Source organism: Stutzerimonas sp. Brlt_14, assembly GCF_051948915.1.
GTDB lineage: Bacteria > Pseudomonadota > Gammaproteobacteria > Pseudomonadales > Pseudomonadaceae > Stutzerimonas > Stutzerimonas stutzeri.
This window is the reverse complement of record NZ_JAYJLM010000004.1, coordinates 514,271-571,941: the sequence shown is the minus strand read 5'-3', so window position 1 is coordinate 571,941 and position 57,671 is coordinate 514,271. Positions and strand designations below refer to the sequence as shown.

Sequence of the window (57,671 nt, the reverse complement as noted above, 5' to 3'; positions counted from 1 at the left end):
CCCTGCAGGTCACCTATCAGGGCTGCGCCGACAAGGGGCTGTGCTACCCCCCGGAAACCGAATCGATCACGATCGGCGATGGCGCGGCACCAGGCTCCGCGGCCGCGGGCAGCGAGGCCAACCAGCGCGATGTGTCCTGGCGCTCGATCGCGCTGTTCTTCCTCGCCGGCCTAGGCCTGACCTTCACCCCATGCGTGCTGCCGATGCTGCCGATCCTCACCGGGGTGGTCTTGCGCGGCCAGCCCGGCGGCATGCGCAGCTTCCTGCTGTCGGTGACCTATGTACTGCCAATGGCCGGCGGTTTCGCCGTACTCGGCGCACTGATGGGCGTGTTCGGTGCCGAGCTGAATCTGCAGGCACGCCTGCAGTCGGCGTGGATTCTCGTGCCCTTCGCACTGTTCTTCGTGGTCTTCGCGCTGGCCATGTTCGGCCTGTTCGAGCTGCGCCTGCCGCAGGCCTTGAGCGGCCGCCTCGACCGTCTGGCCGGCAGCGCCCGCGGCGGTTCGTTCACCGGCGCCGCGATGCTGGGCGCGGTGTCCAGCCTGCTGGTATCGCCGTGCGTCTCCGCTCCGCTGGCCGGTGCACTGCTCTATATCAGCGCCAGCGGCGACGCAGTGGGCGGCGGGCTGAAGCTGTTCGCCCTGGGCCTAGGCATGGGCGCGCCGCTGGTATTGTTCGCCACCGGTGGTGGAGCCCTTTTGCCCAAGAGTGGGCCCTGGATGGTTGGCGTGCGCAACCTCTTCGGCGTGCTGCTGCTGGCCGTCGCGATCTGGATGCTCGAGCGCGTCCTGCCAGGCCCCATCGCCCTGGCACTCTGGGGGTTGTTGGCGGCGGGCAGCGCGCTGTTCCTCGGCACCCTGGAGCTCACCAGCAAGACGCCTCGTCAGAAGCTTGCCCAGCTGCTCGGCCTGGCCCTGCTGGTCTACGCCCTTGCCGCCTGGGTCGGCGCTTTGCAAGGCAGCTCCGATCCGCTGCGGCCGCTGCCGATGGCCAGCGGCAGCGCGCCGGGCAGCCAGGCGGGCGAAGGTTGGCATACGGTTTCCACGCCTGCGGAACTGGACGCGCAACTGGCCGCTGCCCGTGCCGCCGGCCAGCCGCTGATGCTGGACTGGTATGCCGATTGGTGCATCAGCTGCAAGGTCATCGAACGCGAGGTCTTCGCCAATCCGCAGGTGGCTCCGCGCCTGACCGACTATCGTCTAATCCGCTTCGATATCACCGAGAGCAATGCCGCCCAGCGCAGTCTGCTGGACCGCTACAAGCTGTTCGGCCCGCCCGCCATCCTGTTCTTCGGTGGCGACGGAAAAGAGCTGAACGAGGTCCGCGTAGTCGGCGAGATAGACGCCTCCGGCTTCGCCGAGCGACTGGATCGAGCAGCAGCTCTGCTCTAGGTGCGGTGCGCAATCCCCGCGCTTTGTCGCAGATACTCGAGACATCCCCGCGGCCGACGAATGATTGCCGGAATCTTCAGACATAATGCGGGCATTTCCTTCGATCGCGACATGACTGGACAGTCAGCCCTCGCCTGGGGCATAGTTTTTCCCCTCTCGCGACCCGGCCTGCCCCGCCGCGTCGGCGTACCCAGAAAAACAAGGAACACCCATGGCCACCCTACTGGTCCTGCACGGCCCCAATCTCAATCTGCTTGGCACCCGCGAGCCCGGTGTCTATGGCGCGGTGACGCTGGCGCAGATCAATCAGGATCTGGAGCAGCGCGCCCGTGCCGCGGGCCATCATCTGCTGCATCTGCAATCGAATGCCGAGTACGAGCTGATCGAGCGCATCCATGCCGCGCGCAGCGAAGGCGTGGACTTCATCCTGATCAATCCTGCGGCATTCACTCACACCAGCGTCGCATTACGTGACGCATTGCTGGCCGTGAGCATCCCATTCATCGAAGTGCACCTGTCCAACGTGCACAAACGCGAACCTTTCCGCCATCACTCCTATTTCTCCGACGTAGCGGTAGGGGTGATCTGCGGCCTTGGCGCCAGCGGTTACCGACTGGCCCTGGAGGCCGCCCTGGAACAACTCGCTGCTTCCTGATGGGCTCGACGCAGGTGTCGAGTCTTGAAGAAGCGAGCAGCAATGCCCTTTGAACTTACCTGGGAGTCAACGCTTCATGGATATTCGCAAAGTCAAGAAACTGATCGAACTGCTGGAAGAGTCCGGTATCGACGAACTGGAAATCCACGAGGGTGAAGAGTCGGTACGCATCAGCCGTCACAGCAAGCAGGTCGCGATGCAGCAGCCGATCTACGCACAGGCTCCGGCCGCACCGGCGCCTGCTCCGGCCGCCGCTGCCGCCCCGGCTGCTGACGCTGCTCCTGCCGCACCCAAGCTGAACGGCAACGTGGTCCGCTCGCCGATGGTCGGCACCTTCTACCGCGCCTCCTCGCCGGAATCCAAGCCGTTCGTCGAAGTCGGTCAGAGCGTGAAGAAGGGCGACATCCTCTGCATCGTCGAAGCCATGAAGATGATGAACCACATCGAGGCCGAGATCAGCGGCACCATCGAATCCATCCTGGTGGAGAATGGTCAGCCGGTCGAATACGACCAGCCGCTGTTCACCATCGTTTGAACCGCGGAGAGCCAGCGATGTTGGAAAAAGTACTGATCGCCAACCGCGGCGAGATCGCCCTTCGTGTCCTGCGCGCCTGCAAGGAACTGGGCATCAAGACCGTGGCGGTGCACTCCACTGCCGACCGTGACCTGATGCACGTGTCGCTGGCCGACGAGTCCGTGTGCATCGGCCCGGCCTCCTCCGCCCAGTCCTACCTGAGCATTCCAGCCATCATCGCCGCTGCCGAGGTAACCGGCGCCGATGGCATTCACCCCGGTTATGGTTTCCTCGCCGAGAACGCCGATTTCGCCGAACAGGTGGAAAAATCCGGCTTCACCTTCATCGGCCCCACCGCCGATGTGATCCGCCTGATGGGCGACAAGGTGTCGGCCAAGGACGCCATGAAGCAGGCCGGCGTCCCCACCGTTCCCGGCTCCGACGGCCCGCTCCCGGAAGACGAGCAGGAAGCGCTGCGAATCGCTCGCGAAGTAGGCTATCCGGTGATCATCAAGGCCGCCGGTGGTGGTGGTGGTCGCGGCATGCGTGTGGTGCACAAGGAAGAGGACCTGATCGCCTCGGCCAAGCTGACCCGCAACGAAGCCGGCGCCGCCTTCGGCAACCCGATGGTCTATCTCGAGAAGTTCCTCACCAATCCACGCCACGTGGAAATCCAGGTGCTGGCCGACGGCCAGGGCAATGCGATTCACCTGGGCGATCGCGACTGCTCGCTGCAGCGCCGCCACCAGAAGGTGATCGAGGAAGCCCCAGCCCCGCTGATCGATGAAGAAGCCCGCCGCAAGGTCCAGGCCCGCTGCGTCAAGGCGTGCATCGACATCGGCTACCGCGGCGCGGGTACCTTCGAGTTCCTCTATGAAGATGGCAACTTCTACTTCATCGAGATGAACACCCGTGTACAGGTGGAGCACCCGGTCACCGAGATGGTCACCGGCATCGACATCGTCAAGGAAATGCTGCTGATCGGTGGCGGCCAGAAGCTGTCGATCAAGCAGGAAGACGTGGTCATCCGCGGCCACGCCGTCGAATGCCGCATCAACGCCGAAGACCCGCGTACCTTCATGCCCAGCCCGGGCAAGGTGAAGCATTTCCATGCGCCCGGCGGCAACGGCGTGCGCGTCGACTCGCACCTGTACGACGGCTACTCGGTACCGCCGCACTACGACTCGCTGATCGGCAAGCTGATCACCTTCGGCGCGAACCGTGACGAGGCCATGGGCCGGATGCGCAACGCGCTGGACGAACTGATCGTCGACGGCATCAAGACCAACGCCCCGCTGCATCGCGATCTCGTACGCGATCCAGGCTTCTGCAAGGGCGGCGTGAACATCCATTACCTGGAAAAGAAACTGGGTATGGACAAGCACTGAGCCTCGGCTCGGCATGACAGGGGCTGCCTTCGGGCGGCCCTTGTCGTTTCTGCGCCCCGCCCGACCGTTTGGGGCAAGCCGCGCTGGCCGCCGCCCCTGCTGCTCCAGTAAGCTTGCCCGCTTTCCGCGACCCAACTCGAGAGGCCTTCATGTCCTGGCTGCAGATCCGACTCGCCATCACCCCCGATCAGGCCGAAGCGCTGGAAGACCAGCTGCTGCAGCTGGGCGCGGTCTCGGTCACCTTCATGGATGCCGAAGACCAGCCGATCTTCGAGCCGGACCTCAATACCACGCCGCTCTGGTCGCATACGCACCTGCTGGCACTGTTCGAGGCCGATACCGATCCCGACGCGCTGCTCGCCCATCTGCAGCTTCTGCGCGGCGGTGACCTGCCCGAGCATCAGACCGAGGTGATCGAGGACCAGGATTGGGAACGCAGCTGGATGGACAACTTCCAGCCAATGCGCTTCGGGCATCGCCTGTGGATCGTGCCGAGCTGGCACGCCGCACCGGAGCCGGACGCGGTCAACCTGCTGCTCGATCCCGGCCTGGCCTTCGGCACCGGCACCCACCCCACCACCGCGCTGTGCCTGGAATGGCTTGACGCACAAACACTGGACGACCGGTCACTGCTCGATTTCGGCTGCGGTTCGGGAATCCTCGCGATCGCTGGCCTGCTGCTGGGTGCTCACCAGGCCGTGGGCACCGATATCGATCCGCAGGCGCTGGAGGCTTCGCGCGACAATGCCGAGCGCAATGGCATCGCCCCGGAGCGCTTCACCCTCTACCTGCCCGAACAGCTGCCGCAGGAACCGGCCGACGTGGTGGTTGCCAACATCCTTGCCGGGCCGCTCGTCTCACTGGCGCCGCAGATCACCGCTCTGGTCAAGCCGGGCGGCAGGCTGGCGCTGTCCGGCATCCTCGCCGAACAGGCCGACGAGGTTCGCGAGGCTTACAGCGGCGCCTTCGACCTCGACCCGACCGCCGACAAGGACGGCTGGGTACGCATCAGCGGCGTTCGTCGCAGCTGATGTGCAGCGGCATGCGATCGTCCCCGCACACTTGGACAGCAGGCGCGGCGGCCACTGCCGCTGCGCCGCCGGCTTGCGCTAGACTAGCCGGCACCTCCGCGCGGAAACACGCATGACCAGCTTCATCACCCAGTGCCCCAACTGCAGCACCCGCTTTCGCATCAGCCGCAGCCAGCTCCGCGCGGCCCATGGAGCAGTGCGCTGCGGCGCCTGCCTGGAAGTCTTCAATGCAGTCCACCATCTGCTGCGTGACGAGCTGAGCCCGGCCCCGGGGCAGGTCGCGGCGACCACCGCCGCGCAGGCGGAGACTCCGCGCCCGGTCGCAGCCACGCCCGGCGCCGCGCCGACCAGCAAGGCCGATGAAACCCTGTGGATCCACGATGACCTGGATCTGGACAGCCTCGATCTGGACGAGGAACTGGCCAAACTGGAGCAGCAGGAGCGCGAACTGTCGCAGGACCTGCTCAGCCTGGAAACCCGCAGCGGCTCGACGAAGACCGCGCGGGCGTCGGATGCCGCCACCAACGAGCACGACGAAAGCTGGGCGGAAATCCTGCTGAATGCCGAGCAGACCGCCGCGTCCGCCGTACCTGGCAGTGACGGGCCAGTCAGCTTCACCCCGGTCACCGCCGATACCCCGCAGCCACCGAGCCCGCTTGCGGTCAGTGCCCGGCCGCTGTCGGCCGCCAAGGCGCAACAGGCACGCAGCGAACGTGTCGAGCCAGCCCTGAGCCTGCCGGACACCGAGCCCCTGGATCAGCCCGATGCCCCTGTCATCCCCCAGCGTGAACCCGAACTGCGCGGCGAGCCGCTGTTCGAACTCGACGACGAGCCGCTGCAACTGGACTGGCAGGAACGCAAGAAGCCCTGGGGACGCTGGCTCGGCTGGGGCACGCTGAACCTGCTCGCGGTGCTCGCGCTGGGTGCGCAATACGTCGTCTACAACTACGACGAGCTGTCGCGCCAGCATCAGTACCGCACCTGGTTCGAGCGTATCTGCCCGACCCTCGGCTGCGAACTGCCGGCCCTGGTCGATATCGGCCAGATCAAGAGCAGCAACCTGGTCGTACGCAGCCACCCCGATTTCACCGGAGCACTGGTGGTCGATGCGATCCTCTACAACCGCGCCCCCTTTGCACAGCCCTTTCCGCTGCTGGAAATCCGCTTCGCCGACCTGAACGGCAAACTGCTGGCCAGCCGCAGCTTCAAACCCAGCGAGTACCTGTCCGGCGAGCTAGCCGGCCAGACGATCATGCCGCCGCAGGTCCCGATCCACATTGCCCTGGACATCCTCGACCCCGGCGCGAAGGCGGTGAACTACAGCCTGGGATTCCATTCTCCGGACTAGCTGAACCCCTCGATCCCGGCCGGTGGCCGGCCCCCCTCGACATGGGTCAGCCGTTATCCAAACTCTCGGCGATAAGGCGGCCGCTGTTCAGAATTTGTTCAAAACAGCCTTTAACCCGTCATGCGTAGCGGGTATTATGCCCACCCTTTTTTGCAGTCCCGATCGACCTAACAAGCAGGCCCCAAGCAGGGAATCTTCATGTCAGCGGTACGCATCGGCCCCTACACCTTGACGAATCGGTTGATTCTCGCCCCCATGGCGGGCGTGACCGATCAGCCGTTCCGCCAGTTGTGCCGCCGCTTCGGCGCGGCCCTGGTGGTCTCGGAAATGCTCACCAGTGATGTGCGCCTGTGGAACAGCCGCAAGTCGCGGTTACGCATGCCCCATGCCGACGAACCCGAGCCACGCTCGGTGCAGATCGCCGGCGGCGACCCGCAGATGCTCGCCGAAGCGGCGCAGCGCAACGTCGAGCTGGGCGCACAGATCATCGACATCAACATGGGTTGCCCGGCAAAGAAGGTCTGCAACAAGGCCGCCGGTTCGGCGCTGATGCGCGATGAGCGGCTGGTCGCGGACATTCTCGAGGCCGTGGTCGCCGCGGTGGATGTGCCGGTGACGCTGAAGATCCGCACCGGCTGGGACCGCCAGAACAAGAATGGCGCGACCATCGCCCGCATCGCCGAACAGTCCGGCATCGCGGCGCTGGCAGTGCACGGGCGCACCCGCGCCGACCTGTATACCGGCGAGGCCGAATACGACACCATCGCCGCCATCAAGCAGGCGGTGTCGATTCCGGTGTTTGCCAACGGCGACATCGATTCGCCGCATAAGGCGGCCAGGGTGCTCCAGGTCACTGGGGCGGATGGCCTGCTGATTGGACGTGCGGCGCAGGGTCGCCCATGGATCTTTCGCGAAGTGGAGCATTATCTGCGCACCGGCGAGTTGCTCGCGGCGCCGACGCTGGGCGAGGTCGAAAGCACCCTGCTGGAACATGTTCAGGCGCTGCACGAATTCTATGGCGAGGTGATGGGAGTTCGTATCGCCCGCAAGCACGTGGGTTGGTATCTCGCAACACTGCCGGGCGCGCGGGACTTCCGCGCCCGTTTCAATCATCTGGAAGACAGGGATGCGCAAGGCTCCAGCATCCGGCAATTCTTTGCCGAACAACGCTCTGGGCCTGGCTCGGTGGATGGAACAGAGGTGGCCGCATGACGCTGTTGAATGAAACATTGGTAAGTGGAACAACATCCGTGAGTGACAACGTGAACCTCAAGCAGCACCTGAACACGCCGAGCGAAGCAGGGCAGACGTTGCGCGGCAGCGTCGAGAAGGCGCTGCACAACTATTTCGCCCGTCTCGAAGGTGCCGACGTCACGGACGTTTACAACCTCGTGCTCTCCGAAGTGGAGGCGCCGCTGCTGGAAACCGTGATGCATTACGTGAAGGGCAACCAGACCAAGGCATCCGAGCTGCTCGGCCTGAATCGCGGCACCCTGCGCAAGAAACTCAAACAGTACGACCTGCTCTGAAGCGACAGCTGGCAGACTCGGTCGCCCGGTCCTGCCAGCTTCGCGGCCTCAAGCCTGTAGCCTCTAGGAACCGTCAATGACCGACCAAACCACCCGCCTTCCCGTGCGCCGCGCGCTGATCAGCGTGTCCGACAAGACCGGCGTCGTCGACTTCGCCCGTGAACTCGAAGCCCTTGGCGTCGAGATCCTGTCCACCGGTGGCACCTTCAAGCTGCTGCGCGAGAATGGCATCGCCGCCATCGAGGTCGCCGACTACACCGGCTTCCCGGAAATGATGGATGGCCGGGTGAAGACCCTGCATCCGAAGATCCACGGCGGCATCCTCGGCCGTCGTGATCTGGACGGTGCGGTCATGGCCGAGCACGGCATCGCGCCGATCGATCTGGTGGCGGTCAACCTCTACCCGTTCGCCGCCACCGTGGCCAAGCCCGGTTGCACCCTGCCGGACGCCATCGAGAATATCGATATCGGCGGCCCGACCATGGTCCGCAGCGCGGCGAAGAACCACAAGGATGTCGCCATCGTGGTCAACGCCGAGGACTACGCGGCAGTGGTCGACAACCTGAAGAACGGCGGGCTGACCTATGCCCAGCGCTTCGACCTGGCGCTCAAGGCGTTCGAACACACCGCCGGCTATGACGGCATGATCGCCAACTACCTCGGCGGCATCGACCAGAGCACCGAGCAGCTCAGCACCGAAAACCGCAGCCTGTTCCCGCGCACCTACAACATGCAGTTCATCAAGGCGCAGGACATGCGCTACGGCGAGAACCCGCATCAGCAGGCCGCCTTTTACGTAGAGAAGCCGGACGAAGCCTGCGTCGCCACCGCCAGGCAGCTGCAGGGCAAGGAGCTGTCGTTCAACAACGTGGCCGACACCGACGCCGCGCTGGAATGCGTGAAGAGCTTCACCAAGCCGGCCTGCGTGATCGTCAAGCATGCCAACCCCTGTGGCGTCGCCGTCGTACCGGAAAACGAAGGCGGCATCCGCAAGGCCTATGACCTGGCCTACGCCACCGACAGCGAGTCGGCCTTCGGCGGCATCATCGCCTTCAACCGCGAGCTGGACGGCGAAACCGCCCAGGCCATCGTGGAGCGTCAATTCGTCGAGGTGATCATCGCGCCCAAGGTTTCCCAGGCAGCCCGCGATGTGGTCGCCAGCAAGGCCAACGTCCGACTGCTCGAATGCGGCGAGTGGCCGACCGAGCGCAGTCCGGGCTGGGACTACAAGCGCGTCAACGGCGGCCTGCTGATCCAGAGCCGTGACATCGGCACGATCACCGAGGCGGACCTCAAGATCGTCACCCAGCGCGCACCGACCGAGCAGGAGATCCACGACCTGATCTTCGCCTGGAAAGTGGCCAAGTTCGTCAAGTCCAACGCCATCGTCTACGCCAAGAACCGCCAGACCGTCGGTGTCGGCGCCGGCCAGATGAGCCGCGTCAACTCCGCGCGCATCGCCGCGATCAAGGCCGAACACGCCGGTCTGCAGGTGCAGGGCGCGGTCATGGCTTCCGATGCCTTCTTCCCGTTCCGCGACGGCATCGACAACGCAGCCAAGGCCGGCATCACCGCAGTGATCCAGCCGGGTGGCTCGATGCGCGACAACGAAGTGATCGCCGCGGCCGACGAAGCCGGTATTGCCATGGTGTTCACCGGCATGCGCCACTTCCGCCACTAAAATCGGCCGCACTCGGACAGGGATCTGCGGTGTTGCCCGACTCTTCCCCCATGCTCATTGCCAGAAGGCAACTCCGCTGGGTGAAGAGTCGGGCGCCTTGCATCTACCAGCCCGATCGCGACCTCAGTATTCGTAGGGTGGATAACGCTTTGCTTATCCACCAAGCGGGCTACCGGCCCGCCTCCATTGGGAGAGAGAAATGAACGTACTGATCATCGGTAGCGGCGGCCGCGAGCATGCCTTGGCCTGGAAGGTCGCGCAGGACCCACGCGTTGCCAAGGTATACGTCGCCCCCGGCAACGCAGGCACCGCCACTGAAGCCAAGTGCGAGAACGTCGCCATCGACGTGCTGGCCATCGAACAACTGGCGGACTTCGCCGCGGCCAACGTGCAGCTGACCATCGTCGGACCGGAAGCGCCGCTGGTCAAAGGTGTGGTCGATCTGTTCCGCTCGCGCGGGCTGGACATCTTCGGCCCCACCGCTGCCGCCGCGCAGCTGGAAGGCTCCAAGGCCTTCACCAAGGATTTCCTGGCGCGTCACGCCATTCCGACCGCCGACTATCAGAACTTCACCGAAGTCGAACCGGCGCTGGCCTATCTGCGCGAAAAGGGCGCACCGATCGTTATCAAGGCCGACGGCCTGGCGGCCGGCAAGGGCGTGATCGTCGCCATGACCCTGGCTGAAGCCGAGGACGCCGTGCGTGACATGCTCTCCGGCAATGCCTTCGGCGACGCCGGGGCGCGGGTGGTGATCGAGGAGTTCCTCGATGGCGAAGAGGCCAGCTTCATCGTCATGGTCGACGGCGAGCACGTGCTGCCGATGGCCACCAGCCAGGACCACAAGCGCGTCGGCGACGGCGACAGCGGCCCGAATACCGGGGGCATGGGCGCCTATTCGCCGGCTCCGGTGGTCACTGCCGAGGTACACCAGCGCGTAATGGACGAGGTGATCTACCCGACCGTGCGCGGCATGGCCGCCGAAGGCAACGTCTACACCGGCTTCCTTTATGCCGGGCTGATGATCGACAAGGCCGGCAAGCCTAAGGTCATCGAGTTCAACTGCCGGTTCGGCGACCCGGAAACCCAGCCGATCATGTGCCGCCTGGAGTCCAGCCTGGTGCTGCTGGTCGAGGCCGCGCTGGCCAAGGCGCTGAACAAGGTCGAGGCGACCTGGGACCCGCGACCGACCGTCGGTGTAGTGCTGGCTGCCGGCGGCTACCCGGGCGACTATGCCAAGGGCGACGTGATCGAGGGACTGGACGAAGCAGCCAAGCTGGATGGCAAGGTGTTCCACGCCGGCACCGCTTTGAATGCCGAGGGTCAGGTAGTCACTGCCGGCGGCCGCGTACTCTGTGCCACCGCTATCGGCCGTAGCGTGTCCGAGGCACAGCAGCAGGCCTACCGCCTGGCGGAAAAGATCCGCTGGAATGGCTGTTTCTACCGCAAGGACATCGGCTACCGCGCCATCACCCGCGAGCGCGGCGAGGGTTAAGCTCAGCCTGTCATCAGGAATGCGTGCGGCGCCAGGTTTTATCGCCGTCGCACGCATTACAGGCCGGCTGCGGCATGGCTATAATCCGCCGTCACACTCATGAACGGACTTCTCTAGTGGGTCGGCTCCGGATTGCCATAGCTGTCATCTTCGGCCTGCTGCTGATCAACCTGATCCCGCTGTCGGCCCAGGCTTCCATTGCCCCTTCGCCGGCCTCCGCCACGCTTTCCGCTGATTCCGTACCACAGAACTGGCGCCTGCTGATCGACCAGTCCGGCGGCCTCACGCTGGATGAAGTGGTTTCCCAGCGCGCGCTGTTCCAGCGCCTGGACAAACTTTCCTACAGCGCACCGGCCAGCGATCGGGCGGTCTGGCTGCAGGTCAGCCTGCCGCCACTGACCAAGCCCAAGTGGCTCTGGATGTTCGCACCACGCGCGCAGTATCTGGACTTCTATCTGCTGCGCGACGGCCGGCTGGAGCGCCACACAGCGACCGGCGACATGCGCCCGATCAGCGAGCGTCCTCTGCCCAGCCGTGCCTACCTGTTCAGCCTGCCCAACGATGGCCAGCCACGTGAGGCCTACATCCGCCTGCAGTCCAGTCACCCGCTGATGACCTGGTTCAAGACCATCGACGAAGCGGGACTGGTGAACCAGAACAAGCCGGCCTATCTGTTCGGTGCGCTGTTCGGCGCGCTCGCGCTGCTGGCGCTCTACAACCTGCTGCGCTTCGCCTACACCCTCAGCTACACCCATATCTGGCTCAGCCTGCTGCACGGTGCGCTGCTGAGCTGCGCCACGGCCAACCTCGGCGTGCTGGCCATATGGCTGCCTTGGCTGACCTACAGCCAGCCGCTGATCGCTGATTTCTCGGCCCTGGCCGCGAGCTGCGCCCTGCTCGGCTACACGCTGGGCTTCTTCAATCAGCGCGGGCGCACCTGGATCACCTGGCTGCTGGGCATCGAACTCAACCTGGTGCTGGCGCTGGCCGCCAGCATCCTGCTTGCTCAATGGCCCTGGTACAGCTGGCTGGTCTACTCGCTGGTGCTGGCGGCGGCGTGCAGCGTGCTGGCCGTGGCGAGTTATCACTGGCGGCAAGGCTACAAACCGGCCCGCCTGGTGGTGGCCGGGACGACGCTGTTCGCGCTCGGGATGGTGTTCTTCATGCCAATGCTGCTGGGCTTCGACCAGCTCGATCCGGGCTGGCTCACCGGCGGGCTCTTCAGTCTCGCGACGCTGGCGGGGCTGCTGCTCAGCTTCGCCCTGCTCGAACGACAGCGGCAACGGCAGTCGGACAGCCGCAGCCAGTACACCGCTGCGGCGGTCAGCACTGCCGAGCTGAAGACCAAGGCCGACTTCCTGTCGAAGATCAGCCATGAGCTGCGTACACCCATGAACGGCGTGCTGGGCATGAGCGAATTGCTGCTGGGCACCTCGCTGTCGGCCAAGCAACGCGACTACGTCCAGACGATTCACAGCTCCGGCAACGAGTTGCTCAACCTGATCAACGAGATTCTCGATATCTCCAAGCTGGAGTCCGGCCAGATCGAACTGGACGAGGTGCAGTTCGACTTCAATGCCTTGATCGAGGACTGCCTGAGCATCTTCCGCGCCAAGGCCGAGCAGCAGAAGGTCGAGCTGATCAGCTTTATCCAGCCGCAGTTGCCGCAAGTGGTCACCGGTGACCCGACCCGCCTGCGGCAGACCCTGCTGAACCTGCTGGAGAATGCCTTCAAGCAGACCGACGAAGGCGAGGTGCTGCTGATCGCGGCGGTCGACGGGCCGACGGAGAGTCCGCGACTGCGCATCACCGTCCAGGACAGCGGCCGTCCGCTGGAGGCCTACGAGCGCGACGCGTTGCTCAACGCCGCGGTAGACAGCCATGACTTCCTCGCGGCGACGCGGCATGGCGGGCGGCTCGGCCTGATCATCGCGCGCCAGCTGGTCCAGCTGATGGATGGCGACTTCGGCATCCAGACCGGGGCCAGCCAAGGCAATACGCTGTGGATCAGCCTGCCCCTGGCCGGCGAGGGTCTGGCACAGAACAACGCGGACCTGGACGGCCCGCTGCAGGGCACGCGCCTGCTGATCGTCGACGACAACGACACCTGCCGCAAGGTACTGCTGCAGCAGTGCAGCGGCTGGGGCCTGGATGTGAGCGCGGTCGCCTCGGGCAAGGAAGCGCTGGCCCTGCTACGGACCAAAGCCCACCTGAAGGAGTACTTCGACGTGGTCCTGCTCGACCAGGACATGCCGGGAATGACCGGCATGCAGCTGGCGAGCAAGATCAAGGAGGACTCCAGCCTCAACCACGACATTCTGCTGATCATGCTCACCGGCATGAGCAGCGCGCCGAGCAAGATCATCGCCCGCAACGCCGGGATCAAGCGCATCCTGGCCAAACCGGTGGCCGGCTACACCCTCAAGACCACTCTGGCCGACGAACTCGCGCAACGCCAGGCAGGCAGCCAGCACCGGCCGAGCCCCACAGCGCAGCCCTTGCCTCCGCTGGAGGTCCCCAGTGACTTCCGCATCCTGGTTGCCGAGGACAACAGCATTTCCACCAAGGTCATCCGCGGCATGCTGAACAAGCTCAACCTGCAACCGGATACTGCCTGCAACGGCGAGGAAGCGCTGGAGGCGATCAAGGCTCAGCCGTACGACCTGGTGCTGATGGATTGTGAGATGCCGGTGCTCGACGGTTTCCAGGCCACGCACCAGTTGCGCGAGTGGGAAGCGCACAATGCCCGGCCGCGTACCCCGGTGGTCGCGCTCACCGCGCATATCCTCAGCGAGCACCGCGAACGTGCCCGAGAGGCCGGCATGGACGGTCACATGGCCAAGCCGGTGGAGCTGTCCCATCTGCGCGAGCTGATCGACCACTGGGTTCGCGTCAAGCAGGCCGAGCACGCCGAATGATGACGTGCCGGCGGCTCAGGATCAGGACGCCCGCGGCCTCACATCGCTGATCAGCAGCCCGCTTTCCGGTTTCGCCGGCATCCGCGACAGGTCGATCCGCAGGTCCTGCGCCGGCACTGCATAGTCCATCTCCCGAGTCAGCATACGTAGCGCGAGCTTGAGCAGTTCGATCGCCAGCCGCTCGCCCGGGCAGCGATGCCCCTGCGCGGGATCGCCACCACCCTGAGTCACGAAACTGAAGGCATCGCCCGACCAGTCAACGAAGCGTTCCGGCTGAAAGGCCTCGGGGTCAGTCCAGCGACTCGCCTCGCGATTGGTGCCCCAGAGGTCCAGCATCACGCGCGTGCCGGCCGGGAAGTGATGGCCCTGCCAATCGAAGCCGTCCCGCACCCGCGCGGCCGTGAACGGGAAGAACGCGTGCAGCCGACGCACCTCCTGGGCGAAAGGCTCGAGCAGTTCGTCCTCGGCGCGCAATCGTTCGCACCAGTGCGGATGCGCCAGCAACTCAAGGGCGGCGTAAGTGATGAAGTAGGCCACCGCAACCGTCGGGCGCAACAGATTGAGCAGCTCGACCGCCGCGATACGGCTGTCCAGCGGTTTGCCGTCCAGGTCCCGGTGCTGCGCCACGACCATCAGTGCCCGGGTCGGATCGCCCTGCAGCTCACCGGCACGCACCTGCTCGATCAGGTGCTGCGTCCAGGCCTCGGCCTCGCGACGAGCCTTGCGCGCCGCCAGGTGCCGGGGTCCGATGCCGCCCGCGCCGTCGATCATCTGCGCCAGCTGGTCACGGCGCAGCTCACGCTCGGCGGATGGCAACGGCACTCCAGCCCAGCGGCAGACACTGTCGGTGAGCAGCATCTGCACTTCACCGAGCAGCTGGACTTCGCCCTGTGCCTGCCATTGGCCGATCGCCTGACGCCAGCTCCGCTCGGTCAGGCCGACCAGCTCGTCGACAGCCGCGGCGTCCAGCAGCTGCAGGAACATGCGTTTGCGATGGCGATGCGCCTCGCCATCGAGCCCCTGGACGCCACCCTGTCCGAGCAGCGTCTTCTTCAGCATCCGCGGCATCGCCTGCGCGCGCTGAAAATGGCGCTCGTCATAGAACAGGCGCGCCGCCTGCTCCCCGCTCAGGCAGATGGTGTTCTGCATCAGCAGACGCGCCTGAAAAACATTGCTGTGCAGGCGCTGGCAGCGATCGCGGATGAAGGGATAACCTTCGCCCAGCAGCGCCAGCGAACTCTCCAGATGATCATCGCGAGGAATGTCAGTCATGCCGTTCTCCAGTAGCCAGGTCTGCAGTCGACAAGCTGGGGCGGGGGACGTTGCCCGAAACAAGGCCCAGGGGTCGGAAACTGAACAAAACTGGCCGGCCGCTGCCGATTACTGGACGAGTCGAAGAAACGGCCAAGGCCTCGATACGCCCATCCGAGCGCGCGCCGTTTCGTCCGAAGGAGCCATGGGATGATGACCCGCCGATGATGAAGAAGAGCGATGTCGCCTGGACCCTCGTTGGGGTCTCGGCTGTGCTGCTGTCCGGCTACTTGCTGTACCACGAGGTTCGCAATATCTCGCTGACCGAGCTGGCCGACAGCCTGCGAGCCATCGGCGCCCGGGGCTGGCTGCTCGCGGCACTGTCGGCGCTGGGCGCTTATGTCGCGCTGGCCTGGTATGACCGCATTGCCATGGCCCATCTGGGCAAGACGATTTCTTGGTGGTTCATCGCGCTCTGCTCGTTCACCACCTATGCGCTGGCGCACAACATCGGCGCGTCGGTGTTCTCCGGCGCGCTGGTGCGCTATCGGGCGTATCGCAGCAAGGGTCTGACGCCGCAGGAAATCGGCATACTGATCGTCTTCTGTTCGCTGACCTTCACCCTCGGCACGCTGCTGGCGGCCGGCGTCGTGCTGATCCTCAAGCCTCAGCTGCTCGATCGCCTGGTCCACAGCGCCGGTTGGGTGTCCCTGGCCATCGGCTGCGGGCTGCTGGCGCTGATCGCACTCTACGTTTTCGGTGCATGGCGCCAGTTGCCGCCCTGGCGGCTGGGCAAATGGCACATTCAGTATCCGCGCCTGCGGATCGTCGGTCGGCAGCTGCTGGCCGGCCCGCTGGAACTGCTCTGTGCGGCAGCGATCATCTATTTCGCGCTACCGGCCGAACACAATCCGGGCTATCTCACGGTGCTCGGGGTGTTTCTCGCGTCCTTCTCGCTCGCGCTGCTGTCCCACGCACCCGGAGGGCTTGGCGTGCTGGAGCTGACGTTCCTTTCGGCGTTGCCGGAGGTGCCCAAGGTCGACGTGCTGGCGGCACTGATCGTCTTTCGCGGCTTCTATCTGCTGCTGCCGTTCGCCCTGGCCATGGTGGTCGTGCTGGTCTTCGAATTCGACCAGTGGCGCAATCGACGCGGCGAAGCGCCGATCCGTTGAGCAGACGGCGGATCGGGAAACACTACGACACCCCATATCGACCAAGATGGTCTGGCGAAGACGCGTCACACAGGCGATCATGCAGCCCTCTTCCGACCTATCCGATGTCATGACCGAAACTGCCCATACCCGCGCCGAACATAAACCGCGCCCGCTGATCGACCTGGCCGTCAGTATCCTGATCCCCTCGCTGATCCTGATGAAACTCAGCGGCGAAGACCGCCTCGGCGCCGACGGTGCCCTGCTGCTCGCCCTGGCCTTCCCGCTGGGCTGGGGGCTTTGGGAGCTGGCCAGGTATCGCAAGTTCAACTGGATCGCACTGCTCGGCCTGATCAGCGTACTACTGACCGGCGGCATCGGCCTGCTGCAGCTGGACACCCAGTGGCTGGCGATCAAGGAAGCGGCGGTGCCGGGCATCATCGGGATCGCGGTACTGGCCTCCACGCGCACCCGCTACCCGCTCATCCGCACGCTGCTGTACAACCCCAAGGTACTCAACGTGGACAAGATCCACGAACAGCTCGAGCGCAACGGCCAGACCGAACACTTCGAGACGCGCCTGTTGCGGGCTACCTACCTGCTCAGCGGCACCTTCTTCTTCTCGTCCTTCATGAACTACGTGCTGGCCAAGTGGATCGTCAACAGCCCGGCAGGCAGCGAGGCGTTCAATGCCGAACTGGGCCGCATGACGCTGCTCAGCTATCCGATGATCGCCATTCCCAGCATGCTGATGATGATGGCGATCTTCTTCTACCTCTGGCGCACCATCCACGGCCTGACCGGCCTGCGCCTCGAAGACATCATGGCTAGCGGAACCCAGGAGCAGGGCGGTAGCAAGTAAACGAAAAAAGGGCTGCCCGGCACGCGCCGAGCAGCCCTTTTAAGCCCCGTCCCGTCAGAACAGCAGCTTGAAGATCCCGATCACCACGATCAGGCCGATGATGAAGATGATGCCCGCGGTTCCGCCAATGAATTTCAGCATGCCGTTCTCTCCCGTTTTTCCAAGTCTGTGATTTTGTGACAGCCCTGGGTCCAGGCCGTTCGACGAAATCCGACCGGGGTAGACGGGGACGGCGCCGTCAGCCTGCGGCCAGCAGCATCCAGAGCGGCAGGCTGACTGCCGCCGCCACGGTGGAAAGGAAGACCGTCGAGCTGACCGCGCGGGTGTCGTCGGAATGTTTCACGAAGGCCAGCACATTGACCCCGCTGGGGCAGGCGGCAAGCAGCACCAGCACGTTTCGCGCATCCTGATTCAGCCCCGGCAGCATACCGCTCAGCCACCAGACAAGGGCCGGGAACAGCGCCAGCTTGATCAGGGTCAGCAGCAGTACCGAAGCGCTTGGCCGCAGCCGATAACGCGACAGACTGATGCCAAGCACCATCAACGCGCAGGGCAGCGCCGCCTGCGCCAGCCAACCGGCGATTCGCCAGAGCGGCTCGGGCAGTTCCAGGCCGGAGAGATTCAGCAGAGCCCCCAGCAGCAGGCCGACGATCAGCGGGTTGGCCAGGTTCTTCAACAACGCTGGAACACTGACCTTGTCGCCATCACCGAGCGCCGCATAGAAGCTCTGTAGCGAAAACAGCACCAGGCTGTGGAACACCAGGATGGCGAACACGTATACCAGGCTCTCGGCGCCGAGCAGCGTCGTCACCAGCGGGATGCCGACCAGCACATTGTTCGAGTAGGCGGCCGTGAGACCAAGTGGCGTAGCCCGCCCGGCGCGGCGGTGAGCGACCAGGTTGACCAGCAGGAAAACCAGCAGCACCGGCACGAAGTAGCCCAGCAGGAGCATCGGCGACATGCCATCGCTCAGCTCGGCCCGCGCGATACCGGTGAACAACACCGCTGGCATGAACAGCTTGAAGGTGACGCTGGCCAGCCCGGCAGCACCTTCATTGGTTAGCCACTGACGCCAACCGAACAGATATCCAAGCGTGATCAGACCGAAGATCGGCAGGATCGCCAATACCACTACCATGTGCCCTCCGAGAGCCGAACGTCAGGCCACGCCTTGGCGCGGGGGGCGCAAGAATACACGCTGGGCAGGGAGATCGCACCGGCGGTCCGAGTACCGCCACCGGGTCAGGCGCGGAAGGTCCGCTCCCGCTTGACCGCATTTGCCTCCTGCTGGCGCAGAATTGCCAGCACATCGGCCAGGTCTTCCTGCCAGCGGTGCGGGGCAAGACCGAACGCTGATTCGAATCGACTGCAATCGAGCACGGACCAGGCCGGTCGCCTGGCCGGCGTCGGATATTGCGCCGTCATGATCGGCGATACCTCGGGCTGCCTGGCGATCAGCCCGGCCGCTTCACCTTGACGGAAGATTTCCACCGCGAAGTCGTACCAGGAGCAGGCAGGCGCGCCGCTGTAGTGGTAGACGCCCCAGGCGAGTTCCGCACCGTCCGCATAGCGCCGGGCCAGCTCGAGCAGCACCGAGGCGATGCTGCCGGCCTGAGTCGGACAGCCGACCTGGTCGCTCACCACACCCAGCGCATCACGCTGGCGCGCCAGGCGCAGCATGGTCTTGACGAAGTTATGCCCATGTACGCCGTACACCCAGCTGGTGCGCAGGATCAGATGTGCCGGCAGACAGCTGCGGATCGCCTCTTCACCGGCCAGTTTACTCGCGCCGTAGACGCCGGTCGGACCGGTCTCGTCGCTTTCGGTATAAGGCCGGGTGGCTTCGCCCGAGAACACGTAGTCGGTGGAAATGTGAAACAGCGGAACACCCGCGTGCTTGGCAGCCTCGGCCAGGTGACGCGGTCCGTCGCGATTGACCGCATACGCCTGCTCGCCATGGGACTCGGCATTATCCACATGGGTATAGGCGGCCGCGTTGATGATCAGCTCGGGACGCTGACGCATCGCGTCGGCCACTTGCTCAGGCTTGGCGATGTCCAGCTGTGCCCGCGCCGGGGCCAGCACATCCAGTCCGAAACGTGACGCCCGCTCCACCAGCTCACGACCAACTTGGCCACCAGCACCGCAAACGAGGATTCGCATTCTTTGTCGCCTCATCGACGACGTTCGCGGCCAGCGCGAACGTCCGAAAATGGTTCTAGCCACGGCATCACGCACGCGTGCGCGGTGTCGCCGCAGGTTCCATCGAAACAGGCAGGAGCGCATCTTGACGCCGGCTCAAGCGGCGGAGCAGAGCCTGCCCGTGCATGATGGATGTGGTTTCCAGCCACGTTGAGGCCAGACGAAAGGCACTTTGTTCCCGGCCGGATAGAATTTTTTTCCACGTCCCGGCTGCCGACCTTCAGAGCAACACCGGCAAACGTGCGCCGACCCGAAGCTCCACGGGGGACAGCTCGACCCCATAGGCAAGCACCTCGACACCTGCCGCCACCGCGTCGCGCAGCGCCGCGGCGTAACCCGGATCGATCTCCTCGGCCGGACGGACCGCGTCCACGCCGCTCAGATTGACGCAGTACAGTTGCACCGCGCGCACCCCCGCGCGCGCCAGCGCCGCCAGTTCGCGCAGATGCCGTGCACCGCGCAGCGTCACGGCATCAGGGAACGCCGCCACTGCTGTGTCGGCGAACCCCAGGGTGACGCTCTTGACCTCAACGTAGGCCGGCCCGCCGTCGAACTCGAGGCGAAAGTCCACGCGACTGTTCTCCACGCCATAGGCCACTTCGCGCTTGAGCGCCGAGAAGCCGGCCAGCTCGGCGATCTGTCCGCCCAGCAATGCTTCCTCGACCAGAGGATTGGCGCGCGCGGTGTTCACGCAGGCCAATCGTCCCTGCGGCGTCTCCACCAGCTCCCAGGTGCCGGGCAGCTTGCGTCGAGGATCGCTGCTGCGCTGGAACCACACCCGCGCGCCCTCGCTCATGCAGTTGAGCATCGAGCCGGTGTTGGGACAGTGGATGCACATCGCCTCGCCCTCGTCGGTGACGATATCGGCGAGAAAGCGCTTGTAGCGCCTGACCAGACGGCCCCGCTCCAGCGGTTGCGCGAAGCGCATCAGGGCCGCCAGCTACGCAGGCCGCAGGCGATGCGCTCGACGGCCTGTTCCAGGCGCGGCAGATCCTGCGTGTAGGCGAAGCGCACATGATGGCCGGCCTGGTGACGGCCGAAATCCAGTCCCGGCGTGATGGCAACGTACTCCGTTTCCAGCATGTGCTGGCAGAACCCATAGGCGTCGCCACCGAAGGCGCTGATGTCTGCATACAGATAGAAGGCTCCCTGCGGCTCGACCGCGATGCCGAAGCCCAGCTCGCGCAGGGCTGGCAGCAGGAAGTCCCGACGCCGGGCAAACTCGCCGCGACGCGCCTCGAGGATCTCCAGCGTCGCCGGCTCGAAACAGGCCAGCGCCGCATGCTGGGCCATGCTTGGCGCGCTGATGTATAGGTTCTGTGCCAGCTTTTCCAGCTCGGGCACGGCCGCCGGCGGTGCCACCAGCCAGCCCAGGCGCCAGCCGGTCATGCCGAAGTACTTGGAAAAGCTGTTGAGCACGAAGGCCTCGTCATCGACTTCCAGCACGCTGGCCGCATCCGTGCCGTAGGTCAGCCCGTGATAGATCTCGTCGACCACCAGGTGGCCGCCGCGCTCCTTCAGCGCCGCCGAAAGAGCGGCCAGTTCGGGCCGCTCGAGCAGCGTCCCGGTGGGGTTGGCCGGCGATGCCACCAACGCGCCAACGCTGTCGCGATCCCAATAGCGCTCGACCAGTTCAGGGGTCAGCTGATAGCGCATCTCAGGGCCGACCGGCACGAGCTGCGCGGCGCCTTCCACCAGTCGCAGGAAGTGCCGGTTGCACGGATAACCCGGATCGGCCAGCAGCCAGTGCTTGCCCGGATCCACCAGCAGGCTGGAGGCCAGCAGCAGGGCACCGGAGCCGCCGGGAGTAATCAGGATCCGTTCGGGGTCAATGCTTAATCGATAGCGTTGGGCATAGAAGCCGGCAATCGCCTCGCGCAGCTGTGGCAGGCCACGGGCGGAAGTGTAGCGGGTGTGCCCGGCCGCTAGCGCGGCCTGTCCCGCGGCGACGATGGGCGCGGCGGTGGTGAAGTCCGGTTCGCCGATTTCCAGGTGAATGACGTCGTGGCCTTGAACTTGGAGCTGATTGGCCCGCTCCAACAGCGCCATGACGTGGAAAGGTTCGATTGCGCGACTGCGTGCGCTGTACGACGAGGTCATCTGACCTTCCTGTTGAGAACAAAACGTGAATTCTACCCAAGGTCCCGAAGCCGCTGCAGCCACTGTTGGAAAGGGGAGTAGCGCACCCCGAGCCGATCTGGTAAGTTCGCCCGCTTGCAGCCGCAGGGCCGGCACGGGCCGGCAAGGGACAAATCATCCTGCGCAATGGACATAGCGAGAGGCGTTCATCCATGCCCATTACCAAAGAAACACCGTCGAGCAAGCAACTGATTCGCGCCTTCGAGCCCTACAAGGAAAGCCAGGGCGAGGAATACATGAGCGACAAGATGCGCGCCCACTTCACCGGCATCCTGAACAAGTGGAAGCAGGAGCTGATGGAAGAGGTCGATCGCACCGTGCACCACATGCAGGACGAAGCTGCCAACTTCCCGGATCCGGCCGACCGCGCCAGTCAGGAAGAAGAGTTCAGCCTGGAACTGCGCGCCCGCGACCGCGAGCGCAAGCTGATCAAGAAGATCGACGAGACGCTGCAGCTGATCGAAGACAACGAATACGGCTGGTGCGATTCCTGCGGTGTCGAAATCGGCATCCGTCGCCTGGAAGCGCGCCCCACCGCCACCCTCTGCATCGATTGCAAGACGCTGGCGGAGATCAAGGAAAAGCAGATCGGTTCCTGATCCCGAACGGGGCGCTACGGCGCCCCGCTTCATTTCCAGGCCCTGCACCGTTTCATCCGCCTCGCCATCACCGATCGCGCCGGCCCGCCATGTCCTCCTCCGCCCTGCCCCAGCCCGCACGCTACATCGGTCGCTTTGCACCGACCCCCAGCGGCTACCTGCACTTCGGCTCGCTGATCGCGGCCCTCGCTTCCTATCTCGACGCCCGTTCGGTCGGCGGCCTTTGGTTGCTGCGCATGGAAGACATCGATCCGCCACGGGAGATGCCCGGCGCCCAGCGGACCATCGTCGAGACGCTGCAGAGCTACGGCTTCGAATGGGACGGCGACATGCTGCGCCAGAGCGAACGTCACGCTGCGTATCGGGACGCCATCGAACGGCTGCTGGATGAAGGCCAGGCGTATGCGTGCACCTGCTCGCGCAAGCAGCTCGAAGGCTACCCGGGCCCCTACCCCGGCTTCTGCCGCGCCGCCGGTCGCAGCCTCGAGGATGCTGCCATCCGCCTGCGCGTACCCAATCGTGAATACGTCTTCATCGATCGTGTGCAAGGCGAGTTCCGCCAGCATCTGGGCCGCGAGGTCGGCGATTTCGTCATTCGCCGCCGCGACGGCCTGATTGCCTATCAGCTGGCCGTGGTACTGGATGACGCCTGGCAAGGTGTCACCGATGTGGTGCGTGGCGCCGACCTGCTCGATTCGACGCCGCGCCAGCTTTATCTGCAGGAAGTCCTCGGCCTGCCACAACCACGCTACCTGCACCTGCCGCTGATCATCCAGCCGGACGGACACAAGCTCGGCAAGAGCTATCGCTCGCCACCGCTGCAGGCCCAGGAGGCCAGCCCTCTGCTGCTTCGCGCGCTGCGTGCCCTTGGCCAGCAACCGCCAGCGGAACTGGACGGCGCGCTGCCAGCGGACATTCTCGGCTGGGCCGTTGCCCACTGGAATGCAGCACGCATCCCGCGGGTCCGCACCCTCGCCGAAGCCCAGCTGCGCTGAGCCACGCATGGATCGAACCACCCGAGGCGAGCTTTTGCCTGCCGCTGGTGGCTTGCCGCGTGCCGCTGCTCTACCATCGCCCTCACTTCCGACACGAGACCCGGCATGTATATCTACCGACTGGTGCTGCTCCTGGTGGTGGGGATCTACCTGTTCTCCCCCGCCATCATGGACTGGTGGATCGACCCCAACGGTGCCTGGTATCGGCCCTATCTGCTGTGGCTGATCCTGATCGTGGTGACCTTCATTCTCCAGAGCCAGCGTGATGCAGACGAGCTTTAGCCTGAGCCACCTGATCCTGATCAGCGCCGCCTACCTGTTCATGCTGTTCGGCGTGGCCTGGGTCAGCGATCGCGGGCTGATCCCGCGCTGGATCATCCGCCACCCGCTGACCTACACCCTCTCGCTCGGCGTCTACGCCAGCGCCTGGGCCTTCTATGGCACCGTGGGCCTGGCCTACCAGTATGGCTATGGGTTTCTCGCCACCTATCTCGGCGTGTGCGGCGCCTTTCTGCTGGCGCCGGTGCTGCTCTACCCGATCCTGCGCATCACTCGTACCTATCAGCTGTCGTCGCTGGCCGACCTGGTGGCCTTCCGCTTCCGCAGCACCTGGAGCGGCGCGCTGACCACCATCGTCATGCTGATCGGCATGCTGCCGCTGCTGGCCCTGCAGATCCAGGCGGTCGCCGACGCCATCGGCATCCTGACTCTCGAGCCGCTGCAGGAGCGCGTGGCGCTGGGCTACTGCCTGATGATCATGCTGTTCACCATCCTCTTCGGTGCCCGCCACATCGCCACGCGGGAGAAGCACGAAGGGCTGGTGTTCGCCATCGCCTTCGAATCGATCGTCAAGCTCGTGACCTTCGGTGCCATCGGCCTGTACGCCCTGTACGTGGTCTTCGGTGGCCCGCACCAACTGGAGATCTGGCTGCTGCAGAACCAGTCGGCGCTGCAGGCGTTGCACACGCCGCTGCAGGAAGGCCCGTGGCGCACCCTGCTGCTGGTGTTCTTCGCCTCGGCCATCGTCATGCCACACATGTATCACATGACGTTCACCGAGAACCTCAACCCGCGCGGGCTGGTCAGCGCCAGCTGGGGATTGCCGCTGTACCTGCTGCTGATGAGTTTGGCCGTGCCGCTGATCCTCTGGGCCGGCCTTAAGCTGGGCGTCAGCACCAACCCCGAATACTTCACCCTCGGCCTCGGCCTCACCGCACAGAGCGAAACCCTGGCGCTGCTGGCCTTCGTCGGCGGGCTGTCGGCCTCCAGCGGGCTGATCATCGTCAGCACCCTGGCGCTGTCCGGCATGGCGCTCAACCATCTGGTGCTGCCGCTCTATCAACCCTCCAGCGAGGGCAACATCTACCGCTGGCTGAAATGGACCAGACGCAGCCTGATCTTCGCCATCATCCTGGCCGGTTACGGGTTCTACCTGCTGCTCGGCGCCGAGCAGGACCTGTCCAACCTGGGCATCGTCGCCTTCGTTGCCACCCTGCAGTTCCTGCCGGGCGTGCTCTCGGTGCTCTACTGGCCGACCGCCAACCGCCGCGGCTACATCGCCGGCCTGCTGGCCGGCATCGGCGTCTGGATGGTGACCATGCTGCTGCCCCTGGTGGGCAATCTGGATGGTTTCTATATCCCGCTGTTCAACGTGGTCTACGTACTCGACGACACCAGCTGGCACCTGGCGGCAATCGCTTCGCTGGCGGTCAACGTGCTGGCCTTCTCGCTGTTCTCGATCTTCAGCGAGACCAGCCCCGAGGAGCAGAGCGCCGCCGAGGCCTGTGCGGTGGAAAACGTGCGCCGGCCGCAGCGGCGTGAACTGATGGCCGCCTCGCCACAGGAGTTCGCCACCCAGCTGGCCAAGCCCCTGGGCGCCAAGACCGCGCAGCGCGAAGTGGAGCAGGCACTGCGCGATCTGCAGCTGCCGTTCGACGAGCACCGTCCCTATGCCCTGCGCCGCCTGCGTGATCGCATCGAAGCCAACCTGTCCGGGCTGATGGGGCCCAGCGTGGCCCAGGACATCGTCGAGAACTTCCTGCCGTACAAGAACGGCGCCGAGGGCTACATCACCGAAGACATCCACTTCATCGAGAACCGCCTGGAGGAGTATCACTCGCGCCTGACCGGCCTGGCCGCCGAACTCGACGCGCTGCGCCGCTATCACCGGCAGACGCTGCAGGAGCTGCCCATGGGGGTCTGCTCGCTGGCCAAGGATCAGGAAATTCTCATGTGGAATCGCGCCCTCGAAGAGCTGACCGAAATTCCCGCGCTGCAGGTCGTCGGTTCGCGCCTGTCGACCATCGCCGAACCCTGGCGCAGCCTGCTGGGCGACTTCATCGAGCAGCCCGACGAACACCTGCACAAGCAGCGCCTGGCGCACAACGGCCATCGCCGCTGCCTCAACCTGCACAAGGCAGCCATCGCCGAGCCGCTGGCGCCCGGCAACAGCGGCCTGGTCCTGCTGGTCGAGGACCTGACCGAGACCCAGCAGCTGGAAGACCGCCTGGTGCATTCCGAGCGTCTGGCCAGCATCGGCCGCCTGGCCGCCGGCGTGGCGCACGAAATCGGCAACCCGATCACCGGCATCGCCTGTCTGGCGCAGAACCTGCGGGACGAGCGCGAAGGCGACGGCGAGATCGTCGAAATCAGCGCGCAGATCATCGAGCAGACCAAGCGCGTGTCGCGCATCGTGCAGTCGCTGATGAGCTTCGCCCATGCCGGCGAACGCCAGCACCAGCTCTATCCGGTGAGCCTGGCACAGGTCACCCAGGACGCCATCGGCCTGCTCTCGCTCAACCGCAACCGCACCGAGGTGCAGTTCCTCAACCTGTGCCATCCCGATCATGTGGCCGAGGGGGACCCGCAACGCCTGGCGCAGGTGCTGATCAACCTGCTGTCCAACGCCCGCGACGCATCGCCGCCCGGTGGCGTGATCCGGGTGACCAGCGACGTGGCTGAGCAGACGGTCTATCTGACCGTGGAGGACGAAGGCAGCGGCATTCCGAAAGAGATCCAGGACCGCCTGTTCGAGCCGTTCTTCACCACCAAGGACCCGGGCGAAGGCACGGGCCTGGGCCTCGCGCTGGTCTATTCGATCATTGAAGAGCATTATGGCCAGATCGATATCGACAGCCCGGCTGACCCGGAAACGCAACGCGGCACCCGTTTTCGCATCACCCTGCCGCGGCATGTCGAAGCGTCACACGCCGTAAGTTGAAGAGGCGACTGCCGTACCGGCCCGGCGCCGGTTCTGCCTCCAGACCGTCGAGAGAGTACTGATGTCACACATACTGATCGTCGAAGACGAAACCATCATCCGCTCAGCCCTGCGGCGCCTCCTCGAACGCAACCAGTACGAGGTCAGCGAAGCCGGCTCGGTGCAGGAAGCACAGGAGCGCTACAGCATCCCGGGTTTCGACCTCATCGTCAGCGACCTGCGACTGCCCGGCGCACCCGGCACCGAACTGATCAAACTGGCCGAAGGCACACCGGTGCTGATCATGACCAGCTACGCCAGCCTGCGCTCGGCGGTGGACTCCATGAAGATGGGCGCGGTGGACTACATCGCCAAGCCCTTCGACCACGACGAAATGCTGCAGACCGTGGCGCGCATCCTTCAGGATCATCAGCAGAGCGCCGCAGCCCTCGCTCAGCCGAGCCGTGGCAATGGCAGCGCCCCAAGCGACGCGGCACAGGGCGACATCGGCATCATCGGCCACTGCGCACCGATGCAGGACCTGTTCAGCAAGATCCGCAAGGTCGCCCCCACCGATTCCAACGTGCTGATCCAGGGCGAGTCGGGCACCGGCAAGGAACTGGTGGCGCGGGCACTGCACAATCTCTCGCGACGCGCCAAGGCGCCGATGATCTCGGTGAACTGCGCGGCCATTCCGGAAACCCTGATCGAATCCGAGCTGTTCGGCCACGAGAAGGGGGCCTTCACCGGGGCCAGCGCCGGTCGCGCCGGCCTGGTCGAGGCAGCCGATGGCGGCACCCTGTTCCTCGACGAGATCGGCGAACTGCCACTGGAAGCCCAGGCGCGCCTGCTGCGCGTACTGCAGGAAGGTGAGATCCGCCGCGTCGGCTCGGTGCAGTCGCAGAAGGTCGATGTGCGTCTGATCGCCGCCACCCACCGCGACCTGAAAACCCTGGCCAAGACCGGCCAGTTCCGCGAAGACCTTTATTACCGCCTGCACGTGATCGCGCTCAAGCTGCCGCCGCTGCGCGAGCGCGGCAACGACGTGCTCGAAATCGCCAAGGCGTTCCTGGCGCGCCAGGGCGAACGCATGAGCAGCGACGAGATGCGCTTCTCGCGCGACGCCGAACAGGCGATTCGTCACTACTCCTGGCCCGGCAACGTGCGCGAACTGGAAAACGCCATCGAGCGCGCGGCGATCCTCAGCGAGAGCCCGGAGATCGACGCCGAGCTGCTGGGCATCGATATCGAACTCGACGAGCTGGACGATGAATTCGAAGAAGATTCACTCGGCGGCATCCGCGGTATCGCCGGTGGCAACGAGCCGACCGAGGATCTCTCGCTGGAGGACTACTTCCAGCATTTCGTGCTCGAGCATCAGGACCACATGACCGAGACCGAACTGGCGCGCAAGCTCGGCATCAGCCGCAAATGCCTGTGGGAACGCCGTCAGCGCCTGGGCATTCCGCGGCGCAAGTCCAGTAGCGCCGCCGGGTAATTTGTTACCGCCGGCGCATCGCTCGTAACAAAAACCGGGAGCATCGGTAACGACGCCCCGGTTTTTTCTTGCCTTCCGCCAAGCCTGGAAATCACAAATCATTGAAATATAACGATTTCCTAAAACTGGCACGGCAACTGCTTACCTAATGGCACAACAACAATAACAAGCAGATCCCACAATAAGAACAAGACGTAACGGCTCCAGCAAAACAACGACAAGAAGGCGGAGGCGCAGCTAACTGATTCTTTTGGAGAGGACATGCCACGGGGTTCGCCCCACGACCAGGCCGAGAACAACAAAAACTGCATCGAGCAGGCCCTGCACTGGTTGGATCGAAGATCAAGGCAACGTCAGCGACCAAAGAAATCCGTTTGCTATTGGCTCCCACTGTGGGAGCGTTCCCGACGGCCACGGCCCGAAGGACAGGCGAACAACAAGAACAGCAACGCCTGAGAAGACCAATAACAATAAATAAGCACGCGACATTATTCAGAGGGGAGCTTCGGCTCCCCTCAGTGCTATCTGGCTCCGCGGTTTCCTTCCGCACGCCCCGTCCAGACATTTCCTTCCGCGTTGCACCAGGCAGAACCCTCGTCACGCTACACGCGAAGCTTTTTGACACTACCCTGCGCTTCGTTCACCATCCGGCAGTCCCGGTGCTAGAATCCGCGCAGGTTTCGCGGCTTTCGCGACGCCGGCCCGTCATTCCGCCACACAGTTGCCCCTCATGCTGAAAAAGCTGTTCCAGTCTTTTCGTCTTCCGCTGCGCCGCATCCCGCATCCCCGTCGCACACCTGAAATTCTGTCCAGCCGGCAGCATTCCCTGCATCGCAACGAGATCAGCCGTCATGCGGTGAGCGTGGTCGAGCGCCTGCAGCAGGCCGGCTACGAGGCCTATGTCGTGGGTGGCTGTGTGCGCGATCTGTTGCTGCAGCTCAATCCCAAGGATTACGACGTCGCCACCAGTGCGACCCCGGAACAGGTCCGTGCCGAGTTTCGCAACGCACGCGTGATCGGCCGGCGCTTCAAGCTCGTCCACGTGCACTTCGGCCGCGAGATCATCGAAGTCGCCACCTTCCGCGCCAACCACCCGGAAGAAGACGACGAGGATGCCAGCCAGTTGGCCTCGCGCAACGAGAGCGGGCGCATCCTGCGCGACAACGTCTATGGCACGCTCGAGGACGACGCCCAGCGCCGGGACTTCACCATCAATGCGCTGTACTACGACCCGACCAGCGAGCGCATCCTCGACCACACCCGCGGCGTGCACGACATCCGCAATCGCCTGATCCGCCTGATCGGCGATCCCGAGCAGCGCTACCAGGAAGACCCGGTACGCATGCTCCGCGCGGTGCGCTTCGCCGCCAAGCTCGACTTCGAAATCGAACGCCACAGTGCCGAGCCCATCGCCGACCTGGCCGAGCTGCTCGACGGCATCCCCTCGGCCCGCCTGTTCGACGAGACGCTCAAGCTGTTCCTCGGCGGCAAGGCCGAGCGAACCTTCGAGCTGCTGCTCGAATACGACCTGTTTGCGCCGCTGTTCCCCGCCAGCGCCGCCGCGCTGGAGCGCAACCCCGAGTATGCCGGCACGCTGATCCGCAACGCGCTGGCCAACACCGACCTGCGCATCCAGCAGGGCAAGCCGGTGACGCCCGCGTTCCTTTTCGCCGCCCTGCTCTGGCCTGCCCTGCCGGCCCGCGTACTGGAGCTGCAGGACCGCGGCATGCCGCCGATTCCGGCGATGCAGGAAGCCGCCCACGACATCATCTGGGAGCAGTGCCAGCGCACCGCGATTCCCAAGCGCTTCACCATCCCCATGCGCGAGATCTGGGACATGCAGGAACGCCTGCCGCGCCGGCAGGGCCGCCGTGCCGACCAGCTTCTGGAGAATCCGCGCTTCCGCGCTGGCTACGACTTTCTCCTGCTGCGCGAAAGCGCGGGCGAGAAGACCGGCGGCCTTGGCGACTGGTGGACCGACTATCAGGAAGCCAACGACAGCGAGCGGCGCAACATGATCCGCGGCCTCAGCGGCAAGGATGACGCCGGCGCGGCCAAGAAACGCCGCCGTGGCGGTCGCCGTCGCCGCACGCCGGGCGATGCCGCCAACCCGGCCGACTGAGATGGAGCGCGTCTACATCGGCCTGGGCAGCAACCTGGCCGATCCCCAGCAGCAGCTGCGTGGTGCCCTGCAGGCTCTGGCCGAGCTGCCAGGTAGCAGGCTGGCTGCAGTCTCCTCCCTCTATGCCAGCGACCCGCTCGGGCCCGCCGACCAGCCACGCTACGTCAACGCGGTTGCGGCACTGGAGACCGACCTCGAGCCGCTGGCGCTGCTCGATGCCCTGCAGCGCATCGAACTGGCGCAGGGCCGCGAACGCAAGGCCGAACGCTGGGGCCCGCGCACCCTGGACCTGGATATCCTGCTGTTCGGCGAGCGACTGATCGACCAGCCGCGCCTCCAGGTTCCGCACTATCACATGCAGGCTCGGGCGTTCGTGCTCTACCCGCTGGCCGAGATCGCTCCGCCGGAGCTGGTACTGCCCGATGGGCGACGGCTCGTCAACCTGCTCGCGGCCTGCCCGTTCCGCGGGCTGGAGCGGCTCACCAATACGAGTGTCACCTGCGCGGTAACGAACGTAACGCGCAGGTAACACTCGCGATTGACTTACTCTGCCGCCGCCGGGACTATAAGCGCCCTCTGCCACCTGCGGCCGTAGCACCCTTCCGGTGCACCGCCCGGCAATCCTGACCTCCGAGGCTCGAAGAGGACGGCATTCATGCCAGACGTAACCCTGACCACGCTGCAAGGGCTCAAGCAGAAGGGCGAGAAGATCGTCATGCTCACCTGCTATGACGCCACCTTCGCCAAGACGGCCTGCGATGCAGGCGTCGAGATGCTGCTGATCGGCGACTCGCTCGGCATGGTCCTGCAAGGTCACGACAGCACCCTGCCGGTCACCGTCGCCGATATGGCCTACCACACTGCCAGCGTCAAGCGTGGCAACCGCGGCGCGATGATCGTCGCCGACCTGCCGTTCATGGCCAACGCGACCACCGAGCAGACCCTGAACAATTCGGCGCTGCTGATGCAGGCCGGCGCCCACATGATCAAGCTCGAGGGCACCGCCTGGCTGGCCGAGTCGATCCGCCTGCTGGCCGACCGCGGCACCCCGGTGTGCGCGCATATGGGGCTGACCCCGCAGGCGGTCAATCTGTTCGGCGGTTACAAGGTGCAGGGACGCGAAGAAGCCCAGGCGCAGCAGATGCTGGAGGACGCCAAGTCGCTGGAAGCAGCCGGCGCCGCCATGCTGCTGCTCGAATGCGTCCCCAGCGAACTGGCCGCGCGCATCACCCGGGCCGTGCAGATCCCGGTGATCGGCATCGGCGCCGGCAGCGATACCGACGGCCAGGTGCTGGTCCTGCATGACATGCTCGGACTGTCGCTCAGCGGCCGCGTGCCGAAGTTCGTGAAGAACTTCATGCGCGAGCACGGCGACATCCCCGCGGCCATCGCCGGCTACGTCAAGGCGGTCAAGGCCGTCGAATTCCCCGCAGCCGAACACGGTTTCTCCGCATGAACGTCGTCAAGACCATCGCCGACCTGCGCGCCGCGGTCGCCCGCGCGCGCGGCGAGGGCAAACGCATCGGTTTCGTGCCGACCATGGGCAACCTCCACGCCGGTCATATCGCGCTGGTGAAGAAAGCCGGCCAGCGCGCCGACTTCGTGGTCGCCAGCATCTTCGTCAATCCGCTGCAGTTCGGTCCCAACGAGGACCTGGACAACTACCCGCGTACGCTCGCGGCGGACCAGGAAAAGCTGTTCGACGCCGGCTGCCACCTGCTCTTCGCGCCCAGCGTGGAGGAGATGTACCCCCACGGCCAGGCCAACCAGACCATCGTGCGCGTACCCGGCGTATCCGAAGGCCTCTGCGGCGGCAGTCGTCCCGGTCATTTCGACGGTGTCTCCACGGTGGTGAGCAAGCTGTTCAACATGGTCCTGCCGGACCTCGCCGTGTTCGGCCAGAAGGATTTCCAGCAGCTGGCGGTGATCCGCACCATGGTGCGCGACCTGAACATGCCGGTGCAGATCCTCTCCGAACCGACCGTGCGGGCCGACGACGGCCTGGCACTGTCCTCGCGCAACGGTTACCTGAGCGCCGACGAACGCGCCACGGCGCCTGTCCTCTATCGCACGCTGAACCAGCTCAGGGATGCGCTCCAGGGCGGTCGTCGGGACCTTCCCGCGCTGATCGACGAAGGTCTGGATGCGCTGCGCAACGCCGGCCTGCGTCCGGACTACCTGGACATCCGCAATTCCATCGACCTGCAGCCGGTCACCGACGCCTCCAGCGAGTTGGTCATTCTCGCGGCGGCCTATCTGGGCAAGACGCGGCTGATCGACAACCTGCTGGTCGACCTCCGCACATCGGCCTGATCCCTGCCAATTGCCTGCAGCCTTGATCGCGTTCGAGGCTTCGGGCACACTCTGCGCCGCTTGCGCACCCGGAGGACCCCGCCATGCACGCCATCATGCTCAAGGCCAAACTGCACCGCGCCCAGGTAACCCACTCGGTGCTCGACTATGAAGGATCCTGCGCCATCGACGGCGAGTGGCTGGACCTGGCCGGCATCCGTGAATACGAACAGATCCAGATCTACAACGTCGACAACGGCGAACGCTTCACCACCTACGCCATCCGCGGCGAGGAAGGCTCCAAGATCATCTCGGTCAATGGCGCCGCCGCCCACAAGGCCGGCGTCGGTCATCGACTGATCATCTGTGCCTATGCGCACTACAGCGAAGCCGAGCTGGCCAACTTCAAACCCCATGTGCTCTACATGGGCGCCGACGGCGAACTGAGCCATACCAGCAACGCGATTCCGGTGCAGGTGGCCTGAGCCCGGCCCCACGCCTGCATTGAATCCAAGCCCGAAGTGTTCCGCACTTCGGGCTTTTTCGTTGGGGCTGGGCGACAGCGGTTGGGATGCGGCATGAGCGCGGGCAGAATAGACGGCGAAAGCCCGGAACGCAGCAGGGGTTTTCCCTGTCTGAGCTGTCTCTGATGGCATAGGATGTGCCTCACCGGCTCGGTGAAAGCCGGGTTCGGCCAGCATCCGCAGCATTCAGGAACGAGTGCCGGCGTGCCCGCACGGTCATACACATCACTGAATCCCGAGGCAATCATGGCGCGCTCGCTGCGCGAATTCCCGGGGTTCAGCGGCCTGTCAAAGCAAAGGAAGCCGCATCACCATGAGCTATTACCAGCATCCGCTCGATGTCACCGGCCTGCCGTCCTGGAAGGCCCTGGAAGAACACCGCCTGGCCATGCAGCACTTCAGCATGCGCGAGGCCTTCAAGGCCGACCCGACGCGCTTCGATGACCTGTCGGTTTCCTGCAGCGGCCTGTTCCTCGACTATTCGAAGAACCTCATCACCCCGCAGACCCGCACCCTGCTGGTCAACCTGGCCCGCGAGGCCGGCGTCGAGCAGGCTGCCCGCGCCATGTTCGAGGGCGAACGGATCAATGCGTCGGAGAATCGCCCGGTGCTGCACACGGCCCTGCGCCGTCCCATGGGCGACTCGGTGATGGTCGACGGCAAGAACATCATGCGCGACGTGCACACCGCCCTGGCACAGATGACCGACATCGTCACACGCATCCACAACAACTTGTGGCGCGGCTTCAGCGACAAGACCATCACCGACGTCGTGAACATCGGCATCGGTGGCTCGTTCCTCGGCCCACAGCTGGTCTCCGAGGCGCTGCTGCCGTTCACCCAGCACGGCGTGCGGACGCACTACCTGGCCAACATCGACGGCAGCGAATTCCGCGAGGTGACCGCCAAGCTGAATGTCGAGACCACGCTGTTCATCATCTCCAGCAAGACCTTCGGCACCCTCGAGACGCTGAAGAACGCCCAGGCGGCCCGAAACTGGTACCTGGGCAAGGGCGGCACCGAGGAAAAGCTCTACCGCCACTTCATCGCCGTGACCAGCAACAAGCAGGCGGCCGTCGACTTCGGCATTCGCGAGAAGAACATCTTCCCCATGTGGGACTGGGTCGGCGGGCGCTACTCGCTGTGGTCGGCGATCGGCCTGCCCATCGCCCTGGCCATCGGCATGTCCAACTTCAAGGACCTGCTCTCCGGCGCCTACAGCATGGACCAGCATTTCCTCAGCGAGCCGTTCGAAAGCAACATGCCGGTGCTGCTGGCGATGCTCGGCATCTGGTACCACAACTTCTGGGGCGCGCAGAGCTATGCCTTCCTGCCCTATGACCACTACCTGCGCAACTTCGTCAAACACCTGCAGCAGATGGACATGGAATCCAACGGCAAGAGCGTGCGCCAGGATGGCACGCCAGTGTCCTGCAGCACCGGGCCGGTGATCTGGGGCGGTGTCGGTGCCAACGGCCAGCACGCCTACCACCAGCTGTTGCACCAGGGCACGCCGCTGATTCCAGCCGACTTCATCGTGCCGGTCGTCAGTCACAATCCGGTAGCCGATCACCACGAATGGCTCTATGCCAACTGCCTGTCGCAGAGCCAGGCGCTGATGCTCGGCAAGACCCGCGAGGAAGCCGAAGCCGAACTGCGTGCCAAGGGCCTGAGCGAGGCCGAAGTCCAGCGCCTGGCGCCGCACAAGGTGATTCCGGGCAACCGACCGAGCAACACCCTGGTGATGGAAACCATCAGCCCCGGCCGTCTCGGCGCGCTCATCGCGCTGTACGAGCACAAGGTCTTCGTCCAGGGCGTGATCTGGGGCATCAACTCCTTCGACCAGTGGGGCGTCGAGCTGGGCAAGGAGCTGGGCAAGGCCGTTTACAACCAGATGACCCGCTTCGATGCGGCGCCGGCAGAAGACGCCTCGACTCAGGGCCTGATCGACTTCTTCCGCGGCCGTCATCGCGGTTGAACGCACCTGCTGACCGGACGCTGCTGCAGCGTCCGGTCCCCTTCCGTCGCGTGCACCCTGCCCTGCCCGCGGCCGTCGGCGCCTGATCGGGTAACATCGCCAGCTCCCAAGCCTGCAGCGCCGTCACCATGGAATTCATCCGTCGTCCTATCGAAGCACGCGTGCTCAGTCTCACCGGCCTGGCCATCGGCGGGGTGGACTACGAGAACCCGCCGGGCGACCCCGGGCTCTTCGGTCCCGATTCGATCTGCTGGCGGGTGCATGGTGATTTCACCTCGATGATGGTTGGCGGAATCTCCGCGTTGCTGCTGCAGGCCCTGCACCCGCTGGCCCTGGCCGGGGTATGGGATCATTCGAACTTCCGCGAGGACCTGCTCGGCCGACTGCGGCGCACCGGGCAGTTCATTTCCGCCACCACCTTCGGCAGCCATGCTGATGCCGAGCGCCTGATCGAACGGGTACGACGCATCCACCTGAGCGTGACCGGCACGGCGCCGGATGGCCGAGCCTATGCCGCTTACGACCCCGAGCTGCTGACCTGGGTGCACGTCGCCGAGGTCAGCAGTTTCCTCAAGTCGCACCTGCGTTACCGCGACCCTGACCTCAGCACAGCCGACCAGGATCGTTACTACGCCGAAGTCGCGCTGATCGCCGAGCGCCTCGGCGCAGAAGGCGTGCCACGTTCGCGCGCCGAGGTCGAGACGTACCTCGAACGCCTCCGTCCGCAGCTGCAGATCGACGCGCGCGCACTGGAGATTCTGCAGATACTGCGCACCGCTCCGGCGCCGAGCCCACTGCTGCGGCCGTTCGGCACGCTGATGCTACATGCCGGTATCGAACTGCTGCCGGAATGGGCCTCAGCAATGTTCGGCCCACCGCTGAGCGACACCCGTCGCCAGCTGATTCGCAGCGGGGTACGCCGTACGGCGCCGGTGCTGCGCTGGGCGGTGCGCAGTGCCTCGGTGCACCGCGCGCGCCGCCGCATGGGCCTGCCACCACGCTAGCAGCGGTTGTCGCGCCGCATTTCTTGCTAGACTGCGCCCCCTCCTTTTTCGAGCCGCGCGCATGCCCTCTCCAGACCAGGCGCTGCGCGCCGCCTTCGATCGCCGCCGCCCACTGCTCGACCAGCTGCACCAGCAGGGCACCGATTGCTACCGCCTGTTCCATGGCAGCCAGGAAGGCGCTGCCGGCCTGACGGTGGATCGCTACGGGCCGCAGCTAATGGTGCAGAGCTTTCACCAGACGCTTGCAGCGGATGCGTTGCTGCGCATCCATGAGCTGGCCATGGACTCGCTCGAACTGCCGCTGCAGCTCGTCTACAACGACCGCTCGCAGGGCAACTCGCGCATCGACCGCAGCCACGCGGCGTACCAGCCGGACGCCGCCGCGCTGGCCGATCAGGTCGGTCATGAATGGGGGCTCGCCTACCGCGTACGCGGGCGCCACGACGGCCAGGACCCGCTGCTGTTCCTCGACCTGCGCAACGCTCGCGGCTGGGTCAAGCAACACAGTGCCGGAAAGTCGGTGCTCAACCTGTTTTCCTATACCTGCGGCGTCGGGCTCTGCGCTGCGGCGGGTGGCGCCCGGGATGTCTGGAACCTCGACTTCGCCGAGCGCAATCTCGCCGTGGGCAGGGAGAATGCAGCGCTGAACCCGGCGCTGGCACCGATGCGCTTCGTCCACTCCGACTATTTCCCGGCGATCCGCCAACTCGCCGGACTGCCGGTGGCTTCCAGGCGCGGCCGCGCCCTGCCCGACTACCCTCGCCTCGAGCAGCGCCAGTTCGATCTGGTACTGCTCGACCCTCCGGCCTGGGCACGCAGCGCCTTCGGCACGGTGGACCTGCTGCGCGACTACCAGAGCCTGCTGAAACCGGCATTGCTGACCACCGCCGAAGGCGGCGTGCTGATCTGTTGCAACAACCTGGCGAAGGTGCCGATGGACGAATGGCGGACGCAGGTGCTGCGTTGCGCCGACAAGGCGGGCCGGCCGGTACGTGAATGGCAAGTGCTAACACCGGCGGCGGACTTCCCTTCCCATGACGGGCTGCCCCCACTCAAGACCCTGATTCTGCGGCTTTGAGCGCATTGCCGGTATCGCTCGATTCGGGGAACCGCCTGGCCATGCCATACTCCAAGGCATCCATCCGCCAGGAATACTTCCGGTCATGCCCAATGGAATGAAGCGAGCGTTCACCGGCGTGGCGCTCGTGCTGATCTGCTACAGCCTGCTTGGCTTCCTGATCCTGCCGGGTATCGCCCAGCGCATCGCCAATCAGCAATTGGCCAACTACGCCACCGTACCGGCCAGCCTGCAGCGCATCGAATTCAATCCCTTCAGCCTCGAACTCACCCTGTTCGACCTGCGCATCGGCGCGCAGGACGATCGCCAGCTGGCCTTCGAGCGACTCTACCTCGACCTGCAGTGGAACAGCCTCTGGCAACGCACGCTGCACCTGGCCGCCGTACAGCTGGTAGCGCCGCACGCCGAGGTGCTCTTCGCCGAGGACGGCACCCTGAACCTCGGCCAGCTGTTCGATGTCCCCGAAACGCAGCCATCTGCCGACGACGAGCGCGAACTCTTCCCGCTGCGTATCGACCAGTTGCAACTGGTGCGCGGACACCTCGCCTTCCGTGATCGGCGCCCAAGTGAGCCCATCGAGCTGGTCTACGACTCGCTGGACCTCGAGCTGCACAACCTTGCCACCCGCACGGACGGCAGCGCCGACGCCCGCCTCACCGCCACAGGTGCAAGCGGCGGACGCATCGACTGGCAAGGCGACCTCAACCTGCAACCGCTGGCCTCGCGCGGCCAACTGCAGGTCAGCAAACTGCCGCTGAAGGACTTCTGGCCGTACGTGCGCGACGCGGCGCCACTGGTTCTTCGAGAGGGCAGTATCGACCTGAGTACCCGCTACCACCTCGACCTCAGCGACGGCCTGGCCCTGAGACTGGACAGCGCCAAGGCCGCCGTGGCCCCGCTGGCCCTCGACAGCCCGGACGGGCGCAAGCTGGTTCGCCTGGAGCGGCTCGAGCTGAGCGAAACGACGCTGGACCTGGCCAGGCGTCAGGTCAGCATCGGCAAGCTGCGCAGCCGCCATCTGGAAACCTGGGCCGCCCGCGAGGCCGATGGCGAGCTGGACTGGCAGAAACTGTTCGCCGCGGGCCCGAGCCCGTCGAATGCTGACGAGCAGACCGCGGACAGCGAAGCCCAGACAGCCGGCGAACCGTGGCAAGTCTTGCTGCACGATGCCCAGCTGCGCGATTACCGCATGCACCTGGCCGATCGCGTGCCGGACGATGAGGTCCAGCTCGAGCTCGGCCCGCTGAACCTGGACATCAGCGATTTCGACAGCCTCGCAAATCGCCCCTTTTCGCTGAAGCTGGACACCGGGGTCGGCAGGCAGGGGGCGCTCCAGGCCCAGGGGCCGCTGCAGCTCAACCCGATCAGCGGTCAGCTGGCGGTAACTACCCGCGATATCGACCTGCGCATCGCCCAGGCCTACCTGAGCCCGCTGGTGAGCCTGGAGCTGCGCAGCGGCATGCTCAGCAGCGAACTACAGGTCGACCTGCAGGGTATCGAGCCGTTGGCCTTCAGCGTACGCGGCAGCGTCGATGCGACCCAGCTGCATACGCTCGACACCATCAACAACCGCGACTTCGTGAAGTGGCAGCGACTGCAGCTCAGCGGCCTGGGCTACCAGCATCCGCGCAGCCTGGACATCGAGCGGATCGATCTGCGCCAGCCGTACGCGCGCTTCGTCGTCAACCCGGATCTGAGTACCAACCTCAACGACCTGCTGGTCAAGCGTGACGAATCGGCTGCCCAAGACGCATCCGAGCAGCAGGCCGCGGAACCGCTGGCCATCCGCATCGGCGGGATCAACATCGCCGACGGTTCGGCCAACTTCGCCGACTTCAGCCTGCGCCCGCCGTTCGTTACCGCCATCCAGTCACTCAATGGTGACATCGGCGTCCTGAGCAATCGCGAGCAAAAAGCCGCCTCGGTGAACATCGCCGGCAAGGTGGACCAGTACGCGCCGGTGAGCATCAAGGGCAGTCTGACGCCATTCGATCCGCTGCAGAGCCTGGACATCGCCACCAGCTTCCGCCAGGTCGAGCTGACCACGCTCACGCCGTATTCCGGCAAGTTCGCCGGCTACCGCATCCGCAAGGGCCGCCTCAATCTGGATCTGCATTACCGGATCGAGCAGGGACGGCTGAACGCCGAGAACAAGGTGGTGCTGGAGCAGCTGCAGCTCGGCGAAAAGGTCGACAGTCCCGATGCCGTGGACCTGCCCGTGCGCCTGGCGGTGGCCTTGCTCAAGGACAGCAAGGGCACCATTTCCATCGAGCTGCCGGTTCAGGGCAACCTGAACGATCCCGAGTTCAGCGTCATGCCGATCGTCTGGCAGACGCTGCGCAACCTGGTGGTGCGGGCGGCCCAGGCGCCGTTCAAGTTCATCGCCGGCCTGGCCGGGGGTGGCGATGCCGACCTCAGCCACGTCGCCTTTGCAGGCGCCAGCAGCGAGCTGGACGGCAACGCGCGCGAGACACTGGATACGCTGGCCGCGGCACTGGTGGAGCGCCCGGCCCTGCGGCTTGAGGTTGAAGGCATGGCTAACGCCGCCATCGATGGCCCGATGCTGGCCGAGCAGCGGTTGCAGCAGGAGTTTCGGGAAACCCAGTACCGCATCCTGCAGCGTCGTGGCGACAAGGTTCCGCCAGACCCGGCGGAGATTCGCATCGAAACGAGCGAGGAAGCGCCGTTGCTGGAAGGCATCTATCGCAGCCGGCTCAATCAGCAGCCGCCAGCCGAGTGGAAGGAGCTGGACGATGAACAACGCGCCGAGCGGATGCGCCAGGCGGTAATCGACTCCTGGTCTGACAATGCCGCCCTGCTACGCCGTCTGAGCCGCGAGCGGGCCGCCGCGATCAAGGGCTACCTGGTCGACGCGGGCCTGGAGTCCGAGCGTGTACCTGCTGGACACCGGAACGACTGAAGAGGCGGATAATGGCCAGGTAGCGACCGTACTGCATCTGGGGAGCGACTGATGAACCTGTACTACCGCCTCGGTGCTGCTGTCCTGCTGATCGCTGCCGCCAGTGCCCAGGCCGACACACTGCGCTGCGGCAGCCAGTTGGTCACCACCGGCGACCGCGCGTTCGAGGTCGAACGCAAGTGCGGCGTGCCGCAACACCGCGACCTGGTCGGCTACAGCCTCAGCCGGAACGACCGGCAGGAATTCAGATTGGAAGAATGGGTCTATGGACCACGCAACGGTATGCTCAGCATCCTGACATTCGAAGGGAACCGCCTGGTTCGCATCGAAACCCGCCGCGCCAATTGAAGCACCTGGAGGCACCGATGCATCGTCGCGCATTGCCCCTGCTGCTCTGCCTGTTGCTGGGCAGCCTGCATGCCCAGGCATCCTCAACCTATCGCTGCAATAGCCGCCTGGTGAGCCTCGATGCGACCACGGCGGAAGTGCTCGCCAAATGCGGCGAGCCAGCCAGCAGCGCACAGCTGGGCTACAAGGAAGTGCTTGACGAATACGGCTATCGACAGGAGGTGGCCGTCGAGGAATGGGTCTACGGGCCGAACAATGGGATGCTGCATTTTCTGCGCTTCGAGGGTAACCGACTGCGGCAGATCGGCAGCCGCCGGGGAGGCTAACGTAAAAAACCCCGCCAATGGCGGGGTTCTTCGATTCGCGGCGCCCGCCAGTGGCGGGCAGCGACGTCACTCGGCGGTCTTCAGACCGTCTGCAGCGACATCACGGACGCCTTTGATGCCCTTGGCTTTGGCAATGGCGGCTTCTTTTTCGGCTTCAGTGGCTACGGTCCCGGACAGCGAAACCACGCCATCCTTGGTCTCTACTTCGATATCCATGCCGGGGGTGGCGTCTTCAGCCAGCAGCGTGGACTTCACCTTGGTGGTGATCCAGGTATCGGAGGCAGCGTCCCCTGCGTCGTCCATGGTATTGGCAGCGAGCATGACGGTGTCGGTCTTGTCGATTGCAGGCGTGTCGGCCAGCGCAGCACCTGCGAAAGGCAGGCTGAGAGCGGCGGCAATGGCGGCGGCGGTAAGGGTCTGAGTAGTCTTCATAGATGTCACTCCTGTTCTCGTGATTTCTGGGGCATGACTCCGGCCTCAGATGCACAGATAACAGCGCAAGCGGTGTGCCAACTCTGTCACATATTTTTTTCCTTTAGAATCAATTGCTTATAGATAAGCGAGAACCCTGACGACTTGCACAATGCAAGTTTGCGCGTGGCGCTGCTTGCAACTTGCAATATCGGGCGGAGCTGCGGACACGCGGCGAACAGGCAAACAAAAAGGGCCCAGAGGGCCCTTTCTGTTGACTGCCAGCTTGCCTCAGACGCCCGAGGCTTCCGCTGCAGCCACGTCCTTGATGGACAGTTTGATGCGGCCGCGGTTATCCACGTCCAGCACCAGCACCTTCACTTCCTGACCTTCTTTCAGCACATCGGTGACTTTCTCGATGCGCTGATCGCTGATCTGCGAGATGTGCACCAGGCCATCCTTGCCCGGCAGGATGTTGACGAAGGCACCGAAGTCGACGATGCGCTCAACCTTGCCGACGTAAATCTTGCCGATCTCGGCTTCGGCCGTGATGCTCAGCACGCGCTGCTTGGCCGCCTCGGCCGCTTCCTTGGTTTCGCCGAAGATCTTGATCGAGCCGTCGTCTTCGATATCGATCGATGCCTTGGTCTCCTCACAGATCGCACGAATGGTGGCGCCACCCTTGCCGATCACGTCGCGGATCTTGTCCTGATCGATCTTCATCGCCAGCATGGTCGGTGCGTTGGCCGACAGCTCGCTGCGCGACTGGGCAATGACCTGGCTCATCTGGCCAAGGATGTTCAGACGCGCTTCCAGGGCCTGGCCCAGGGCGATCTCCATGATCTCTTCGGTGATGCCCTGGATCTTGATGTCCATCTGCAGAGCGGTCACGCCCTTGGCAGTACCGGCCACCTTGAAGTCCATGTCGCCCAGGTGATCTTCGTCACCCAGGATGTCGGTCAGGACTGCGAACTTCTCACCTTCCTTGACCAGACCCATGGCGATACCGGCAACCGGCGCCTTCATCGGTACACCGGCATCCATCAGCGCCAGCGAGGCACCGCAGACCGACGCCATGGAGCTGGAGCCGTTGGATTCGGTGATCTCCGACACCACGCGAATGGTGTACGGGAACTCGTCGGCACTCGGCAGCATGGCGGCGACGCCACGACGGGCCAGACGGCCATGGCCGATCTCGCGGCGTCCGGTAGCGCCCATGCGACCGCACTCGCCGACCGAATAGGGCGGGAAGTTGTAGTGCAGCATGAAGGCGTCTTTCTTCTCGCCTTCCAGGGTATCCAGCAGCTGAGCGTCGCGTGCGGTACCGAGGGTGGCGACGACCAGCGCCTGGGTTTCGCCACGGGTGAACAGTGCCGAGCCGTGGGTCTTGTCCAGCACGCCGACTTCGATGGCCAGCGGACGCACGGTACGGGTGTCGCGACCGTCGATACGCGGTTTGCCGTTGACGATGTTCTCGCGCACGGTGCGGTACTCGATTTCGCCGAAGGCATCCTTCACTTCGCCGCCGGAAGGCTGACCTTCCTCACCGGAGAACTTGGCCACAACCTGCTCGCGCAGCTCGTCCAGACGGGCATAGCGCTGCTGCTTGATGGTGATGGTATAGGCTTCGGAGATGGCGGCACCGAACTCGCTGCGGATGGCATCCAGCAGCGCGGTGTTGGCCTGCGGAGCGGTCCAGTCCCAGCGCGGCTTGCCGGCTTCGGCGGCGAGTTCTTCCACGGCCTTGATCACGGCCTGGAACTCGTCATGAGCGAACAGCACAGCGCCCAGCATCTGGTCTTCGGTCAGCTCCTTGGCTTCCGACTCGACCATCAGCACGGCGTCCTTGGTGCCGGCCACGACCATGTCCAGGCTGGAGGCCTTGAGCTGCTCGTAGTTCGGGTTCAGCAGGTAGCCGGTTTCCGGATGGAAGGCCACGCGCGCGGCGCCGATGGGGCCGTCGAACGGAATACCGGAAACGGCCAGAGCAGCCGAAGTACCGATCATCGCGGCGATGTCCGGGTCAGTCTTCTTGCTGGTGGAGACGACGGTGCAGATGACCTGCACTTCGTTCTGGAAGCCTTCCGGGAACAGCGGACGGATCGGACGATCGATCAGACGCGAGGTCAGGGTTTCCTTCTCGGAAGGACGCGCCTCACGCTTGAAGAAGCCGCCGGGGATCTTGCCGGCTGCGTAGGTCTTCTCCTGGTAATGCACGGAGAGCGGGAAGAACCCCTTGCTCGGATCGGCGGTCTTGGCACCGACCACGGTGACCAGCACGCTGACGTCGTCATCGACGGTGACCAGCACGGCGCCGGAGGCCTGGCGGGCGATGCGACCCGTCTCGAGGGTTACGGTCGACTGACCGAACTGAAACTTCTTGATTACCGGATTCACGGTTTTTCCTTCTCTTTGTTGCCTTGGGGAAATCGGCAGAACGCACGGGAGTCGGCCCGAAGCGACCTGCAAGAAAGCCGAAAGCTGGAAGACCGAAGCTGATTGCGCGGGTTGTCCCGGCTTTCAACTTCAGGCTTCCAGCTTCCGGCTTCCAGCTCGGGTGCGTCTTAGCGACGCAGACCCAGACGACCGATCAGGGCGCTGTAACGAGTGGTGTCCTTACCCTTCAGGTAATCCAGCAGCTTGCGACGCTGGTTGACCATGCGGATCAGACCACGACGGGAGTGGTGATCTTTGCCGTTGGCCTTGAAGTGGTCCTGCAGCTTGTTGATGTTGGCGGTCAGCAGGGCTACCTGCACTTCCGGAGAACCGGTATCGCCTTCAGCTTGCTTGTACTCGTTAACGATCTGGGCTTTTTCTTCAACGCTCAGTGCCATGGTAGGGCTCCTTGAGTGAACAGGCCGGGGATTGACCCCGTGTTTAATAAAGAGGCATGACCGTGCCTGCTGACAGCCACCCTCTGACGCAACGCGCGAACGCGCTGCGTACCGGTCATTCCGACCGAATCAGTCGACGCGGCGCAATACGCCCGTCTTCGCTCACCTCACCGATACCGATGAAGCGGCCGTTGTTGTCCTGCACGCGCACCATGCCATACTTCGGTGCCTCCGGTGCCCGCACCGGTTGCCCGTGCAGCCAGTAGTAGGCGCTGTGCTCGGAAAGCTGCAGCAGCGGCCAATGCTCCAATCCGCTGTCCACCGGTTGCAGAAGGGCATCCAGCGCCTCGGCACCACCTTCGCCATGCAAACGCTCAAGCGTTTCGAGCGTCACCGTCTGCGACAGGTCGAACGGACCGGCCTGGGTGCGTCGCAGTTCAGCGACATGCGCGCCGCAGCCAAGCTGCTGGCCTAGATCCTCGACCAGCGTGCGGATATAGGTGCCCTTGCTACAGGCGACGGCCAGGCGAGCCTTGTCGCCTTCGAGCGCGAGCAACTCCAAGCGCGCAATATTAACAGAACGCGGCTCGCGCTCCACCACCTCTCCGGCACGCGCCAGTTTGTACAGCGGCTGGCCGTCGCGCTTGAGCGCCGAATACATCGGCGGCACCTGCAGGATGTCGCCACGGAACTGCGGCAACAGCGCCTCCAGCTGCTCGCGCGTTACCGCGACCGGCTTGCGTTCCAGCACTTCGCCTTCGGCATCGGCGGTGGTAGTGGTCACGCCGAGCTGCATGACCGTTTCGTAGGCCTTGTCCGCATCCAGGAGATACTGCGAGAACTTGGTGGCCTCGCCGAAACACAACGGCAACACCCCTGTCGCCAATGGATCGAGGCTGCCGGTATGGCCGGCCTTTTCAGCATTGAGCAGCCAGCGAACCTTCTGCAACGCAGCGTTGGAGGTGAACCCGCGCGGCTTGTCGAGCAGGATGATGCCGCTGACGTCGCGACGTACACGCTTGACCTGGGCCACGCTTATTCTCCGCGCTCGTCGCTGTGCTTGCGATCTTCGGCAACCGCCCGTTCGATCAGCGAGCTCAGCTCGACACCGCGACGGATGCTGGCGTCGTAGTTGAAATGCAGCTGCGGAACAGTGCGCAACTTCATGCTCTTGCCCAGCTGCATCCGCAGGAATCCGGCAGCATCGTTGAGGATGCGCAGGTTGCCCTTGATTGCTTCCTGATCGTCGTCTTGCCCCATGATGGTGATGAAGATCTTTGCATGGGACAGATCGCGACTGACGTCGACCGCGGTGATGGTAATCAGGCCCAGACGCGGATCCTTGATCTCACGCTGGATAAGCAGCGCCAATTCGCGCTGCATCTGATCGCCGATACGCTGGGTACGACTGAATTCTTTGGCCATAAATTTCTACCCGATTAAAAGCCGAAAGCTGGAAGCTCGAAGCAGTAACCGCACCCAGGCGACCACCGACTCCTTGCTCCCAGCTTTCAGATTGACGCTTGCTTACAGCGAACGCGCCACTTCGACCTTCTCGAACACTTCGATCTTGTCGCCGACCTTGACGTCGTTGTAGCTCTTCACGCCGATACCGCATTCCATGCCGGCGCGGACTTCCGCGACGTCATCCTTGAAGCGGCGCAGCGATTCCAGTTCGCCTTCGAAGATCACGACGTCGTCGCGCAGCACGCGGATCGGACGATTGCGGTGCACCATGCCCTCGGTGACCATGCAACCGGCGATTGCGCCGAACTTCGGCGAACGGAACACGTCACGCACTTCGGCGATGCCGAGAATGTTCTCGCGAACGTCGCTGCCGAGCATACCGGTGAGCGCCTTCTTGACGTCCTCGATGATGTCGTAGATGACGTTGTAGTAGCGCATGTCCAGGCCTTCGGCCTCGACGATCTTGCGCGCGCCGGCATCGGCACGAACGTTGAAGCCGAACAGCACCGCATTGGACGCCAGTGCCAGGTTGGCATCGGATTCGGTGATACCACCGACACCGCCACCGACCACGCGCACCTGCACCTCGTCGTTGCCCAGGCCGTTGAGCGACCCTTGCAGCGCTTCGAGCGAACCACGCACGTCGGCCTTGAGCACGATGTTGAGCGTCTTCTTCTCGTCCTGACCCATGGTCTCGAAGATGTTCTCGAGCTTGCCGGCGTGAGCACGGGCCAGCTTCACTTCGCGGAACTTGCCCTGACGGAACAAGGCGACTTCGCGGGCCTTCTTCTCGTCGGCGACCACGGTGAGGTCGTCACCGGCTTCCGGCGTACCGTCCAGACCAAGGATCTCCACCGGAATGGCCGGACCGGCTTCCTTCACCGGCTTGCCATTCTCGTCGAGCATGGCCCGCACGCGGCCGAAGTTCACACCACACAGGACCATATCACCCTGGCGCAGCGTACCGTCCTGAACCAGGACAGTGGCGACCGGGCCACGCCCCTTGTCCAGGCGCGATTCGACCACCACACCGCGACCCGGAGCCGAAGGCGTTGCCTTCAGTTCAAGAATCTCGGCCTGCAGCAGCACCGCTTCGAGCAGCTCGTCGACACCGGTGCCGACCTTGGCGGAAACTGGGATGAACGGTGTATCGCCGCCCCACTCTTCCGGAATCACATCCAGCGCGGCCAGGCCGTTCTTGATGTTGTCCGGGTTGGCTTCCGGCTTGTCGATCTTGTTCACCGCGACCACGATCGGAACACCCGCCGCCTTGGCGTGCTGCACCGCTTCCTGGGTCTGCGGCATGACGCCGTCGTCGGCGGCCACGACCAGAATCACGATATCGGTGGCCTTGGCGCCGCGTGCACGCATGGCGGTAAACGCCGCGTGGCCCGGGGTATCAAGGAAAGTGACCATGCCACGCTCGGTCTCGACGTGATAGGCACCGATGTGCTGGGTGATACCGCCGGCTTCGCCGACCGCCACCTTGGCACGACGAATGTAGTCGAGCAGCGAGGTCTTGCCATGGTCGACGTGACCCATGACGGTCACGACCGGCGCACGGGCGACCGACTCGCCTTCGAACTTCAGCAGCTCGGCCAGCTGTTCTTCCAGCGCGTTGTCGCTGACCAGCTTGACCTTGTGGCCCAGTTCTTCGGCGACCAGTTGAGCGGTCTCCTGATCCAGCACCTGGTTGATGGTGACCGGCGAACCCATCTTGAACATGAACTTGATGACTTCGGCCGCTTTCACCGACATCTGCTGGGCCAGTTCGGCCACAGTGATGGTCTCGCCGATCGACACTTCACGCACGACTGGTCCTGTTGGGCTCTGGAACCCATGCTGGTTACGCTTCTTGAGCTTGCTCTTGCCACCACGGCCCCCGCGACGGAAGCCATCGGCTTCGTCTTCACCGCTACGTACGGTACGCGCCAACGGCGCCTTGGTCTTGAGCGAGGGACGATGCTGCGCATGCTTGCGATCACGACGCTCGTCGTCATCGCTGCGAGGTTTCTCGACGCGCCGCGGCTCTTCCTTCTTGCGCTCCGGGGCAGGTGCAGCAGCTTCTACCGCCGCCACTACCTGCGCCGGCTCGGCGCTCGACGCCGACTCGGCAGCGGCCGGAGCAGCCGTTTCGGCAGTCTGGGCCTTGGCCGCTTCGGCCTGGCGACGCGCCTCTTCTTCGGCACGCTCGCGAGCCTCTTGCTCGGCCTTCAGACGGGCAGCCTCTTCGGCAGCACGCTGCTCCTCGAGTTCGCGGCGCTGTTCGGCCTCGATCTCCTCGGCGCTACGCTTGACGAAGGTCTTCTTCTTGCGAACTTCGACGCTGATGGTCTTGCTGCCGCCCACTTTCAACTTGGTGGTGGTCTTGCGCTGCAATGTGATCTTGCGCGGCTCGTCCACCTTTGCCCCATGGCTACTTTTCAGATGCGCCAACAGGGCCTGCTTCTCGTTATCGGTCACTACTTGCTCGGCGCTGGTGTGCGACAGTCCTGCCTCACGCATCTGCTGAAGCAGTCGCTCGACCGGTGTGTCGACCACCTGGGCCAGTTCTTTCACCGTGACTTGCGTCATGCATTTCTCTCCTCAGGCCGCTAAATACTTACTCGAACCAATGGGCTCGGGCGGCCATGATCAGCTTGCCGGCACGTTCTTCATCGATGCCGTCTATGTCGAGCAGGTCGTCGATCGACTGCTCGGCCAGGTCTTCGCGGGTGATGACGCCCCGCACGGCCAACTCGACCGCCAGTTCTTTATCCATGCCATCGAGTGCCAGCAGATCTTCAGCCGGCTGAGCATCCGCCAGCTTCTCTTCGTTGGCGATGGCCTTGGTCAGCAGGCGATCTTTGGCCCGCGTACGCAGCTCATTGACGATGTCCTCGTCGAAGCCTTCGATGCCAAGCATTTCCTCCATGGGGACGTAGGCAATCTCTTCGAGGGAGGTGAAGCCCTCTTCCACCAGAACCTGCGCCAGCTCTTCATCCACGTCCAGCTCTTCGATGAAGTTGCGCAGAATGTCGCCGGTCTCTTCCTGCTGCTTGGCCTGGATATCCGCTTCGGTCATGACATTGAGTGTCCAGCCGGTCAGCTGACTGGCCAGGCGCACGTTCTGACCGCCGCGCCCGATGGCTTGGGCCAGGTTGTCCTCAGCGACGGCGATATCCATGGCATGCGCGTCTTCGTCGACGATGATCGCCGCGACTTCCGCCGGCGCCATGGCATTGATGACGAACTGTGCCGGGTTCTCGTCCCACAGCACGATATCGACTCGCTCGCCACCGATCTCTCCCGATACCGCCTGCACGCGCGAACCACGCATGCCGATGCAAGCGCCCTGGGGATCGATTCGCTTGTCCTTGGAGCGCACGGCAATCTTGGCGCGCGAGCCCGGATCCCGCGAGGCGCCCATCACTTCGATCAGGCCTTCGGCGATCTCCGGCACCTCGATGCGGAACAGCTCGATCAGCATCTGCGGCGCAGTACGCGACAGGATCAGCTGCGGGCCGCGGTTCTCGGTGCGGATTTCCTTGAGCAGCGCACGAACGCGGGCGCCAACCCGGAAAGTCTCGCGGGCAATGATGTCTTCACGGGCCAGCAGGGCCTCGGCGTTGTTACCGAGGTCGACGATGACGCTGTCACGAGTGACCTTCTTCACCGTACCGGAAATGATCTCGCCGACGCGGTCGCGATAAGCCTCAACGACCTGTGCGCGCTCGGCCTCGCGCACCTTCTGCACGATGACCTGCTTGGCGGTCTGCGCCGCGATCCGGCCGAACTCGATGGACTCGATCTTTTCTTCGAACACGTCACCGAGCTTGGCGTCCGGATTGCGTTCCTGAGCCTGATCGAGCGCCAGCTGGTGAGCCGGGTCCTCGAAGTGCTCATCGTCGACGACCGTCCAACGACGGAAGGTTTCGTAGCTGCCGTTGTGGCGATTGATTTCCACACGCAGATCAACATCGTCCTCGTAGCGCTTCTTGGTAGCCGTGGCCAACGCCAGCTCCAGCGCCTCGAAAATCACACTTGCCGGTACGCCCTTTTCATTGGACACCGACTCCACAACCAGCAGTACTTCTTTGCTCATCGTACGCCTCGCCTTTCGCAATCCATTGGGGTCCGCGGGATCCGCTCTCAGTCAAAACGGGGAATTATGTTGGCCTTATCGATCATGTCGATCGGCAGCAGGTATTCATGGTCATCCACCAGCACCACGACATCCTGCTCTTCCACCCCACGGAGAAGACCCTGGAAATTGCGCCTGCCCTCGAAGGGCGAGCGCAGCTTAATTTTTACCTGATCACCGACATGGGCCACGTACTGTTCAATGGTGAACAGGGGCCTATCCATACCGGGAGAAGAAACCTCAAGGGTGTAATCCACGCTGATCGGATCTTCCACATCGAGCACGCCACTCAGCTGACGACTCACCTTTTCGCAATCGTCGATGAGAATGCCGTTGGCATGATCGATATAGACTCGCAGCAGTGAATGCCGCCCCTGGGAAATGAACTCAATGCCCCAGCACTGATAGCCAAGCGCCTCAACCACCGGGGCCAACAAGGCCTGCAACTGTTCTAGCTTGCTCGACATCGAAGTCCCTCGCGCATGCTGTACAAATGAAAAATGGGCGAAACGCCCATCCCTTTTGACCGCCTGTAAATGCCGGCGACCTGGCCTCAAGCTAATAAAAAGCCCCTGTACAGGGGCTCTTTATCGACTGGTTGCGGGGGCTGGATTTGAACCAACGACCTTCGGGTTATGAGCCCGACGAGCTACCAGACTGCTCCACCCCGCGTCAAACTGGGCACGAATTATACGACCCGCGACCAACACCGGTCAACCGAAACCCTTAAACACAAGAAAGCCCGCACTAGGCGGGCCTGCTTGTTTGGTACCGAGGAGGGGACTCGAACCCCTACAGCCTATGGCCACTACCACCTCAAGGTAGCGTGTCTACCAATTCCACCACCTCGGCAAAAACCCTTATTGCCCTTCCTCTACCTGGGGAAGCTCGCCCGCGGCATCCGCCGGCTTGCGCTCCTCGAGCACAGGAACATCCTCGACGGCCGGCTTGCTGACCGGAACTTCCAGCACCGCCGGATCCGGCAGCCCCGCCTGGGACAGTTGATCAGCCTGTTGCTTGGCGAAAAACGCCAGACCCAGGCTGGTCACGAAAAAAACGCCGGCGAGTATAGCAGTAACTCGGCTCAAAAAGGTAGCGGAACCTTGGCTTCCGAAAACGGTTGCCGAAGCACCCGAGCCGAAAGACGCACCGGCATCCGCACCCTTGCCCTGCTGCAGCAGCACCAGTGCAACCACACCCAGAGCAACCAGCAGATGCACCACGATTACAACAGTCTGCAACATCTGTTCAGTTCCCCGCGGCGCGACAGATCGCACCGAATTCATCCGCTTTCAGAGAGGCACCACCAATCAGCCCCCCATCAATATCCGCCATGGCGAACAGCTCAGCGGCATTGTCCGCCTTCACGCTGCCACCATACAGCAGCCTTACACCTTCGGCGATGCGACGATCGCTGCGTGCCAGTTGATCGCGAATGGCGGCGTGTACCTCTTGCGCCTGCTCAGGCGTAGCCGTCAAGCCAGACCCGATGGCCCAGACGGGCTCATACGCAATCACTGCGGACTGGAACGCCTCGACACCTTGATCATCGAGAACCTGCCCCAACTGCCGCGCCACCACTTCCAGCGTTCTTCCAGCCTCGCGCTCCTCGAGCGTCTCACCGAGGCACAGCACAGGCTTCAAACCGCCTGCCTGAGCTGCCGCAAATTTCTGGCTGACCACCTCGTCCGTCTCACCCAATACCAGGCGGCGCTCGGAGTGCCCAACCAATACCCACTCACAACCGAGATCAACCAACTGGTCGGCCGAAACCTCGCCAGTCAGCGCCCCGAAACCCGACTGCAAGGCACAATCCTGAGCGCCGACGGAAACTTGCACCCCATCGACAACATCCAGGACCTGACTGACATGCACAAAGGAGGGAAACACCGCAATCTCAACCGCTGCAGGCAGTGCCTGACGCCGAAAAGACTCGATCAGCTCTGCGACGCTAGCGCGGGTACCGTTCATTTTCCAGTTACCAGCTACCATGGGGCGACGCATGCTTTACCTCATCGGTCAAAGTGGGCGCAGATGTTACTCAACGACTGCGCCCCTGGCAAGCGCGTTCACGCACAAACTTCGGTAACGACCTTGGCCAGCTCTTCCGCCATGCCGCGCACCTGTATTTCGTCGTCACCCTCAACCATTACCCGCACCAGCGGCTCGGTGCCGGACTTGCGCAGCAACACGCGCCCGCGACCACCCATGCGCTCTGTAACGCTGTCGCAGGCAGCCTTGACGCTGGGATGCGCGATCGGATCTCTATCGCCGGAGAACCGCACATTGATCAGCACCTGCGGACACTTGTGCCACGCCAGACGCTCCTGAGCGAGGGTCTGGCCACGCCGGCGCAGCGCCAGGACTACTTGCAAGGCCGCGATGATCGCGTCGCCCGTAGTGGTGTGCTGGGCGCAGACGATGTGTCCCGAATTCTCGCCACCGAGAACCCACCCCTTATCCAGCATCTCGGCAATCACGTAACGATCACCCACCTTGGCCCGGCAGAACGGAATCTCGCGCGCCTTAAGGGCGAGCTCGAGCCCGAGGTTGCTCATCAGGGTACCGACGACTCCGCCGGTCAAGCGTTCGCGTTCCTGCAGATCGGTCGCGATGATGTAGAGCAACTCGTCACCATCAACGACCGCACCGGTATGGTCGACCATCATCACCCGATCGCCATCTCCGTCAAAGGCGATCCCGAGATCAGCCCCATGCTCCACCACCGCCTTTTGCAACTGGCCAACATGGGTGGAGCCGACATCGGCATTGATGTTCAGCCCATCCGGCTGCGCGCCGATCACTACAACCTCGGCTCCCAGCTCGCGAAATACGCTGGGCGCTACCTTGTATGTAGCACCATGGGCGCAATCGATGACCAGCTTGAGCCCGGAGAAGTCGGTACTGGTCGGCACGCTGCTCTTGCAGAACTCGATGTAGCGACCGGCCGCATCGTTGATCCGCGATGCCTTTCCCAGCTGTGCCGACTCGACCACAGTCATCGGCGTATCGATCAGCTCCTCGATCATCAGCTCGACCTCGTCGGGAAGCTTGGTTCCGCGACCGGAAAAGAACTTGATGCCGTTGTCGTGATGGGGATTATGCGAGGCGCTGATGACGATGCCGGCCTCGGCATGGAAGGTACGCGTCAGGTAAGCAACCGCTGGCGTCGGCATCGGCCCCAGCAGCAACACATCGGCGCCCGCAGCCGACAGCCCCGCCTGCAGCGCCGACTCGAACATGTAGCCCGAAATACGGGTGTCCTTGCCGATCAGGATGCGGCACTTGCCCTGCTTGCGGAAGGCCATGCCTGCCGCCCAGCCCAGCTTGAGCATGAAATCCGGGGTAATAGGCGCTTGCCCAACATGTCCGCGAATGCCGTCGGTGCCGAAATACTTTCTAGTCATGGTGTCTTCCCTACTCTGCCGCCTGCACTGCAGCGATCATTCGAATTACGTCAACCGTCTCGGCCACATCGTGCACCCGCACGATCTGCGCCCCCTTGCTGACGGCCAGGGCCGCCAGCGCAAGGCTGCCATACAGCCGCTCACCCACCGGACGCCCCAGCACGCCACCGATCATGCTCTTGCGCGACACGCCCACCAGCAGCGGACGCCCCAGTCGGTGAAGCTTTTCCATATGCTTGAACAGCACGAGGTTGTGATTCAGCGTCTTGGCAAAGCCGAACCCCGGGTCGAGCACGATGCGCTCTGCCGGAATGCCTGCCGCTGCGCACGCCGCCATTCGCTCACCTAGGAACGACGCAACTTCCGCAGTGATATCGTCATAGCGCGGATCGTCCTGCATATCCCCGGGCTCGCCGCGCATGTGCATGAGACAGACCGGCAAACCGGTGTCGGCCGCTGCATCCAGCGCACCATCGCGTCGTAGCGAGCGCACGTCGTTGATCAGACCGGCGCCCAGCCGCGCGCACTCGCGGATCACCGCAGGCGTTGAGGTGTCCACCGAGATCACGACATCCAGCTCGCCGGCAATGGCCTCGACAATGGGGGCGACCCGCTCCAGCTCCTCGGTCGGCGAAACTGAACGCGCGCCCGGACGGGTCGACTCCCCCCCCACATCGATCAGCGTAGCCCCTGCTGCAACCATCGCCTGGGCGTGCCGCAATGCCGCATCGCGCTCGGCGAAGCGACCACCATCGGAAAAGGAATCGGGGGTGACATTGAGAATCCCCATGACATGGGGACGGGAAAGATCGAGGGCTCGACTGCCGCAGACCAGTCGAGCAGGTGAAGACGAGTTGTTCATTCACGAGCCTTGTACGTTCAGGCCGGACGCCCTGGGCAGGCGATCCACGCCAGCTGCACCACCATGGCACAACGGGGTGGACAATTTACACCAGAAGGGGCGCCTATGCGCCCCTTCTGGATACAGCCTTTTGACAGCCGACCGATGAATGTTCGGTCGACGCTACCCTCAATGCTCCCCGGCGGGACCACCAATCGGCGTCTGCGGACGATTGTCATCCGGCACGGCCGGCGTCCCGGACGTGCCGGTACCGCCACCTTCCCAGTCACGCGGCTCGCGCGGCGGACGGCCCGCCATGATGTCGTCGATCTGCGGTGCATCGATGGTTTCGTACTTCATGAGGGCTTCGGCCATCATGTCCAGCTTGTCGCGGTTCTCGGTGAGTATCTGCTTGGCGGTGCCATAGCAGTGATCAATGATGCTGCGCACCTCTTCATCGATCAGCTTGGCGGTCTCGCCGGAAACGTTGGCGTGCTGACTGCCAGCGCTGCGACCGAGGAAGACCTCACCCTCCTCTTCGGCATACATCAGCGGGCCAAGCTTCTCCGACAAGCCCCACTTGGTCACCATGTTCCGCGCCAACTGAGTCGCGCGCATGATGTCGTTGGAAGCGCCAGTGGTGACGCCTTCGAAACCCAAGGTCATTTCCTCGGCGATTCGACCACCAAACAGCGAGCAGATCTGACTGATCAGTGCGCGTTTCGACAGGCTGTAGCGATCCTCTTCCGGCAGGAACATGGTGACACCCAGCGCCCGCCCGCGAGGAATGATGGAAACCTTGTAGACCGGGTCATGCTCGGGCACCACGCGCCCGACGATGGCGTGCCCAGCCTCGTGATACGCGGTATTGAGTTTCTCTTTCTCGGACATGACCATGGACTTGCGCTCGGCGCCCATCATGATCTTGTCCTTGGCCAGTTCGAACTCGCGCATTTCGACGATGCGCTTGTTGGCCCGCGCAGCGAACAGGGACGCCTCGTTGACCAGGTTGGCCAGATCCGCACCGGAGAAACCCGGCGTACCGCGGGCGATGACCGCCGGCTCGACGTTCTCGCTGACTGGCACCTTGCGCATGTGCACCTTGAGAATCTGCTCGCGACCGCGGATGTCCGGCAAGCCTACGACCACCTGCCGGTCGAAGCGGCCCGGACGCAGCAGCGCCGGATCGAGCACGTCGGGACGGTTGGTAGCCGCGATGACGATGATGCCATCGTTCATCTCGAAGCCATCCATCTCCACCAGCAACTGGTTGAGGGTCTGCTCGCGCTCGTCGTGCCCGCCGCCGAGGCCGGCACCACGATGACGACCGACCGCGTCGATCTCGTCGATGAAGATGATGCAAGGCGCGTGCTTCTTGGCCTGCTCGAACATGTCGCGGACCCGGCTGGCGCCGACACCGACGAACATCTCGACGAAATCCGAACCCGAGATAGTGAAGAACGGCACCTTCGCCTCACCGGCAATCGCCTTGGCCAGCAGCGTCTTACCAGTACCGGGCGGACCGACCATCAGCACGCCACGCGGAATACGGCCGCCGAGACGCTGGAACTTACCCGGGTCGCGGAGAAACTCCACCAGCTCATGCACTTCTTCCTTGGCCTCGTCGCAACCGGCGACGTCAGCGAAGGTGGTCTTGACCTGATCCTCGGAGAGCAGGCGAGCCTTGCTCTTGCCGAAGCTCATAGGCCCGCCCTTGCCGCCGGCACCGCCCTGCATCTGCCGCATGAAGAACATGAACACGGCGATGATCACCAGGATCGGGAAGCTGGCCACCAGCAGCTGTGTCCAGATGCTCTGCTGCTCAGGCTGCTTGCCCTCGATCAGCACATTGTTGTCGAGCAGATCGCCGATCAGGCCGTTGTCCTGGATCGCAGGGCGAATGGTCTTGAAGGTGTCGCCGTCGCTACGCTTGCCGATGATGACAAAACCATCGACGGTCACGCGCTCCACGCGCCCCTCCTTGACCTGCTCAAGGAAGTCCGAGTAGTTCAGCGTCTGCGGCTCGCTCGGGCTGGAGAAGTTGTTCATCACCGTGACCAGGACGGCGGCGATGATCAGCCACAGGATCAGGTTTTTTGCCATGTCGTTCAAATTAACTACCCTCTGGAGCAAACCCGTGTCCGCGGGCCCGCATGACGGCCGGTTGGTTGCTCGGCCTAACTTACTACACAACGCACTGGAACAGGCAGTCGGTCTGTAACCCTATGAAACAGCCTAGTCCTTGCCGTACGGGGCCGTCCATTGGCCGACGCCCGCATGAATAGACCGCCAAACCGGCCTTTTCGCACAAAAGGGTCTGTTCGTTCGGCACACCCGTAAAGCCATGGACAAGCAGATATTGCGCACTGGAGCGGTCGCGAGGCCACCGGGGCTTTGCTTGTCTGCATGCTCTCGAACGCCTGCCGCAACGCTTTCAGGTACGCGTCGAGCCCGCATCCTGAAATATCTTGATCAAAAAAACTGAGCCGAATGCAGTATCCGGAGACCGAATCGCGCGCCGTTTCGCAGAAAGCACTACGTCACAACTGGCTGGCAGTCCACACAGCTCTCATATTGGGGCTGCGTTCGCGATCACAAGGTTCCCCACGACAGACTGACTCTACAGCCTGCCAAACCGATCGCTCACCTGTGCGGCCTTGCACCTCTCGGTTACACTAGCCGCCGTTTTTCAAGGGTTCTGACGCAAGGGTCGAAATATGCCGCTCACCAACGAGCAGAAGAAACAGTACAAGTCCATCGGCCATCATCTGAAACCGGTGCTGATCGTTGCCGAAAACGGGCTGACCGAAGGCGTTCAAGCCGAACTGGAGCGAGCCCTGAACGATCACGAACTGATCAAGATCCAGTTCCGCCTTACCGAGCGCGAAGATCGCCGTGCCCTGATGGAAGAGCTGTGCGCAATCGGAAAATGCGAACTGGTGCAGACCATCGGCAAAATGGCGCTGGTCTATCGCAGGAATCCGAAGCCGAACAAGCAGCTGTCGAACATCCATCGCTTCCAGGCGTGAACCGCTGCGGCAGCAGTCTGCCGCCGTCAGTCATTGCTCTCGCCCGGGAACGGGCTGCAATACCAGCATCAAACCGCCCAGCGCCATCGCCAGGACACTGAAACTGGCCCAGTAGGTGGACTCGAACCAGCCGGCATTCATCAAAAGATGAGTGCCGGCCAGGGCCATCACCGCCAGCAGCAGCTGCCCCCGCACATCGCGCCACAAACCGCGAAGACCGACAGACTGGACCAACACCAGCGCCTGCAGCGCCACGCAGAACGCGGCGAAGCCGACCATCAGAGGACGCAGACTCCCGGCGACTTCCTCGACCAGTAGCGGTGCCAGGCCGATCCGTCCAAGCGCAGGCAGCACCAGAAACTGCAGCAACCATAGGCCGCCGACCCAGAAGGTCTGGGTCAGCTGCCAGGTGATGAAGCCGGCGCGCGCGGGTTGCCGATCAGATATGGCGGACTTCGACAATCTCGTACTCGATCAGTCCGCTGGGCGTCTTGACCGCCACCACATCGCCTTCTTCCTTACCGATCAGCGCACGCGCGATCGGTGAACTCACCGACAGCTTGCCCTGTTTGATATCGGCTTCGTCGTCACCGACGATCTGATAGGTCACCTGCTCGTCCGTCTCGACGTTGGCGATGTCCACGGTGGTACCGAAGATCACCTTGCCGGTCGGTGCAATGCTGGCGATGTCGATTACCTGGGCATTTTGCAGGCGACCTTCGATGTCGCGGATGCGTGCCTCGACCATCCCCTGCTGCTCGCGCGCCGCGTGGTACTCGGCGTTCTCCTTGAGGTCACCCAGCTCACGCGCCTCGGCGATGGCCTGGGTGATCTGCGGGCGCAGCACGGTTTTCAGATGTTTGAGCTCTTCTTCCAGGGCGCGAGCGCCCTGGATGGTCATGGGGAATTTTGTCATGCCTTGATTCCTGCATGGAGATCCTGCAAGCGGCGCACGGTCTTCTCGGGACCGAACTTGAGCGCCTCACAGATCGCCTGACCACCCGCGATGGTGGTGGTGATGCAGATCTTGTGTTGCAGGGCGTTGCGACGAATGGAATACGAATCGGCGATGGACTGACGCCCTTCGGTGGTGTTGATGATCAGCGTGACCTCGTCATTCTTGA

At 64.0% G+C, this 57,671-nt stretch carries 50 protein-coding genes, 2 tRNA genes and 1 pseudogene (2 of these 53 running past the window's edge); 30 read left to right on the top strand and 23 right to left on the bottom strand.

Going from position 1 to position 57,671, the window contains the following annotated elements; translation table 11 throughout:
• The 11 genes from VF716_RS12985 to VF716_RS12935 form a co-directional block, all read left to right on the top strand.
• Window positions 1-1,391, top strand: partial view of a protein-disulfide reductase DsbD gene (locus tag VF716_RS12985; protein ID WP_440552735.1) — the 3' portion only. Its footprint begins 406 nt before the window's first position; only the last 1,391 of its 1,797 coding nucleotides appear in the window; its start codon lies off the left edge, out of view; the stop codon is at window positions 1,389-1,391.
• 211 nt (window positions 1,392-1,602) lie between these two features.
• Window positions 1,603-2,046, top strand: a complete 444-nt coding sequence (gene aroQ, locus VF716_RS12980; protein ID WP_011914336.1) for a type II 3-dehydroquinate dehydratase — start codon at window positions 1,603-1,605, stop codon at window positions 2,044-2,046.
• 76 nt (window positions 2,047-2,122) lie between these two features.
• Window positions 2,123-2,581: an acetyl-CoA carboxylase biotin carboxyl carrier protein gene (gene accB, locus VF716_RS12975; RefSeq protein WP_011914337.1), complete on the top strand. Its 459-nt coding sequence runs from the start codon at window positions 2,123-2,125 to the stop codon at window positions 2,579-2,581.
• Between the two features lie 17 nt (window positions 2,582-2,598).
• A complete protein-coding gene (gene accC, locus VF716_RS12970; RefSeq protein ID WP_440552734.1) occupies window positions 2,599-3,948 on the top strand; it encodes an acetyl-CoA carboxylase biotin carboxylase subunit in 1,350 nt (449 codons plus the stop codon).
• A gap of 149 nt (window positions 3,949-4,097) precedes the next feature.
• The gene (gene prmA / locus VF716_RS12965; protein ID WP_320893010.1) at window positions 4,098-4,979 is read left to right on the top strand and encodes a 50S ribosomal protein L11 methyltransferase; all 882 of its coding nucleotides are present in this window, start codon (window positions 4,098-4,100) and stop codon (window positions 4,977-4,979) included.
• Between the two features lie 112 nt (window positions 4,980-5,091).
• Complete coding sequence (locus VF716_RS12960) at window positions 5,092-6,327, top strand: DUF3426 domain-containing protein (RefSeq protein ID WP_197861139.1); 1,236 nt, start codon at window positions 5,092-5,094, stop codon at window positions 6,325-6,327.
• 198 nt (window positions 6,328-6,525) lie between these two features.
• Window positions 6,526-7,539, top strand: coding sequence for a tRNA dihydrouridine synthase DusB (gene dusB, locus VF716_RS12955; protein ID WP_019406993.1), 1,014 nt, complete (start codon window positions 6,526-6,528; stop codon window positions 7,537-7,539).
• Window positions 7,536-7,856: a DNA-binding transcriptional regulator Fis gene (gene fis / locus VF716_RS12950; RefSeq protein ID WP_003279911.1), complete on the top strand. Its 321-nt coding sequence runs from the start codon at window positions 7,536-7,538 to the stop codon at window positions 7,854-7,856. The genes dusB and fis overlap by 4 nt, the downstream gene beginning before the upstream one ends.
• 76 nt (window positions 7,857-7,932) lie before the next feature.
• Window positions 7,933-9,537, top strand: a complete 1,605-nt coding sequence (purH, locus tag VF716_RS12945; RefSeq protein WP_108242252.1) for a bifunctional phosphoribosylaminoimidazolecarboxamide formyltransferase/IMP cyclohydrolase — start codon at window positions 7,933-7,935, stop codon at window positions 9,535-9,537.
• Between the two features lie 199 nt (window positions 9,538-9,736).
• The gene (purD, locus tag VF716_RS12940; RefSeq protein ID WP_013983849.1) at window positions 9,737-11,029 is read left to right on the top strand and encodes a phosphoribosylamine--glycine ligase; all 1,293 of its coding nucleotides are present in this window, start codon (window positions 9,737-9,739) and stop codon (window positions 11,027-11,029) included.
• Window positions 11,030-11,145: 116 nt separating this feature from the next.
• Window positions 11,146-13,947, top strand: a complete 2,802-nt coding sequence (locus VF716_RS12935; protein WP_125853000.1) for a hybrid sensor histidine kinase/response regulator — start codon at window positions 11,146-11,148, stop codon at window positions 13,945-13,947.
• 21 nt (window positions 13,948-13,968) lie between these two features.
• Here VF716_RS12935 and VF716_RS12930 read toward each other — a convergent pair whose 3' ends face one another.
• On the bottom strand, window positions 13,969-15,219 hold the full coding sequence (locus tag VF716_RS12930) for a cytochrome P450 (RefSeq protein ID WP_440552733.1): 1,251 nt from the start codon (window positions 15,217-15,219) through the stop codon (window positions 13,969-13,971).
• 203 nt (window positions 15,220-15,422) lie between these two features.
• Between VF716_RS12930 and VF716_RS12925 the strand changes: the two genes are divergently transcribed.
• Complete coding sequence (locus tag VF716_RS12925) at window positions 15,423-16,370, top strand: lysylphosphatidylglycerol synthase transmembrane domain-containing protein (RefSeq protein WP_125873032.1); 948 nt, start codon at window positions 15,423-15,425, stop codon at window positions 16,368-16,370.
• A gap of 109 nt (window positions 16,371-16,479) precedes the next feature.
• Window positions 16,480-17,211, top strand: a complete 732-nt coding sequence (locus VF716_RS12920) for a VC0807 family protein (RefSeq protein ID WP_011914347.1) — start codon at window positions 16,480-16,482, stop codon at window positions 17,209-17,211.
• A 238-nt stretch (window positions 17,212-17,449) separates the two neighbouring features.
• On the opposite strand, the gene VF716_RS12915 is transcribed toward VF716_RS12920, so the two are convergent.
• The 4 genes from VF716_RS12915 to VF716_RS12900 form a co-directional block, all read right to left on the bottom strand.
• Window positions 17,450-18,349 carry an AEC family transporter gene (locus VF716_RS12915; protein ID WP_011914348.1) on the bottom strand — a complete coding sequence of 300 codons (900 nt, stop codon included), beginning with the start codon at window positions 18,347-18,349 and terminating at the stop codon, window positions 17,450-17,452.
• A gap of 104 nt (window positions 18,350-18,453) precedes the next feature.
• Complete coding sequence (gene rfbD / locus VF716_RS12910; protein ID WP_285534097.1) at window positions 18,454-19,374, bottom strand: dTDP-4-dehydrorhamnose reductase; 921 nt, start codon at window positions 19,372-19,374, stop codon at window positions 18,454-18,456.
• Between the two features lie 259 nt (window positions 19,375-19,633).
• A complete protein-coding gene (sfsA, locus tag VF716_RS12905; protein ID WP_013983856.1) occupies window positions 19,634-20,341 on the bottom strand; it encodes a DNA/RNA nuclease SfsA in 708 nt (235 codons plus the stop codon).
• Window positions 20,341-21,513, bottom strand: coding sequence for a pyridoxal phosphate-dependent aminotransferase (locus tag VF716_RS12900; protein WP_013983857.1), 1,173 nt, complete (start codon window positions 21,511-21,513; stop codon window positions 20,341-20,343). Before VF716_RS12900 ends, sfsA begins: the two co-directional genes overlap by 1 nt.
• A gap of 191 nt (window positions 21,514-21,704) precedes the next feature.
• On the opposite strand from VF716_RS12900, the gene dksA reads away from it, so the two are divergent.
• The 16 genes and pseudogenes from dksA to VF716_RS12820 all read left to right on the top strand — a co-directional run bounded on the left by dksA (window position 21,705) and on the right by VF716_RS12820 (window position 40,435).
• Window positions 21,705-22,151, top strand: a complete 447-nt coding sequence (gene dksA, locus VF716_RS12895; RefSeq protein WP_013983858.1) for an RNA polymerase-binding protein DksA — start codon at window positions 21,705-21,707, stop codon at window positions 22,149-22,151.
• A gap of 89 nt (window positions 22,152-22,240) precedes the next feature.
• On the top strand, window positions 22,241-23,146 hold the full coding sequence (gene gluQRS / locus VF716_RS12890) for a tRNA glutamyl-Q(34) synthetase GluQRS (RefSeq protein WP_440552732.1): 906 nt from the start codon (window positions 22,241-22,243) through the stop codon (window positions 23,144-23,146).
• Window positions 23,147-23,251: 105 nt separating this feature from the next.
• Window positions 23,252-23,428, top strand: a complete 177-nt coding sequence (locus tag VF716_RS12885; protein ID WP_003095129.1) for a hypothetical protein — start codon at window positions 23,252-23,254, stop codon at window positions 23,426-23,428.
• A complete protein-coding gene (locus tag VF716_RS12880) occupies window positions 23,412-26,366 on the top strand; it encodes a sensor histidine kinase (RefSeq protein WP_020307731.1) in 2,955 nt (984 codons plus the stop codon). The genes VF716_RS12885 and VF716_RS12880 overlap by 17 nt, the downstream gene beginning before the upstream one ends.
• Before the next feature lie 61 nt (window positions 26,367-26,427).
• Window positions 26,428-27,843 (top strand): sigma-54-dependent transcriptional regulator, encoded by a 1,416-nt coding sequence (locus VF716_RS12875; RefSeq protein ID WP_011914355.1) that lies wholly within the window; start codon window positions 26,428-26,430, stop codon window positions 27,841-27,843.
• Between the two features lie 730 nt (window positions 27,844-28,573).
• A complete protein-coding gene (locus VF716_RS12870; protein ID WP_017245555.1) occupies window positions 28,574-29,965 on the top strand; it encodes a polynucleotide adenylyltransferase PcnB in 1,392 nt (463 codons plus the stop codon).
• 1 nt (window position 29,966) lies between these two features.
• A complete protein-coding gene (folK, locus tag VF716_RS12865) occupies window positions 29,967-30,494 on the top strand; it encodes a 2-amino-4-hydroxy-6-hydroxymethyldihydropteridine diphosphokinase (RefSeq protein ID WP_026006594.1) in 528 nt (175 codons plus the stop codon).
• 126 nt (window positions 30,495-30,620) lie between these two features.
• Window positions 30,621-31,421 carry a 3-methyl-2-oxobutanoate hydroxymethyltransferase gene (gene panB, locus VF716_RS12860; RefSeq protein WP_440552731.1) on the top strand — a complete coding sequence of 267 codons (801 nt, stop codon included), beginning with the start codon at window positions 30,621-30,623 and terminating at the stop codon, window positions 31,419-31,421.
• Complete coding sequence (gene panC, locus VF716_RS12855; protein ID WP_045633109.1) at window positions 31,418-32,278, top strand: pantoate--beta-alanine ligase; 861 nt, start codon at window positions 31,418-31,420, stop codon at window positions 32,276-32,278. The genes panB and panC overlap by 4 nt, the downstream gene beginning before the upstream one ends.
• A gap of 83 nt (window positions 32,279-32,361) precedes the next feature.
• Entirely contained in the window at window positions 32,362-32,742 is a 381-nt protein-coding gene (panD, locus tag VF716_RS12850) for an aspartate 1-decarboxylase (RefSeq protein WP_014597581.1), read from the top strand.
• Between the two features lie 352 nt (window positions 32,743-33,094).
• The gene (pgi, locus tag VF716_RS12845; RefSeq protein WP_013983866.1) at window positions 33,095-34,759 is read left to right on the top strand and encodes a glucose-6-phosphate isomerase; all 1,665 of its coding nucleotides are present in this window, start codon (window positions 33,095-33,097) and stop codon (window positions 34,757-34,759) included.
• Window positions 34,760-34,887: 128 nt separating this feature from the next.
• Window positions 34,888-35,763: an oxygenase MpaB family protein gene (locus tag VF716_RS12840; RefSeq protein ID WP_013983867.1), complete on the top strand. Its 876-nt coding sequence runs from the start codon at window positions 34,888-34,890 to the stop codon at window positions 35,761-35,763.
• A 61-nt stretch (window positions 35,764-35,824) separates the two neighbouring features.
• Complete coding sequence (locus VF716_RS12835) at window positions 35,825-36,841, top strand: class I SAM-dependent rRNA methyltransferase (protein WP_045159905.1); 1,017 nt, start codon at window positions 35,825-35,827, stop codon at window positions 36,839-36,841.
• Between the two features lie 85 nt (window positions 36,842-36,926).
• Window positions 36,927-39,813, top strand: a pseudogene (locus VF716_RS12830) (DUF748 domain-containing protein).
• Window positions 39,813-40,109, top strand: coding sequence for a DUF2845 domain-containing protein (locus VF716_RS12825; protein ID WP_011914365.1), 297 nt, complete (start codon window positions 39,813-39,815; stop codon window positions 40,107-40,109). The pseudogene VF716_RS12830 and the gene VF716_RS12825 overlap by 1 nt, the downstream one beginning before the upstream one ends.
• A gap of 17 nt (window positions 40,110-40,126) precedes the next feature.
• Complete coding sequence (locus VF716_RS12820; RefSeq protein ID WP_011914366.1) at window positions 40,127-40,435, top strand: DUF2845 domain-containing protein; 309 nt, start codon at window positions 40,127-40,129, stop codon at window positions 40,433-40,435.
• 66 nt (window positions 40,436-40,501) lie between these two features.
• Here the strand turns inward: VF716_RS12820 and VF716_RS12815 are convergent, their stop codons facing one another.
• From VF716_RS12815 to ftsH, 15 genes are all read right to left on the bottom strand, one after another.
• Window positions 40,502-40,867: a BON domain-containing protein gene (locus VF716_RS12815; protein WP_011914367.1), complete on the bottom strand. Its 366-nt coding sequence runs from the start codon at window positions 40,865-40,867 to the stop codon at window positions 40,502-40,504.
• 270 nt (window positions 40,868-41,137) lie between these two features.
• On the bottom strand, window positions 41,138-43,243 hold the full coding sequence (gene pnp / locus VF716_RS12810; protein WP_011914368.1) for a polyribonucleotide nucleotidyltransferase: 2,106 nt from the start codon (window positions 43,241-43,243) through the stop codon (window positions 41,138-41,140).
• Between the two features lie 167 nt (window positions 43,244-43,410).
• Entirely contained in the window at window positions 43,411-43,680 is a 270-nt protein-coding gene (rpsO, locus tag VF716_RS12805; protein ID WP_011914369.1) for a 30S ribosomal protein S15, read from the bottom strand.
• A 115-nt stretch (window positions 43,681-43,795) separates the two neighbouring features.
• Entirely contained in the window at window positions 43,796-44,713 is a 918-nt protein-coding gene (gene truB / locus VF716_RS12800; RefSeq protein WP_011914370.1) for a tRNA pseudouridine(55) synthase TruB, read from the bottom strand.
• Between the two features lie 2 nt (window positions 44,714-44,715).
• Window positions 44,716-45,105 (bottom strand): 30S ribosome-binding factor RbfA, encoded by a 390-nt coding sequence (gene rbfA / locus VF716_RS12795; protein ID WP_011914371.1) that lies wholly within the window; start codon window positions 45,103-45,105, stop codon window positions 44,716-44,718.
• A 102-nt stretch (window positions 45,106-45,207) separates the two neighbouring features.
• The gene (infB, locus tag VF716_RS12790; RefSeq protein WP_011914372.1) at window positions 45,208-47,721 is read right to left on the bottom strand and encodes a translation initiation factor IF-2; all 2,514 of its coding nucleotides are present in this window, start codon (window positions 47,719-47,721) and stop codon (window positions 45,208-45,210) included.
• 28 nt (window positions 47,722-47,749) lie between these two features.
• Window positions 47,750-49,231 carry a transcription termination factor NusA gene (gene nusA, locus VF716_RS12785; RefSeq protein WP_011914373.1) on the bottom strand — a complete coding sequence of 494 codons (1,482 nt, stop codon included), beginning with the start codon at window positions 49,229-49,231 and terminating at the stop codon, window positions 47,750-47,752.
• Window positions 49,232-49,278: 47 nt separating this feature from the next.
• Window positions 49,279-49,737: a ribosome maturation factor RimP gene (gene rimP, locus VF716_RS12780; protein WP_013983874.1), complete on the bottom strand. Its 459-nt coding sequence runs from the start codon at window positions 49,735-49,737 to the stop codon at window positions 49,279-49,281.
• Between the two features lie 128 nt (window positions 49,738-49,865).
• Window positions 49,866-49,942 (bottom strand) — tRNA-Met (locus tag VF716_RS12775).
• 94 nt (window positions 49,943-50,036) lie between these two features.
• Window positions 50,037-50,122: transfer RNA gene (locus VF716_RS12770), tRNA-Leu, on the bottom strand.
• A gap of 8 nt (window positions 50,123-50,130) precedes the next feature.
• On the bottom strand, window positions 50,131-50,514 hold the full coding sequence (secG, locus tag VF716_RS12765; protein WP_037038870.1) for a preprotein translocase subunit SecG: 384 nt from the start codon (window positions 50,512-50,514) through the stop codon (window positions 50,131-50,133).
• Between the two features lie 4 nt (window positions 50,515-50,518).
• Window positions 50,519-51,274, bottom strand: a complete 756-nt coding sequence (tpiA, locus tag VF716_RS12760; RefSeq protein WP_125853241.1) for a triose-phosphate isomerase — start codon at window positions 51,272-51,274, stop codon at window positions 50,519-50,521.
• 65 nt (window positions 51,275-51,339) lie between these two features.
• Entirely contained in the window at window positions 51,340-52,677 is a 1,338-nt protein-coding gene (glmM, locus tag VF716_RS12755; protein WP_013983877.1) for a phosphoglucosamine mutase, read from the bottom strand.
• Window positions 52,678-52,687: 10 nt separating this feature from the next.
• Window positions 52,688-53,539 carry a dihydropteroate synthase gene (folP, locus tag VF716_RS12750; RefSeq protein WP_011914378.1) on the bottom strand — a complete coding sequence of 284 codons (852 nt, stop codon included), beginning with the start codon at window positions 53,537-53,539 and terminating at the stop codon, window positions 52,688-52,690.
• 168 nt (window positions 53,540-53,707) lie between these two features.
• The gene (ftsH, locus tag VF716_RS12745) at window positions 53,708-55,630 is read right to left on the bottom strand and encodes an ATP-dependent zinc metalloprotease FtsH (RefSeq protein ID WP_017244233.1); all 1,923 of its coding nucleotides are present in this window, start codon (window positions 55,628-55,630) and stop codon (window positions 53,708-53,710) included.
• A gap of 605 nt (window positions 55,631-56,235) precedes the next feature.
• Here ftsH and VF716_RS12740 point away from each other — a divergent pair.
• Window positions 56,236-56,547 (top strand): YhbY family RNA-binding protein, encoded by a 312-nt coding sequence (locus tag VF716_RS12740; RefSeq protein ID WP_011914380.1) that lies wholly within the window; start codon window positions 56,236-56,238, stop codon window positions 56,545-56,547.
• Between the two features lie 30 nt (window positions 56,548-56,577).
• Here VF716_RS12740 and VF716_RS12735 read toward each other — a convergent pair whose 3' ends face one another.
• The 3 genes in view from VF716_RS12735 to carB are tightly spaced (each overlapping or abutting the next) and all read right to left on the bottom strand, a layout consistent with a single transcriptional unit that may run on beyond the window.
• Entirely contained in the window at window positions 56,578-57,009 is a 432-nt protein-coding gene (locus VF716_RS12735) for a DUF4149 domain-containing protein (protein ID WP_125876443.1), read from the bottom strand.
• Window positions 56,987-57,463 carry a transcription elongation factor GreA gene (gene greA, locus VF716_RS12730; protein WP_011914382.1) on the bottom strand — a complete coding sequence of 159 codons (477 nt, stop codon included), beginning with the start codon at window positions 57,461-57,463 and terminating at the stop codon, window positions 56,987-56,989. The genes VF716_RS12735 and greA overlap by 23 nt, the downstream gene beginning before the upstream one ends.
• Window positions 57,460-57,671, bottom strand: partial view of a carbamoyl-phosphate synthase large subunit gene (gene carB / locus VF716_RS12725; RefSeq protein WP_011914383.1) — the 3' end only. Its footprint extends 3,010 nt past the window's final position; only the last 212 of its 3,222 coding nucleotides appear in the window; its start codon lies off the right edge, out of view; its stop codon occupies window positions 57,460-57,462. Before carB ends, greA begins: the two co-directional genes overlap by 4 nt.

What these genes read in the sequence shown, in the direction of transcription:
- panC (WP_045633109.1), top strand. Translation starts at nt 31,418, where the DNA reads ATGAACGTCGTCAAGACCATCGCCGACCTGCGCGCCGCGGTCGCCCGC.
- VF716_RS12920 (WP_011914347.1), top strand. Translation starts at nt 16,480, where the DNA reads ATGACCGAAACTGCCCATACCCGCGCCGAACATAAACCGCGCCCGCTG.
- secG (WP_037038870.1), bottom strand. Translation starts at nt 50,514, where the DNA reads ATGTTGCAGACTGTTGTAATCGTGGTGCATCTGCTGGTTGCTCTGGGT.
- VF716_RS12900 (WP_013983857.1), bottom strand. Translation starts at nt 21,513, where the DNA reads ATGACCTCGTCGTACAGCGCACGCAGTCGCGCAATCGAACCTTTCCAC.
- VF716_RS12875 (WP_011914355.1), top strand. Translation starts at nt 26,428, where the DNA reads ATGTCACACATACTGATCGTCGAAGACGAAACCATCATCCGCTCAGCC.
- rbfA (WP_011914371.1), bottom strand. Translation starts at nt 45,105, where the DNA reads ATGGCCAAAGAATTCAGTCGTACCCAGCGTATCGGCGATCAGATGCAG.
- tpiA (WP_125853241.1), bottom strand. Translation starts at nt 51,274, where the DNA reads ATGCGTCGCCCCATGGTAGCTGGTAACTGGAAAATGAACGGTACCCGC.
- VF716_RS12820 (WP_011914366.1), top strand. Translation starts at nt 40,127, where the DNA reads ATGCATCGTCGCGCATTGCCCCTGCTGCTCTGCCTGTTGCTGGGCAGC.
- VF716_RS12840 (WP_013983867.1), top strand. Translation starts at nt 34,888, where the DNA reads ATGGAATTCATCCGTCGTCCTATCGAAGCACGCGTGCTCAGTCTCACC.
- VF716_RS12885 (WP_003095129.1), top strand. Translation starts at nt 23,252, where the DNA reads ATGTATATCTACCGACTGGTGCTGCTCCTGGTGGTGGGGATCTACCTG.
- sfsA (WP_013983856.1), bottom strand. Translation starts at nt 20,341, where the DNA reads ATGCGCTTCGCGCAACCGCTGGAGCGGGGCCGTCTGGTCAGGCGCTAC.
- VF716_RS12825 (WP_011914365.1), top strand. Translation starts at nt 39,813, where the DNA reads ATGAACCTGTACTACCGCCTCGGTGCTGCTGTCCTGCTGATCGCTGCC.
- gluQRS (WP_440552732.1), top strand. Translation starts at nt 22,241, where the DNA reads ATGTCCTCCTCCGCCCTGCCCCAGCCCGCACGCTACATCGGTCGCTTT.
- pgi (WP_013983866.1), top strand. Translation starts at nt 33,095, where the DNA reads ATGAGCTATTACCAGCATCCGCTCGATGTCACCGGCCTGCCGTCCTGG.
- folK (WP_026006594.1), top strand. Translation starts at nt 29,967, where the DNA reads ATGGAGCGCGTCTACATCGGCCTGGGCAGCAACCTGGCCGATCCCCAG.
- VF716_RS12835 (WP_045159905.1), top strand. Translation starts at nt 35,825, where the DNA reads ATGCCCTCTCCAGACCAGGCGCTGCGCGCCGCCTTCGATCGCCGCCGC.
- panB (WP_440552731.1), top strand. Translation starts at nt 30,621, where the DNA reads ATGCCAGACGTAACCCTGACCACGCTGCAAGGGCTCAAGCAGAAGGGC.
- VF716_RS12740 (WP_011914380.1), top strand. Translation starts at nt 56,236, where the DNA reads ATGCCGCTCACCAACGAGCAGAAGAAACAGTACAAGTCCATCGGCCAT.
- panD (WP_014597581.1), top strand. Translation starts at nt 32,362, where the DNA reads ATGCACGCCATCATGCTCAAGGCCAAACTGCACCGCGCCCAGGTAACC.
- VF716_RS12815 (WP_011914367.1), bottom strand. Translation starts at nt 40,867, where the DNA reads ATGAAGACTACTCAGACCCTTACCGCCGCCGCCATTGCCGCCGCTCTC.
- VF716_RS12930 (WP_440552733.1), bottom strand. Translation starts at nt 15,219, where the DNA reads ATGACTGACATTCCTCGCGATGATCATCTGGAGAGTTCGCTGGCGCTG.
- folP (WP_011914378.1), bottom strand. Translation starts at nt 53,539, where the DNA reads ATGAACAACTCGTCTTCACCTGCTCGACTGGTCTGCGGCAGTCGAGCC.
- aroQ (WP_011914336.1), top strand. Translation starts at nt 1,603, where the DNA reads ATGGCCACCCTACTGGTCCTGCACGGCCCCAATCTCAATCTGCTTGGC.
- purH (WP_108242252.1), top strand. Translation starts at nt 7,933, where the DNA reads ATGACCGACCAAACCACCCGCCTTCCCGTGCGCCGCGCGCTGATCAGC.
- infB (WP_011914372.1), bottom strand. Translation starts at nt 47,721, where the DNA reads ATGACGCAAGTCACGGTGAAAGAACTGGCCCAGGTGGTCGACACACCG.
- accC (WP_440552734.1), top strand. Translation starts at nt 2,599, where the DNA reads ATGTTGGAAAAAGTACTGATCGCCAACCGCGGCGAGATCGCCCTTCGT.
- greA (WP_011914382.1), bottom strand. Translation starts at nt 57,463, where the DNA reads ATGACAAAATTCCCCATGACCATCCAGGGCGCTCGCGCCCTGGAAGAA.
- rfbD (WP_285534097.1), bottom strand. Translation starts at nt 19,374, where the DNA reads ATGCGAATCCTCGTTTGCGGTGCTGGTGGCCAAGTTGGTCGTGAGCTG.
- VF716_RS12925 (WP_125873032.1), top strand. Translation starts at nt 15,423, where the DNA reads ATGATGAAGAAGAGCGATGTCGCCTGGACCCTCGTTGGGGTCTCGGCT.
- VF716_RS12960 (WP_197861139.1), top strand. Translation starts at nt 5,092, where the DNA reads ATGACCAGCTTCATCACCCAGTGCCCCAACTGCAGCACCCGCTTTCGC.
- dksA (WP_013983858.1), top strand. Translation starts at nt 21,705, where the DNA reads ATGCCCATTACCAAAGAAACACCGTCGAGCAAGCAACTGATTCGCGCC.
- prmA (WP_320893010.1), top strand. Translation starts at nt 4,098, where the DNA reads ATGTCCTGGCTGCAGATCCGACTCGCCATCACCCCCGATCAGGCCGAA.
- glmM (WP_013983877.1), bottom strand. Translation starts at nt 52,677, where the DNA reads ATGACTAGAAAGTATTTCGGCACCGACGGCATTCGCGGACATGTTGGG.
- VF716_RS12880 (WP_020307731.1), top strand. Translation starts at nt 23,412, where the DNA reads ATGCAGACGAGCTTTAGCCTGAGCCACCTGATCCTGATCAGCGCCGCC.
- fis (WP_003279911.1), top strand. Translation starts at nt 7,536, where the DNA reads ATGACGCTGTTGAATGAAACATTGGTAAGTGGAACAACATCCGTGAGT.
- purD (WP_013983849.1), top strand. Translation starts at nt 9,737, where the DNA reads ATGAACGTACTGATCATCGGTAGCGGCGGCCGCGAGCATGCCTTGGCC.
- nusA (WP_011914373.1), bottom strand. Translation starts at nt 49,231, where the DNA reads ATGAGCAAAGAAGTACTGCTGGTTGTGGAGTCGGTGTCCAATGAAAAG.
- rimP (WP_013983874.1), bottom strand. Translation starts at nt 49,737, where the DNA reads ATGTCGAGCAAGCTAGAACAGTTGCAGGCCTTGTTGGCCCCGGTGGTT.
- dusB (WP_019406993.1), top strand. Translation starts at nt 6,526, where the DNA reads ATGTCAGCGGTACGCATCGGCCCCTACACCTTGACGAATCGGTTGATT.
- VF716_RS12870 (WP_017245555.1), top strand. Translation starts at nt 28,574, where the DNA reads ATGCTGAAAAAGCTGTTCCAGTCTTTTCGTCTTCCGCTGCGCCGCATC.
- VF716_RS12915 (WP_011914348.1), bottom strand. Translation starts at nt 18,349, where the DNA reads ATGGTAGTGGTATTGGCGATCCTGCCGATCTTCGGTCTGATCACGCTT.
- accB (WP_011914337.1), top strand. Translation starts at nt 2,123, where the DNA reads ATGGATATTCGCAAAGTCAAGAAACTGATCGAACTGCTGGAAGAGTCC.
- rpsO (WP_011914369.1), bottom strand. Translation starts at nt 43,680, where the DNA reads ATGGCACTGAGCGTTGAAGAAAAAGCCCAGATCGTTAACGAGTACAAG.